Annotated in this window: 37 protein-coding genes, 1 tRNA gene and 1 pseudogene (1 of these 39 running past the window's edge); 17 read left to right on the top strand and 22 right to left on the bottom strand. The window is 69.9% G+C overall.

Annotated features, from left to right (window positions below):
- Nucleotides 1-1,515 carry the 3' portion of an OmpL47-type beta-barrel domain-containing protein gene (locus QIT00_RS19105; RefSeq protein ID WP_282536603.1) on the top strand. It extends 663 nt beyond the left edge of the window, so 1,515 of the gene's 2,178 nt are visible here — the last part of the coding sequence; its start codon lies beyond the left edge, outside the window; the stop codon is at nt 1,513-1,515.
- A gap of 11 nt (nt 1,516-1,526) precedes the next feature.
- Here the strand turns inward: QIT00_RS19105 and ligD are convergent, their stop codons facing one another.
- Nucleotides 1,527-2,576, bottom strand: coding sequence for a non-homologous end-joining DNA ligase (gene ligD / locus QIT00_RS19100; protein WP_282536509.1), 1,050 nt, complete (start codon nt 2,574-2,576; stop codon nt 1,527-1,529).
- Nucleotides 2,577-2,650: 74 nt separating this feature from the next.
- Between ligD and QIT00_RS19095 the strand changes: the two genes are divergently transcribed.
- Nucleotides 2,651-3,739: an ATP-dependent DNA ligase gene (locus QIT00_RS19095; RefSeq protein WP_282536508.1), complete on the top strand. Its 1,089-nt coding sequence runs from the start codon at nt 2,651-2,653 to the stop codon at nt 3,737-3,739.
- 13 nt (nt 3,740-3,752) lie between these two features.
- Here QIT00_RS19095 and QIT00_RS19090 read toward each other — a convergent pair whose 3' ends face one another.
- Nucleotides 3,753-4,508 carry a 2OG-Fe(II) oxygenase gene (locus QIT00_RS19090; protein WP_282536507.1) on the bottom strand — a complete coding sequence of 252 codons (756 nt, stop codon included), beginning with the start codon at nt 4,506-4,508 and terminating at the stop codon, nt 3,753-3,755.
- Between the two features lie 409 nt (nt 4,509-4,917).
- Here QIT00_RS19090 and QIT00_RS19085 point away from each other — a divergent pair, with 409 nt between their 5' ends.
- The 4 genes from QIT00_RS19085 (at nt 4,918) to QIT00_RS19070 (ending at nt 8,285) form a co-directional block, all read left to right on the top strand.
- Nucleotides 4,918-5,907 carry a DUF3048 domain-containing protein gene (locus QIT00_RS19085; RefSeq protein WP_282536506.1) on the top strand — a complete coding sequence of 330 codons (990 nt, stop codon included), beginning with the start codon at nt 4,918-4,920 and terminating at the stop codon, nt 5,905-5,907.
- Between the two features lie 40 nt (nt 5,908-5,947).
- Nucleotides 5,948-6,442, top strand: coding sequence for a DinB family protein (locus QIT00_RS19080; protein ID WP_282536505.1), 495 nt, complete (start codon nt 5,948-5,950; stop codon nt 6,440-6,442).
- A 274-nt stretch (nt 6,443-6,716) separates the two neighbouring features.
- Nucleotides 6,717-6,929: a hypothetical protein gene (locus QIT00_RS19075; RefSeq protein ID WP_282536504.1), complete on the top strand. Its 213-nt coding sequence runs from the start codon at nt 6,717-6,719 to the stop codon at nt 6,927-6,929.
- Between the two features lie 48 nt (nt 6,930-6,977).
- Nucleotides 6,978-8,285: a right-handed parallel beta-helix repeat-containing protein gene (locus QIT00_RS19070; RefSeq protein ID WP_282536503.1), complete on the top strand. Its 1,308-nt coding sequence runs from the start codon at nt 6,978-6,980 to the stop codon at nt 8,283-8,285.
- A gap of 39 nt (nt 8,286-8,324) precedes the next feature.
- Here the strand turns inward: QIT00_RS19070 and QIT00_RS19065 are convergent, their stop codons facing one another.
- Nucleotides 8,325-8,822, bottom strand: a complete 498-nt coding sequence (locus QIT00_RS19065; protein ID WP_282536502.1) for a hypothetical protein — start codon at nt 8,820-8,822, stop codon at nt 8,325-8,327.
- A gap of 373 nt (nt 8,823-9,195) precedes the next feature.
- Between QIT00_RS19065 and QIT00_RS19060 the strand changes: the two genes are divergently transcribed.
- Both QIT00_RS19060 and QIT00_RS19055 read left to right on the top strand, forming a co-directional pair.
- Nucleotides 9,196-10,323: a DUF3048 domain-containing protein gene (locus QIT00_RS19060; RefSeq protein WP_282536501.1), complete on the top strand. Its 1,128-nt coding sequence runs from the start codon at nt 9,196-9,198 to the stop codon at nt 10,321-10,323.
- Nucleotides 10,324-10,363: 40 nt separating this feature from the next.
- Nucleotides 10,364-11,173: an N-formylglutamate amidohydrolase gene (locus QIT00_RS19055; protein WP_282536500.1), complete on the top strand. Its 810-nt coding sequence runs from the start codon at nt 10,364-10,366 to the stop codon at nt 11,171-11,173.
- 36 nt (nt 11,174-11,209) lie between these two features.
- On the opposite strand, the gene QIT00_RS19050 is transcribed toward QIT00_RS19055, so the two are convergent.
- Complete coding sequence (locus QIT00_RS19050; RefSeq protein WP_282536499.1) at nt 11,210-11,986, bottom strand: SDR family NAD(P)-dependent oxidoreductase; 777 nt, start codon at nt 11,984-11,986, stop codon at nt 11,210-11,212.
- Between the two features lie 120 nt (nt 11,987-12,106).
- Entirely contained in the window at nt 12,107-12,670 is a 564-nt protein-coding gene (locus QIT00_RS19045) for a substrate-binding domain-containing protein (RefSeq protein ID WP_282536498.1), read from the bottom strand.
- Between the two features lie 68 nt (nt 12,671-12,738).
- Between QIT00_RS19045 and QIT00_RS19040 the strand changes: the two genes are divergently transcribed.
- The gene (locus QIT00_RS19040; RefSeq protein WP_282536497.1) at nt 12,739-13,068 is read left to right on the top strand and encodes an alpha/beta fold hydrolase; all 330 of its coding nucleotides are present in this window, start codon (nt 12,739-12,741) and stop codon (nt 13,066-13,068) included.
- 32 nt (nt 13,069-13,100) lie between these two features.
- Here QIT00_RS19040 and QIT00_RS19035 read toward each other — a convergent pair whose 3' ends face one another.
- From QIT00_RS19035 to drmC, 4 genes are all read right to left on the bottom strand, one after another.
- A complete protein-coding gene (locus tag QIT00_RS19035) occupies nt 13,101-13,997 on the bottom strand; it encodes a universal stress protein (RefSeq protein ID WP_282536496.1) in 897 nt (298 codons plus the stop codon).
- A gap of 154 nt (nt 13,998-14,151) precedes the next feature.
- Entirely contained in the window at nt 14,152-15,198 is a 1,047-nt protein-coding gene (locus tag QIT00_RS19030; protein WP_282536495.1) for a methyltransferase, read from the bottom strand.
- 119 nt (nt 15,199-15,317) lie between these two features.
- Nucleotides 15,318-15,683, bottom strand: a complete 366-nt coding sequence (locus tag QIT00_RS19025) for a PH domain-containing protein (protein WP_161697346.1) — start codon at nt 15,681-15,683, stop codon at nt 15,318-15,320.
- 122 nt (nt 15,684-15,805) lie between these two features.
- Nucleotides 15,806-16,999, bottom strand: a complete 1,194-nt coding sequence (drmC, locus tag QIT00_RS19020) for a DISARM system phospholipase D-like protein DrmC (RefSeq protein WP_282536494.1) — start codon at nt 16,997-16,999, stop codon at nt 15,806-15,808.
- Between the two features lie 524 nt (nt 17,000-17,523).
- On the opposite strand from drmC, the gene QIT00_RS19015 reads away from it, so the two are divergent.
- Nucleotides 17,524-19,695: a UvrD-helicase domain-containing protein gene (locus tag QIT00_RS19015; protein WP_282536493.1), complete on the top strand. Its 2,172-nt coding sequence runs from the start codon at nt 17,524-17,526 to the stop codon at nt 19,693-19,695.
- Nucleotides 19,696-19,753: 58 nt separating this feature from the next.
- Here the strand turns inward: QIT00_RS19015 and QIT00_RS19010 are convergent, their stop codons facing one another.
- Nucleotides 19,754-25,432 (bottom strand): AAA domain-containing protein, encoded by a 5,679-nt coding sequence (locus QIT00_RS19010; protein ID WP_282536492.1) that lies wholly within the window; start codon nt 25,430-25,432, stop codon nt 19,754-19,756.
- Between the two features lie 247 nt (nt 25,433-25,679).
- On the opposite strand from QIT00_RS19010, the pseudogene QIT00_RS19005 reads away from it, so the two are divergent.
- Nucleotides 25,680-28,231: pseudogene (locus QIT00_RS19005) on the top strand (GmrSD restriction endonuclease domain-containing protein).
- 673 nt (nt 28,232-28,904) lie between these two features.
- Here the strand turns inward: QIT00_RS19005 and QIT00_RS19000 are convergent.
- The 3 genes from QIT00_RS19000 to QIT00_RS18990 form a co-directional block, all read right to left on the bottom strand.
- The gene (locus QIT00_RS19000; RefSeq protein ID WP_282536491.1) at nt 28,905-29,195 is read right to left on the bottom strand and encodes a hypothetical protein; all 291 of its coding nucleotides are present in this window, start codon (nt 29,193-29,195) and stop codon (nt 28,905-28,907) included.
- Between the two features lie 215 nt (nt 29,196-29,410).
- On the bottom strand, nt 29,411-30,664 hold the full coding sequence (locus QIT00_RS18995) for a serine/threonine-protein kinase (RefSeq protein WP_282536490.1): 1,254 nt from the start codon (nt 30,662-30,664) through the stop codon (nt 29,411-29,413).
- A gap of 93 nt (nt 30,665-30,757) precedes the next feature.
- The gene (locus QIT00_RS18990) at nt 30,758-31,699 is read right to left on the bottom strand and encodes a serine/threonine-protein kinase (protein ID WP_282536489.1); all 942 of its coding nucleotides are present in this window, start codon (nt 31,697-31,699) and stop codon (nt 30,758-30,760) included.
- A gap of 178 nt (nt 31,700-31,877) precedes the next feature.
- Here QIT00_RS18990 and QIT00_RS18985 point away from each other — a divergent pair, with 178 nt between their 5' ends.
- A complete protein-coding gene (locus tag QIT00_RS18985) occupies nt 31,878-33,911 on the top strand; it encodes an N-6 DNA methylase (RefSeq protein ID WP_282536602.1) in 2,034 nt (677 codons plus the stop codon).
- A 69-nt stretch (nt 33,912-33,980) separates the two neighbouring features.
- Here QIT00_RS18985 and QIT00_RS18980 read toward each other — a convergent pair whose 3' ends face one another.
- Genes QIT00_RS18980 through QIT00_RS18965 form a run of 4 tightly spaced genes read right to left on the bottom strand, consistent with a single transcriptional unit; the run spans nt 33,981 to nt 43,830 of the window.
- Entirely contained in the window at nt 33,981-37,052 is a 3,072-nt protein-coding gene (locus tag QIT00_RS18980; RefSeq protein ID WP_282536488.1) for a pPIWI_RE module domain-containing protein, read from the bottom strand.
- 11 nt (nt 37,053-37,063) lie between these two features.
- Entirely contained in the window at nt 37,064-40,870 is a 3,807-nt protein-coding gene (locus QIT00_RS18975; RefSeq protein ID WP_282536487.1) for a pPIWI_RE_Z domain-containing protein, read from the bottom strand.
- 58 nt (nt 40,871-40,928) lie between these two features.
- Nucleotides 40,929-42,083, bottom strand: coding sequence for a pPIWI_RE_Y domain-containing protein (locus QIT00_RS18970; RefSeq protein WP_282536486.1), 1,155 nt, complete (start codon nt 42,081-42,083; stop codon nt 40,929-40,931).
- Nucleotides 42,076-43,830 (bottom strand): PD-(D/E)XK nuclease family protein, encoded by a 1,755-nt coding sequence (locus QIT00_RS18965; RefSeq protein WP_282536485.1) that lies wholly within the window; start codon nt 43,828-43,830, stop codon nt 42,076-42,078. The genes QIT00_RS18970 and QIT00_RS18965 overlap by 8 nt, the downstream gene beginning before the upstream one ends.
- A gap of 183 nt (nt 43,831-44,013) precedes the next feature.
- On the opposite strand from QIT00_RS18965, the gene QIT00_RS18960 reads away from it, so the two are divergent.
- A complete protein-coding gene (locus QIT00_RS18960; RefSeq protein ID WP_282536484.1) occupies nt 44,014-45,504 on the top strand; it encodes a serine/threonine-protein kinase in 1,491 nt (496 codons plus the stop codon).
- A gap of 55 nt (nt 45,505-45,559) precedes the next feature.
- On the opposite strand, the gene QIT00_RS18955 is transcribed toward QIT00_RS18960, so the two are convergent.
- The 4 genes from QIT00_RS18955 to sucC all read right to left on the bottom strand — a co-directional run bounded on the left by QIT00_RS18955 (nt 45,560) and on the right by sucC (nt 49,572).
- Nucleotides 45,560-45,644 (bottom strand) — tRNA-Leu (locus QIT00_RS18955).
- A gap of 281 nt (nt 45,645-45,925) precedes the next feature.
- Complete coding sequence (locus QIT00_RS18950) at nt 45,926-47,482, bottom strand: aldehyde dehydrogenase family protein (protein ID WP_282536601.1); 1,557 nt, start codon at nt 47,480-47,482, stop codon at nt 45,926-45,928.
- Between the two features lie 58 nt (nt 47,483-47,540).
- Nucleotides 47,541-48,422, bottom strand: a complete 882-nt coding sequence (sucD, locus tag QIT00_RS18945; protein ID WP_282536483.1) for a succinate--CoA ligase subunit alpha — start codon at nt 48,420-48,422, stop codon at nt 47,541-47,543.
- Between the two features lie 25 nt (nt 48,423-48,447).
- Nucleotides 48,448-49,572 carry an ADP-forming succinate--CoA ligase subunit beta gene (gene sucC, locus QIT00_RS18940; RefSeq protein WP_282536482.1) on the bottom strand — a complete coding sequence of 375 codons (1,125 nt, stop codon included), beginning with the start codon at nt 49,570-49,572 and terminating at the stop codon, nt 48,448-48,450.
- Nucleotides 49,573-49,807: 235 nt separating this feature from the next.
- Here sucC and QIT00_RS18935 point away from each other — a divergent pair, with 235 nt between their 5' ends.
- The 4 genes from QIT00_RS18935 (at nt 49,808) to QIT00_RS18920 (ending at nt 56,407) form a co-directional block, all read left to right on the top strand.
- A complete protein-coding gene (locus tag QIT00_RS18935; protein ID WP_282536481.1) occupies nt 49,808-51,508 on the top strand; it encodes a thiamine pyrophosphate-binding protein in 1,701 nt (566 codons plus the stop codon).
- Nucleotides 51,509-51,522: 14 nt separating this feature from the next.
- Nucleotides 51,523-52,755 carry a formyl-CoA transferase gene (gene frc / locus QIT00_RS18930; protein ID WP_282536480.1) on the top strand — a complete coding sequence of 411 codons (1,233 nt, stop codon included), beginning with the start codon at nt 51,523-51,525 and terminating at the stop codon, nt 52,753-52,755.
- Nucleotides 52,756-52,759: 4 nt separating this feature from the next.
- Nucleotides 52,760-54,904, top strand: a complete 2,145-nt coding sequence (locus tag QIT00_RS18925; RefSeq protein WP_282536479.1) for an acetate--CoA ligase family protein — start codon at nt 52,760-52,762, stop codon at nt 54,902-54,904.
- Between the two features lie 117 nt (nt 54,905-55,021).
- Nucleotides 55,022-56,407 (top strand): OFA family MFS transporter, encoded by a 1,386-nt coding sequence (locus tag QIT00_RS18920; protein ID WP_282536478.1) that lies wholly within the window; start codon nt 55,022-55,024, stop codon nt 56,405-56,407.
- A 93-nt stretch (nt 56,408-56,500) separates the two neighbouring features.
- On the opposite strand, the gene QIT00_RS18915 is transcribed toward QIT00_RS18920, so the two are convergent.
- Nucleotides 56,501-57,574 (bottom strand): sugar phosphate isomerase/epimerase family protein, encoded by a 1,074-nt coding sequence (locus tag QIT00_RS18915; RefSeq protein ID WP_282536477.1) that lies wholly within the window; start codon nt 57,572-57,574, stop codon nt 56,501-56,503.
- Between the last annotated feature and the right edge of the window lie 97 nt (nt 57,575-57,671).

The following is a 57,671-nucleotide window of genomic DNA, read 5'->3' as shown; positions in this document are numbered from 1 at the left end:
GCCGAGAAGGCCGTGGAGTTCGCGGTGGTGGCCCCGGACACGGACGACACCACGCCGCCGGAGACCTCGGCGACGGTGACCGGTGAGCAGAACGCGGACGGCGCCTTTGTCGGTATGGCGACGGTCACCGTGGCGGCCTCCGACGCGGGTTCCGGGGTGAACACCGTGCAGTACGCGGTGGGTGACTCCGGCGAGTGGCAGGCGTACGCGGCGCCGGTGATGTTCCACGACCCGGGCACGTACAAGGTGCGCTACCGGGCCACCGACAAGGCGGGCAACGCGGCCGCCGAGAAGGCCGTGGACTTCGTCGTCGTGGCGCCTCCGGCGGAGGACAGGACGCCGCCGGAGACCTCGGCGGAGGTCGACGGAACGGTCAACTCCGATGGCGCGTACGTCGGCAAGGCCACGGTGACGGTCAGCGCGAAGGACGACGACTCGGGCGTGGACAAGGTCGAGTACTCGCTCGACGGCGCGCCGTACGTGGCGTACACCGACCCGCTGGTCGTGGACCGCACCGGACGGCACGAGGTGGCGTACCGGGCGACCGACAAGGCGGGGAACACCTCCGAGGCGCGGAAGGCGGCGTTCACGATCGTCGAGGGCGGGGGCGTGCCCGCGCCGAACTGCCCGGAGTACGACGAGCGTGCGACGGTGTTCGTCGGCTCGGTCGACAGCGGGGTGCCCAACCGGATGACGAAGAGCCGCTGCACGATCAACGAGCTGATCGAGGACGAGAAGGACTGGTCCTCGCAGGCGCTGTTCCTGAAGCACGTGGACAAGGTGCTTGACGCGCTGGTCGAAGAGGGTGTCGTCGACGCCCGCGAGCAGCGCACGATCTACCGCTCCGCGAAGCGGTCCGGCATCGGCAAGCCGGGCCAGACCGAGGGCTACCGCAAGCTGTTCGACGGCTCGGAGGAGTCGTTCGCCAAGTGGCAGCACGTGGGCGGCGGTTCGTTCGGCCTGAACGAGGACGGCTCGATGACCTCGGGCACGACCAAGGCCGGCCTCGGCATGCTGTGGTTCCCGGAGCGGAAGTACGACGACTTCTCGCTGAAGCTGCAGTGGCGGGACGACGCGCCCGGCGACGGCAACGCCAACTCCGGTGTGTTCGTGCGCTTCCCGCAGGTCCACGACCACCCGGAGGAGTCACGTCCGGAGTGGGTCGCCATCAAGTACGGGCACGAGGTGCAGGTCTTCGACCGTCCCGACGGCGACATGTACAAGACCGGTTCGGTGTACGGCTTCGACCGGGTCGGGCTCGCGGGCGCCGGGGTCACGCCCAAGGGCACCTGGAACGACTACGAGATCCGGGTGGTCGACCAGCACTACCAGGTGTTCCGCAACGGCAAGCTGATCAACGAGTTCGACAACAAGGGCGGTCAGGTCTTCGAGCCGCCGCGCGCAGACGACCCGGGCACGGACGGCCGCAGGTACGCCTCCGGCTACCTGGGGCTCCAGGTGCACGGGGTGACGGATGTCGTCTCGTACCGGGACATCCGCGTCAAGGAGCTGTAGTCACCGGGACGTCAGGTGGCTGTGGTCGAGGGCGGCGCCTCCTCCGGGGGCGCCGCCTTCTTGGCTCTGCTCGGCTGGACCCGCTTGGGCTCGCCCGGCATCTTCGGGTATTCGGGCGGGTACGGCAGGTCGCCGAGGCCGTGGTCGCGCTCGTCCTTGTCGGCCAGGTCGAGGAGGGCCCGCAGCGAGTAGCGGTGGTCGTCCATGCCCGCGTGCACGTCGCCCAGTTCGGCGTAGCGCGCGGGCATCGTCATGATGTCGAAGTCCTCGGGGCGGGCCGTGCCGACCTCGTCCCAGCGCAGCGGCGCGGAGACCGGTGCGTGCGGGCGTGGCCGTACCGAGTACGCCGAGGCGATGGTGCGGTCGCGGGCCGTCTGGTTGTAGTCGACGAAGAGGCGCTCGCCGCGCTCCTCCTTCCACCACTTGATCGTCACGTGCTCCGGCATCCGGCGTTCCAGCTCCCGCCCGACCGCGATGGCGGCGCGCCGGACCTGCGTGAAGGTCCAGCGCGGCTCGATCGGTACGAAGACGTGCAGGCCCCGGCCGCCGGAGGTCTTGGGAAAGCCGCGCAGACCGCCGAACTCGTCGAGTACGGAACGGAGTTCATGGGCGGCGCGGACCGCGTCGTCGAAGTCGGTGCCGGGCTGCGGGTCGAGGTCGATGCGCAGTTCGTCGGGGCTGTCGACGTCGTCGCGGCGGACCGGCCAGGGGTGGAAGGTGAGCGTGCCGTACTGCACGGCCCACAGGACGGCCGCCTCCTCGGTGGGGCACATCTCGTCGGCGCTGCGGCCGCTGGGGAAGGTGATGTGGGCAGTGGGGATCCAGTCGGGCATGTTCTTGGGCGCCCGCTTCTGGTAGAACCACTCGCCGGTCACGCCGTCCGGGTAGCGCTGCAGGGTCGTGGGGCGGTTGCGCAGGGCACGCAGGATGCCGGGCGCGACGGCGGCGTAGTACTGGGCGACGTCCAGCTTGGTGTACCCGTGCTCGGGGAAGAAGACCTTGCCCGGGTTGGACAGGCGCACGGTCCGCCCGCCCGCCTCCAGTTCCACCGCTTCGCCCATGCGAGCCACGGTAGGCGTACCGCGCATCCCGCGCACACCGGGCGATACCGGCCGTACGCGCGCAGAATCGATGCATGGATCTGCCGGTGATGCCACCCGTCAAACCGATGCTCGCCAAGTCCGTGAAGAAGATCCCGCCGGACATGCAGTACGAGGCGAAGTGGGACGGATTCCGTGCCCTCGTGTTCCGCGACGGGGACGAGATCGAGCTGGGCAGCCGCACTGGCAAGCCGCTGACCAGGTACTTCCCGGAGCTGGTGGCGGCACTCAAGGACAATCTGCCGGGCCGCTGCGTCGTGGACGGCGAGATCGTCATCGCCCGCGAGGGCCACCTGGACTTCGACGCGCTCACGGAACGCATCCACCCCGCCGAGTCCCGGGTGCGGCTGCTCGCCGAGCGCACCCCGGCCTCGTTCGTCGCGTTCGACCTGCTCGCGCTCGGCGACCGCTCGCTGGTCGACTCGTACCTGGGAGACCGTCGCGCCGAACTCGTCATGGCCCTGGCCGACGCCCGCCCACCGGTCCACGTGGCGCCCGCGACCACCGACCCCGAGCTGGCCGCCGAGTGGTTCCGCAGCTACGAGGGCGCGGGCCTGGACGGCGTGATCGCGAAGCCGCTCGACCTCCGCTACCGGCAGAACGAACGCCTGATGTTCAAGGTCAAGCACGAGCGCACCGCCGATGTGGTCGTCGCCGGCTACCGCTTCCACAAGTCGGGCCCGGTCGTCGGCTCACTCCTCCTCGGCCTGTACGACGACTCGGGCACCCTGCAGCACGTCGGCGTGTGCGCGGCGTTCTCCATGCAGCGGCGCGAGGAGCTGATCGCCGAGCTGGAGCCGCTGCGCCCGGAGTCGGCCGAGGAGCACCCGTGGGCGGCCTGGACCGAGGAGTCCGCGCACGAGTCGGCACGGATGCCGGGGGCGCCGAGCCGCTGGTCCGGCAAGAAGGACCTGTCGTGGGTCCCGCTGCGGCCCGAGCGCGTGCTGGAGGTGGCGTACGACCACATGGAGAACGGGGCCCGCTTCCGGCACACGGCCCAGTTCCGCCGCTGGCGCCCGGACCGCACCCCGCGAAGCTGTACGTACGCACAGCTGGAGGAGCCGGTCTCGTACGACTTGGCGGAGGTGCTCGGGCGGCGCAGGCCGGGCGACAGCTCGCCGTGAACTTTCGTACGGTTCACGCCGCGTCGTGGAAGACCAGGCCGAGGGTGCGTCGCGTACCGGAGCGGACGGTGCTCACCCCGTGCCGGATCTGCCCCGCCGACCAGCCGCGGGCGGAGCGGACGGGGCGTTCCCGGGTCGTGAAGATCAGCCCTCTCCCCTGCTCCAGAACCACCGACGTGCCCCGCGACTGGGCTCGCGGCCGCTGCTCGACCAGCAGGAACTCGCCGCCGGTGTAGTCGATGCCGGGCCGGTCGAGGCCGATGACGACCTGGAGCGGGAAGACCGCGTCGCCGTACAGATCGCGGTGCAGGGCGTTCCAGTCCCCCGGGCCGTACGTGAGCAGGATGGGCGTCGGGCGCCGCTGCCCGGCCGCGTGGCACATCTCCAGCCAGTCGTCGAACCGGTCCGGCCAGGGCGCGGGCCGCCCGAGCCGCGCGGCCCAGTCGCGGGCGATGGGCAGCAGATACGGATAGAGCGCGGCACGCAGCTCGGCGACGGGCTCGGGCAGCGGGTGCCCGAAGTACCGGTACTGGCCGGAACCGAACCGGTGCCGGTTCATGTCGACGGTGGACCGGAACCGCTCGACGTCGTCGTAGAGCCCCGCGATCCCCCGACAGACGTCCGGGGTGAGCAGCGGAGGCGTGGACGCACATCCATACGCGTCGAGCTCACCCCCGATCCCACCCCAGTCGGCAGCGGCTACGCGCTCGGAGGGACTGGTGGCCGCGGTCGCCTTACCGGCGCGAGTGGTGGCCTTGCTGGTACTCATGCGTTCCAGGGTCATGCGGGGGCGGGCGGGACGCTGGCGGGTTTCGGACGGGGAGGTCGCTGGCCCGGGGCGCGGCGAATCCAGCCCCTCCGGCGTTTGAGGAGCGGGGGTCCAGGGGCGGCAGCCCCGGGCGGGGACCTGGAGCTGGGTGCAAGGAGCGGGGGCAAATACAGCCCCTCCGGCGTTTGAGGAGCGGGGGTCCGGGGGCTGGCCCCCGAAGCGGGGTCCAGGGGCGGCAGCCCCGGGCGGGGAGCGGGGGCCGCAGGTCCGCGGGGCTGTCCGCCGAGGACTTCGGGAAGGGGCGGGGTGGGGGAAGAAGAAGCAGGCCACACACCCCGGCCCGCACAGGCCTGACCACCGCCCCCCGCGGGTATGTGTCCGGACACGGGGCGCGGGATGGGGTGGAGACATGGACAGCGGCGTCGACGGTGAGACAGGCAGAGCCACATACCCCGGCAACGGCGAGGCGGGCAGACGTACACCCCCCGGCAGGGGCCTGCAGCGGCGGGCGTTCCTGGTCGGCTCGGCCGGCGTGCTCGCGGGCTGCACGCTGCAACCGCAGGCGGCCGACGACCCGCGACCGCCCGGCGCGGGCGAGAAGGGCTGCCTCCCGCTCGCGGTGAAGGTGGACAACGTCGGCCCCGCCCGCCCCCACACCGGTCTCGACCGCGCGGACGTCGTCCACGTCGAGCAGGTCGAGTCGGGCCTGAGCCGCTTCCTCGCCGTGTACGCCACAGGCCGGCTACCGGAAGCCGTGGGTCCGGTGCGCAGTGCCCGGGAGAGCGACCTGGACCTGCTCGGGCAGTACGGACGCCCGGTGCTCGCCTACTCCGGTGCGCAGTCGAAGCTCCGACCCCTCATCGCCGCCGCGCCGTTGGAACCTCGTACGCCGAGCCAGGCGGAAGGCGCGTTCTACCGGGCCCCCGACCGCCCCGCCCCGCACAACCTGTACGTACGCCCGGCCCGCCTCGATCCGCGGCCCGCCGCCTGCGACCCGGCGTCGTTCGGCTTCCGCGTCGGGCCCCGCCCGCCGGACGGCAAGGACACGCCCCGGCACACGGTGCGGTACCCGGCGGCCCGCTTCGGCTTCGTCTGGTCGGCGGAGGACGAGCGCTGGCGCGTGGAGCTGGACGGCGAGCCCTCGGCGCTCACCCCGTCGACGGTGCTCGTGCAGTACACCCGGATCCGCGACTCCCGCTTCCAGGACCGCTGGGGCAGCGTCTCCCCCTTCACGGAGACCACCGGCTCGGGCCGCGTCCTGCTGCTGCGCAACGGCCGTGCGTACGACGGAAGATGGACCCGTACGGCCAAGGACCGCCCCACGGACTACCGCACGGAGGACGGCCGTCGGCTGTACTGCGCGAAGGGGCAGATCTGGGTGGTGTACGTGAAGGAGTGAGGGGGCGGCGCGGGGGCTGTCCGTGGCGTAGCGTCACGCCATGACACTGCGCGTACCCCCGACCGGGGGCGAGAAGGAGAGCCTGCTCGCGAGCCTGGAACAGCACCGGGACGTCGTCCTCTGGAAGGTGCGGGGGCTGGACGAGGAGCAGTTGCGCCGCCCGCTGACGCCGACCGGTACGAGCCTGCTGACCCTGGTCAAGCACCTCGCGTGTGTGGAGTACGGCTGGCTCTGCACGACCTTCGACCGGCCGACGGAACCGCTGCCCGACGCGTACGGGGGCGAGGACCTGCGGATCATGCCGGGTGAGACCGCCGAGGACGTGATCGCCTTCTACGGACGGGCGCGGGCGGCCGCCAACTCGACTGTCGAGGAGCTGGAGTTGGACGCACTCGGCACGTCCTGGCCCGGGGAGCCGGTGTCGCTGCGCTGGGCGTTGATCCACATGATCGAGGAGACGGCCCGGCACACGGGCCACATGGACATCGTGCGGGAGTTGATCGACGGCGCGGTCGGCGACCATCCCGAGGACTGACCACCCGGGACGGACTCCACAGACCCGACCACCTCGGGCCCGACCAACGCGGGTCGGACCAACGCGGGTCGGACCAACGCGGGTCCGACCACTACGGGCCCGACCACCACAAGCCCGACCACCACAGGTCCGACCACCACAAGCCCGACCACCACAGCACCACGCGCCTGTGTCCAAGCGCGCTCGCCGTTTGTCCATGGCCCGCGACACCGGCCCCCAGTAGCGTGCCCGCACCCCCGCCGGACTCGGCGCCCCCACCGGATCGGAGCGCGTCATGCCCCTGCGCCGTACCGTCACCCTCCCCGTCCCCGTCCCCGTCCCCGTCACCATCACCATCACCATCGCCACCGCGCTCGCCGCCGCCACCGTCGTCGTGGGGACACCGCCCGCCGCCGCTTCGGCGCGGGGTGCGGTGGGGACACCGTTCCACGTCGACTGCGCGCGCGGCGACGACACCGCCGCCGGGACCGCACCGGGCACCGCCTGACGCTCCCTGGAGCGGGCGAGCCGTCAAGTCCTCGGCCCGGGCGACCAGTTGCTGATCCGGCGCGGCACGGAATGCACCGGCGTACTGGCCCCGAAGGGCGCGGGCGCGCAGGGCTCTCCCGCCGTGATCGACGCGTACGGGAAGGGCGCGAAGCCCCGCCTGGAGGGCGCGGGGGCGCGGGCGACCGTGCATCTGGTGAACACCGAGCACTGGCGGATCCGGAACCTGGACGTCTCCAACACCGGCACCCCCACCACCACGGACCGCCGCGCGGGCATCCTCGTACAGGCCACCGACTACGGCGTGGCCGAGGACTTCACGGTGCGCGGCGTGGACGTGCACGACGTCAACGGCGCCGACTTCAAGGATCCGGACCCCTCGGGCGGCATCCTCTTCGCGGTGCGGGGGTCGACGCGGCCGACCCGCTTCGACGGTGTCCGGATCGAGGACTCCACGGTCCGGCACGTGGACCGCACCGGCATCGGGACGTCCTCCACCTGGGGCCGCCGCCCCGAGCACCCCGAAGGCCCGGGCACCAGCTGGGAGGCGATCACCGGCCTGACGATCCGCGGCAACGACGTCCGGGACGTCGGCGGCGACGGCATCGTCGTACAGAACGCGCGCGAGGCGCTGGTGGAGCACAACTACGTGGACGGCTTCAACATGCGCTCGGCCGGCTACAACGCCGGGATCTGGGCCTGGAACTCGGACGACGTGCTGTACCAGTACAACGAGGTCACCGGCGGCCACGGCACCCGTGACTCGATGGCCTTCGACTTCGACGGCGGCAACAACCGCAACGTCTACCGCTACAACTACAGCCACGACAACGAGGGCGGCTTCCTCCTCGTCTGCAACGGCGCGGGCATGACGACCCGCGGCAACCGCTTCCACGACAACGTCAGCATCAACGACCGCAACACCACCGACCCGTACGCGGTGATCTCCGTCGTCTGCAACCCGTCGACCGACACCCGGATCTACCGCAACACGGTCGTCACGGACCGCGCCGACACCGCCCTCGTCTCCAACAACGGGCAGACCGGCACGACGTTCGAGGACAACGTCTTCGTCGGCGCGGCGGGCGCGGGCTCACCCATCGAGGACACGGTCAGCACGTACCGCAACAACCTGTACTGGCACACCGCGCAGCCCCGCGACCCCGAGGCCGTGAACGCCAACCCGCTGCTGCGCTCGGCCGCCCCGCGCACCCCGGACGACCTGCGGCTCCGCCCCGGCTCCCCGGCCCTGGGGGCGGGCTCGGTCACCGAGGACGACGGCACCCGCCACGACTACTTCGGCAACCCGCTCACGGAGACCCGCAACATCGGGGCGGACCAGGGATCCGTCGAGTAGCGCGGGAAGTTCGGGCACCGGCAGCCCGCGCGAGAGCCCTCAACTCCCCCTGTGCGTAGTCGACTTGGTGTCGTGCGAGCGGACCGACGGAGCCTTGTCCGTACTGCCGCGCTCGACCGGGTCGCGGGCCGGCGGGTGGTCGAGGGCGACCTCGGTGGGCTGTGCCGCGGCGACCACGCTCGGGCTGGTGACCGTGACGGCGCCGAGGATCACGAGACCCACGGCCACCGGGGCGAGGGCGCGGCGCGCGCCCGGGCCGGGGCATGGGCCTGGGCCTGGGCCTGGTCGCGGTCGGCCGCGACCGGCCGCTCGCAGCAGGGCCGCGCAGCCGTCGCCCGCGCGGTGCAGGGCGAGTTGGATGAGCGGCGCTCCGGCGGTCGCGGCGACGGCGAAGACCACCGCGCCGGCCGTGGTGCCGTACAGATGCAGTTCCGAGGCGAGTGCCATGCCCGCGGCGGCGGCCAGTCCCGAGCCCACCAGCTGCGGAAGGCTCGTACCCGGCCTGGCGGGCCGGGCGGCGGTGTGCCGTGCTCCCATCGTGCTCCTTCGCACGTCGTTCGGTCCGTCCCCACCGATGCTCGGGGCCACCGGGGCAGATGGCGGGGGCATCTTGTTGGACGCGCGGTGAGAGCCGGTGCCTCGCGCGTGATGGCTGCTGCGCACAGCTTCACGCGTACGGAAAATCTCTCGAAATCCGGTGGAATTCGGTGGAATTCGGTGGAATTCGGTTGCCTCCGGGCACAAGTGCCCGCGCCGCGCGCCCACCGGATCGGGCCGGAAAGGGTGAACGCCCCGCGGACGGTTGGCCGCCCCGGCGATACCCCGTCGCTGCCGTACGGAAGGACTGCGCCAGCCAATCCAGTCCGGAAGCCATGGCGCTCCGGACGCAAGGGACGACGGAGGCGCTGCGATGACAGCGAGATCTGTACCGGCCGACCGCACCACCCGCACCACCCGCACGACGGCTCGCACCGCCGACCGCACCACGCGCACCACGCGCACGACGCGTCGCACCGCCGACCGCACCACACGCGGGACGGAGCGTGCCGCCGGTCGCGTCACCCGTCGCGGCGCGCGCCTGCTCGCGCTCGTCGCGGCCGGTGCGCTCACCCTCGGCGCGGCGGCCGAGGCCGGCTCCCAGAGCCGGGGCTCAGGGGGCAACGGCCGCCCGGCCGCGGGCCCGCCGAGCCAGGTGTCGCCCTTCACCGGCCTGCCCGCCGACCCGGGCCGGGTGCTCGCGGTGAAGTTCGACAACTCGCGCAAGGCCCGCCCCCACCAGGGCCTCGACAACGCCGACCTGGTGTACGTCGAGAAGGTCGAGGGCGGAATGAGCCGCCTGATGGGTGTGTACGCCAGCCGCTTGCCGAGCTCGGTCGGCCCGGTGCGCAGCGCCCGCGAGTCGGACGTCGAGCTGCTGCGGCAGTTCGGCAACCCGGCGCTCGCGTACTCCGGTGTGCGCAGCTCCCTGACCAAGTTTCTGGACCGCTCGCCGGTCCACGTGCGGCCGCACGAGAAGGTGCCCGAGGCCTACTTCCGCAAGCCGGACCGGCCCGCCCCGCACAACCTGTTCGTCGAACCGGAGGCGCTGCTGCGGACGGCGCCCGAGGCCAGCCGTGCCGCCGACATCGGGTTCCGCTTCGGCCCGGCCCCGCAGGGCGGTGTGCCGACGGACAGCCGCACCGTGCGCTACACCGCCGCGAGCCACACCTTCAGCTGGTCGCCGTCGCTGCGCCGCTGGCGGGTGTCGTTCGACGGCGCGCCCGCGATGCAGACCAACGGCCGCCAGATGGCGCCCCGCACGGTCGTGATCCAGCACGTCGCGATGGAGCCGTCCACGTACCGGGACGTCAACGGCGCGGCCACCCCGTACATCAAGACCGTGGGCGAGGGCACGGCGACGGTGCTGCGCGACGGCCGGGCGTACGAGACCCGCTGGAGCCGGCCGCACGCCGACTCGGGCACGACGTTCACGCTCCCCGACGGGCGGCCGATGCCGTTCGCGGAGGGCCAGGTGTGGGTGGTGTACGCCGACCGCTGAAGCCCCCGGGGCGTTCCCGCGCCCTGCCTAGGGTGGGTGCATGGAAGCCCTGGCCGACCCGCCCTTCACGCTGATCCCCGGTGCCGCCGACGCACCCGTCCTGCTGCACGTCCCGCACGCCGCGCGGACCGTGCCGCGGGCGGTGCGCGGCGGCATCGTCCTTGACGACGCGGCGCTCGCCCGGGAGTCGGACCACATCGTCGACGCGCACACCGACATCCTCGCCGCCCGCACCGCCGCCACCGCGCGCCGCACCCCGTGGCAGTTCGTCAACCGGCTCTCGCGGCTCGTCGTCGACCCGGAGCGCTTCCCGGACGAGCGCGAGGAGATGCGCCGGGTAGGCATGGGCGCCGTCTACACCCGCACCACTGGTCAACTCCCCCTCCGCTCCCCGGACTTCGACGACGGTCCGCTGCTCGACCGGTACTTCCACCCGTACGCGCAGGCCATGACGGAAGCCGTACGCGAGCGGCTCGACGCGGCCGGCCGCGCGGTGATCCTGGACGTGCACTCGTACCCCACGCACCGGCTGCCGTACGAACTCCACGGCGATGGCCCCCGGCCGCCCGTCTGTCTGGGCACGGACCCGTTCCACACCCCGCCCGCGCTCCTCGACCGGGCCGAGTCGGCGTTCGCACGCTGCGGCGCGACCGGCCGGAACAGCCCCTTCGCCGGAACCTATGTGCCGCTGGAGTTCTACGGTGTCGAGCCGCGCGTGACGGCCCTGATGGTGGAGATCCGCCGCGATCTGTACATGACCGAGCCGGGCGGCCCTGCGGGACCCGGCCTCGACAGGCTCGCGGACGCGCTCGCCGACCTCGTGGACTCCCTTACGGCGCAGTCGAGTTGAGACGGCCTCCACCCTCCATGGCCGTAGAGGCTCGGGTCACGACGAGTCCTTCATCACCGTCCACCCGCCGTCGACGAGCAGACTGGAGCCGGTGATGTACGAGGCCTCCTCGGCGGCGAGGAACGCGATCGCCGCCGCCACCTCCTCGGGCTCGCCGAGGCGGCCGGCCGCCGTCTGGGCGGCGCTGCGCTCGCGGTCCCCCTGCGACAGGCGGTCCCAGGCACCGGTCAGGATCGGCCCGGGCAGAACGGCATTGACCCGCACCTCCGGGCCGTACTCCACGGCGAGTTGACCGCAGAGCGACACCAGGGCGCCCTTCGTCGCCGCGTACGCGGGGTGGCCCGGGATGCCGGCGTGCGCGTGCACGGACGAGGTGAGGACGACCGCGCCGCGCTGGGCGCGCAGTTCGGGCAGCAGGGTCTTGAAGCCGAGGAACGAGCCGGTGAGGTTGACGGCCAACTGCCGGTTCCAGGACTCCAGTCGCATCTCGTGGGCGCGGGTCACGTCCACGGTGAAGGCGTTGCTGACGAACACCCCGACCGGGCCGAACTCCGCCGCGGACTCGGCGACCCGGCGCCAGTCGTCGGGCTCCGCGACATCGGCCCGCACGAACTCGGCCCGCGCGCCCCGCTCGCGGATCCCGGCGGCGACGTCCCGGCCGCGCTCCGCCGACACGTCCGCGAGCACGACCGCCGCGCCCTCGGCCGCGAGCCGGACCGCGCTCGCGGCCCCGATCCCGGACGCGGCCCCGGTGACGACGGCGACGCGACCACCGAACCTGCGTCCTGCGGTGGGGAGTTCGGCAGAGGTCATGGGATCGACCCTAGTGCGCCGGACCTGAGCGTCGATACTCCTCGGCGGGGGTGGCCGTAGCGGTAGCGGCGGGTGGGCCGCTTCGGCAAACCGAATGGGGCAGCGGCGGCGCGGGCTGACTCACTGACCCGGCCCGGAACCCGGCAGCCAGTCGCGGGCCGGGTCGAACTCCACCCAGCGTCTTCGGCCGCCGACCCGCGCGCACGCGGCCAGCAGCTCGGCAAGGCGGTCCGGCTCACGCCCCTCGGGCCACACCAGGGACCAGGCGTACAGCGGGGTCGGCTCGACCAGCGGCACGAAACGCACACCGGACGGCTCCCCTCCCCCACTCACCGCGTCGGCCGGGAAGAGGGAGAAGCAGCGCGGGTCGTCCCGCACCTGGTCGAGGAACGGCTCCAGGCCCAAGTTGGTTGCCCCGACGCACTGTTCCACACCGAAGCGGCGGGCGAAGCAGGTGAGGAAATCGAGGCGGGCGAGGTCCGCCGGGTACCGCAGCACGCTGTCGCGGAGGTCGGACGGGCGGAGCCGGTCGGCCTGCGCGAGCGGGTGGTCGGCGCTCAGCACAACGTCGACCGGTTCGAGCCGCACGAGCCGCCGGTCGAGCCCGGCGCCCGCTCGGGGGTCGAGCACGGGCACACGGCCGAGCCCCGCGTCGACGTCGCCGCGCCGGACCGCGTCCGCCACGGACGGGGCGTCCCGGCCCGTGCCCGGCTGCCGCCGCGCACGAGCCGCGTATCCGGGCGGCCCTGACGGTGAGCGGCCCGTACCGCCTGCACGCCGACGCGCTGCCGCAGTACGTCACGGAGACCCTGGCCCTGCGCTGCGGCAGCCCGGCGGCGGCGCGGGCGTTCGCCGAGCTGGTCGACCTGCGCGGCACCGCCCGGCGCATCGGCTGTCCCCTGCGGGTCGTCGACGGCGGCCAGGACGTGACACCGGGCGTGGTCGACGGCGAGCCGCTGGCCCAGGAGGCGCCGCACGGTTCGTACGTCGTGGTCCCGCACGGCGACCACCTCCTCGGCAACGCCCGCGCGGACTGGCTCCCGCAGTCGGCCGACTGGCTCCTCGACCGGCTCGCCGCCTAGGGCAACCCGTCTCCCCGGGCCGTTCCCTCGCTCTACGGCACGACCGCGACCGGGCAGTGCGCGTGCAGCAGTACGGCGTTGGCGGCGGAGCCGACGAGGAAGGACTCGGCGGAGAGCCGGCGGCGGTGGCGGCCGACCACCAGCAGCCCGGCGGTCCGCGAGGCGACGACGAGGCGTCCCGCCGCGTCCGCCGGGACGACGAGGCGCGTGACTTCGACGTCCGGCCGGCGCGACACAAACGGTTCGAGCCGCCGCTGCTGCGCCTCGTACAGCTCGGCCTCGATCTGCGGCCGTTCGTCGTCGTGCGCGCCGGTGACGTACGGGCCGACGACCGTGAGCGTGGACAGCGGTACGGAGTACGTGGTCAGGACCTCGAGACGGGCACCCTTGCGGGCGGCCTCCTCGAAGGCGAACTCGACAGCCGCGTCGCCGGTCTCCTCCGGTTCGAGCCCGAGGACGACGGGCGGCGTCCCCTCGGGCAGCCGTACCGACTCGGCCCGCGTGGCGTGCGGCACGACGACGACCGGGCTGCCTGCCCGCGCCGCGCAGGCCCGGCTCACCGAACCGAGCAGCAGGCTGGCGAAGCCGCCACGGCCGCGCGAGCCGACGACGAGCAGCTGTGCCTCGTCGCCGAGCGCGGTCACGGCGGACGGCAGGGCGCCGTCGAGGGTGACGGTGCGGTAGGGCGGCAGGTCGGAGCGGCCTTCGAGAAGTCGGCGCATCTCCTTGAGGACGGGCGTCTCGTCGGGCTCGGGCAGCGGGATCACCGGCATGTCGCCCTGCAGCGGCACGCTCTTCACGTAGTCGGTTCTGACATGCGCGACCACGAGCTCCGCCCCTCGCTCACGGGCGGCGGCCAGCGCCCACTCCAGGGCCTTGACGCTGTGTTCGGATCCATCGACGGCGGTGACGACCGGAAGCGCGTTCATACCTCCATCCTGCGCGGACTCGGCCCGGGTCGGGAGGGCCGAAGGTCCTTCGCGGGCGGGCGTAGGAGGGCGCCGGGGCAGCCGGTTCGGGCGCCCGGTTCGGCGACGCCCGACCACCCCAGCCCGGCTCAGCTACCCGGCCTCGGCTCTGGACTCAGACCGGCTCGGCCTCGATCAGGCAGAACGGATTGGGCGGAGCCAGCGCGGTGACGCTCGTCAGGGACAGCCCGGCCCGCCCGCACAGCTCCGCGAACTCGGCCCGGGTGCGCTCCCGACCGCCCACGTTCACCAGCATGTTGAGGTCGGAGAGATAGATCCGCCCCTGCCCCTGCGGCTCGACCACCTCGGGCAGCACGGGCTCCACGACGAGCACCCGGCCCTCGTACGGCAGCACGGAGCGGATGTGCCGCAGGATCGTCACCGCCTGGTCGTCGGACCAGTCGTGCAGCACGCTCTTGATGAGGTACAGGTCGGCGCCCGCCGGTACCTCCCGGAAGAAGTCCGTGACGACCAGCGCGCACCGTTCGGCGACCCCGTGCCGGGCCAGCGTCCCCGGCGCCTGCGCCAGGCCCTCCGCCGTGTCGAGCAGCATGCCGCGCAGCTCCGGGTGCGCGGCGAGCACGGGCGCGAGGAGCGTGCCGTCCCCGCCACCGACGTCGGCGACGGTCGAGAACCGGCCGAAGTCGTACGCCTCCGGCAGCACGGCCGCCGTTCCTGAAGTGCCCTGGCTCATCGCGGCGTTGAACTCGGCGGACAGTTCCGGGTGTTCCTTGAGATGGCCGAAGAAGTCCTGCCCGAACACGGCGTCGAAGGCGACGTCCCCGGTGCGCACGCTGTCCCCGAGGTGCTCCCAGGCGCGGTACATCACCGGGTCCGTGAACATCCGCACCATGGACGCGAGGGAGTCGGGGCGGCGCGCGTCGAGGAGCAGGCCGACGGGTGTCGCCGCGAACACGTCCGGCTCCCGTTCGACGAGTATCCCGAGCCCGGCCAGGGCACGCAGCAGCCGCGTCATGCCCTGGTGCCCGGTCCCCGCCTCCGCCGCCACCTCGGCCGCCGAGCGCCCCTGGTCGCCGATGAGTTCGACGACCCGGAGCTCGGTCGCGGCGCGCAGCGTCTGGGCGGCCATCGTGCCGAACACGTGCTGCACGATCAGCTCCCGGTCGGCGCCCTCCGGCTTGCGTACGTCGTCGTGAGTCACAGTGATCCCCCTTTAGTCCCTGTAGTCCCTGGACGAAGCCCGGCCGACGCAGGACCGGCCGCGCAAGTTAGGTAAACCTAACTCGCAAAGCCTAACTCGCGATACGCTTGCCGGGCCGGCTAGCGAGCCACGAACTGCGTCAGAATCGCCTGCACTTCGTAGATGTTCACACCCTTGGTGAAGGTCTTCTCGATCGGCGCCGACTCCCCCGACACCCAGATCTTCAACTCCGCGTCCAGGTCGAAGTGCCCGGCCGTCTCGACGGCGAACCGCGTGATGCTCTTGTACGGCACGGAGTGGTACTCGACCTTCTTGCCGGTGATCCCCTGCTTGTCTATGAGCACGAGCCGCCGGTCGGTGAAGAGGATCGTGTCGCGGATCAACACGTAGGCCGCGTAGACCTGCTCACCGTGCCCGAAGAGCCGCGCGTACTCCTGCTGCGCCTTGCCCGGGTCGACGGTGTGCGCGTTGCCGAAGAGTGCCATGTCCTGTACCCCCGTGGGTGGTCGGTGCCGTTGGTCCCTATCTCGAACTGTATCCGTCGGGTTACGCCCCTCCCTCTCGCAGCCCCAGTGGATGGTCACCCGTAGGTGCCAGGCTGCTGTATTCAGCCTCCCCAAGGCCGTAGAACGCCCTGCCGCTGCAGCTCCTCGATGTGCTCGGCCGCACGCTTCGGTGCAGGGCCGCCCCGGACCAGCACACCGGCCTCGATGTTGCGTCGTGCCGCCGACTCCGTCAGGTTGGCGCTGCCCAGGAAGAGCAATTGCCGGTCGGCGACGGCCAGCTTTGCGTGCTGGCGCGATGCCCGGCCTTCCCCCTCAGGACGCGCCCAGTGCCACAGTCGTACGCCCGAAACCCCGGCGAAGGCGGCGCCGGGCTCGTCACCGGCCAGCAGGCCTCGTGCCCCTGCCAGCGTCTCGACCACGATGCCCACGCTCACACCCCGCCGGACAGCCAGCGCCAGCGCCTCCGTGAGGGCGGGGTAGGCGCGGGCAGCGTAGGTCATCGCCAGGAGCTCGAACTGAGCCTCGGCTATGACCTCGGTGAGCACCTGAGCCGTGGCCCGCACTGGAACAGCCGGCGTTGCGGGACCGCCCCAGACCGTGCGGACCTGGACTGCGTCCCGGGCATCCTGGGCCGCGGCGGCATATCCGCGCACGTAGGCTGCAGCCTCACCGAAGGGCACTCCGTCCGTCGCCATCGCGGTGTACAACCGCTCTATGGGGTCGCGGACCGCCGCTGTCGTCAGTTCACTCAGTGCCCGTTCGCGACCGAGATGCCGCGCCAATAGACCGGCAAGGTCCTTGGCCCGAGATGTCGGGAGCCACTCGGTGGTCGGCCGGTACGCATTGCGTTCACCGGCCCGCACCTTGGCGTGCACGGCTACGTTGCGGCCCTTGGCGTGGCTGAGAGTGGCGCGGTAGAGAAGCCTGAGGCGACGTTCTTCGGCGTCCTCGGGGGCGTTGCCCGAGTTGGCGGGGTCGAGGGGGTCGTCGACCGGCGCGAACACCGCAGCCTGGTCGTCGGGGAAGGCGGTGACCTCGATCGACGTCTGAAAGAGCCAATGACCGTCGCGGGCTTCACGGCTGTCCGGCTGTCTGTTGACGAGGGTCAACTCGACGATGCGCAGGTCTTCGGCGTCGGTGTGCCCCGCATGGTGCCGTACCCGCACATCGAGGACCACCCCTTTCCCGTCGAGCGAAACGGTCCGGTCCTGCTCACCGGCCACATCGATATCGACTGGGCGCTTGATCTGCTCACGCGACCATGCCCTGCGCGTCGTGCCACCGTCGGTGGCCACCTCGCTCTGGGTATAGCGGCCCCAGCGGACCGTGGCGCTGAGTGTGCCGACGGAGGCGGGAACCGAGCAGGACAAGCCCATCGAGGACGCCCAGATGTGCCCCACGGCCTGTGGTGTGAGCCGCTCCTGGAGCCCGGTGTCCTCTCCTTCCTGCTCGTCCCCCGAGTCAGTAGCGATCCCGCGGGCCCGAGGAGCCGCTGGTCAGCGTCTCGCTCTCGCCGTCCCAGGGGCCCAGCAGGTCGCGACGGATGTACCCGACGAAGTCCCTCCCGGACGTCGTACGAGTCTGCAGGGCGGAATGTCTGGGGAACCTCGTCGAGAGGGTGCGGGACAGGGGCCTGAGCCGGGCATGCAGAGGTCCTTTCGGACAGTTCCGTGGGATACGAGCGTGAAGCCGGAAGCTGAGCATAGAATATAGACCGTTGACTGAGTTCACACAACGATTGCACCGTGCTTGAGGCTCTTCCCCGGCCTGTCCCTAGGCTGTACGCCGACCGCTCTCTCCACCTCACTCCGAGGACGCCATGCCCCGACTCGCCCTCTCCGACGACTTCGTGACGGATCTCATCGCGCTTCAAAGACCCGTACAAAAAGAGGTCAACGATGCCATCCAGCGATTCCGGTCCCTCACGGTCCCTCAACTCCATGCCAGCAAAGGCATGCACTTGGAGAAGCTCGAGCGGGCGCGTGACCCCCGTATCCGCACCATCCGCATAACCAAGTTCTACCGGGGCGTACTGCTCGCCCCTGACGACGGCAGCGGACTGTTCACGCTGCTGCGCGTCGCGCCGCACGACGAAGCCATCAACTGGGCCTGCAGGCGGGCCTACTCGGTCAACAGCGCGACCGGCGGCCTCGAAGTGCGCAACGTCGAGGCCCTGGAGCAGATGGAGACGTACTTCGAGACGAAGGCCATCACTGCTCCGGCACGGCTCTTCGCCGAGCACTCCGACAGGGTCCTGCGTGACCTCGGCATCGACGACCAGGTCCTCCGGCTCGCCCGAGTCTGTGTCACGTCCGACGACCTGGCAGTCATGGCACCGCCGATGATGCCCGCCGACCAGTACGAAGTGCTCTGGTTTCTGACCCAGGGCGAGTCTGTCGAGGACGTGTGGGAGCAGCTGATCGCTCCTCGCGGACAGACCGTACGCACTGCGGAGGACAGGCCTACGCCGACCCTGTCCGAGGCTGTCCTCAATACGCCCGACCGCATGGTGGAGGTCACGGGGCCCGACGAACTGGAACGCATCCTCACCGCAGACATCGCCCGTTGGCGCGTCTTTCTTCACCCGGCCCAACGCCGCTACGCCTACCATCCGGGCTTCTTCGGGCCGGCACAGGTCACGGGCGGCCCCGGGACCGGGAAGACCGTGGTCGCCCTCCATCGGGTCAGGCACCTGCTGCTCGGCGGAGCCCCCGAGGACCGCGTGCTGCTGACCACGTTCACGAACACGATGGCGGCCGCCCTGCGGGACAGTCTCGCCCTGCTGCTCGGTGACGCCGATGCCCACCTGCTGGACCGGGTCGATGTCACCACCGTGGACTCGCTGGCGGCCCGGGTGATCCGCGAGGCACGCGGCAGCTCGCCCAAGCCGCTGAGTGCGGCGGGCGAGAAAAGCGCCTGGACCCGTGCCATGGCCCGCGAGGACAACTCGTGGTCGGAGAAGTTCCTCTCGCAGGAGTTCCGCAACGTCGTGCTGGCGCAAGGACTGCGCACCCCGGAGGAGTATCTGCGCTGTGTGCGCCGCGGGCGTGGCACGCCGGTCGGACGTGTTCAGCGGGCACGGTTGTGGCGGGTGATGGAGCGATTCACCGCGGACCTCTCCTCGCGTGACGCCGCGACATACACCCAACTCTGCGACCAGGCAGCGCAGTTCCTTGGACGGTCAGGTCCGCGCTACCGCCATGTCGTCGTCGACGAGGCACAGGACCTCCATCCGGCTCAGTGGCGGGTATTGCGTGCGTGCGTGGCCGCGGGGCCGGACGATCTGTTCCTCGTCGGCGATCCGCATCAGCGGATCTACGACTCGCGGGTCTCCCTCACCTCTCTCGGTATTCCGGTCCGTGGCCGCAGTGCTCGGCTGCGACTCAACTACCGCAGCACCGAAGAGATCCTGCGCTGGTCCTCAAACCTCATGGAAAGCCGCGAGGTGCGGCGCCTTGGCGAGGACGACGAGGAGGACGGCGGCCTGGATTCGCTGCACGGCTACCGCTCCGAACTGCACGGCCGCTCCCCCTCGGTGAACGGCTACGACAGCCAACTCGACGAATTGCGCGCGCTCGTGGAACAGATCCGTACTTGGATCGAGCAGGACGGCGTGGCCCCCTCCGAAGTAGCCGTGTGCGCCCGATTCAACACGCTGGTCGACTCGGTCATCTCACGGTTGCGCCGCGAGGGCGTCCCGGCCGTGGCGGTCAAGGACGACCCTGGCCCGGACGTGGCCGGTGTACGGGTGGCCACCATGCACAGCATGAAGGGTCTCGAATTCCGATGTGTCGCCGTCGTCGGGGTGACGTCGAGCGTGCTGCCCTTCGCACCACAGGTGACGCCGGCGGAGGTGGACCCGATCCAGCACCAGACCGATCTTCTGGCCGAACACTGTCTGTTGTTCGTCGCATGTACGCGAGCGCGCGACGCACTCGCCGTGTCCTGGCACGGTGAGCGCAGTCCCCTGCTGGATGTGGTGCTCGGCTGACAGCAACGGGCCGGGGTGTCATCACATCCGTGATGAGACCCCGGCCGTTGTCGATCCGTCAGAACCGGATCTCTCGCACCACGACCGTACGCGCCGCTCCCTGGGACGTCTCGTACGGGACCTCTCGTCCTGTGGGCTGCCACAGCAATGCCCGGCCCAGCGGCGACGAAGGCGAGACCATCTCCGCCTCGTCACTTGGGAGTTCGGCGATGGTGCAGAGCGTGCCGGACCCCTGTCGGCCGTCGAATTCGAGGGTGAACAGCGCTCCCGGGATCACCACGTTCGCCTCTGGTGCCACGCCGGTGTCGACCCTGACGGCGTCCAGGAACGACCGCAGGAAGCCGAGGCGCTGGGTGCGCCGGTCCCGTTGGTCCGCCTGTGACCGGCGCCAGAAGACCAGGTTGGCCGCGTCCACATCGGAGGGTGTCCCGACCGGCGCGTCGAGCGCTGCCTGCAAGGCCTGCATCTCACCGACCAGTCGCTGGAAGGCGGCCGGCGGAATCGCCTGGACAGGAAGCGATCGCCGCTCACCTCGTTGCGGGACGCCTGCGGCAGTCCTCTGCTCGGCTTCCGGTTCGGGGGTCGCCGCCGGTGCGGCTTCCTCGACTGCCGAGGCGCCACCCACCTGGGACACAGCTTCCTGAGCAGCAGGTTCCCGGCCTGCCGGGTCAGCAGCGGGCATGGGCTCCGCTGCCCCCTCGTCCGGCGTTCGGACCGCTGCCGACACGTGAACCGGCTCGATACCGAGCCGCTCCAGCTCCGCCCAGAGTGGGGCGAGGGCCTGCTCACGGTCCAGGTGGAACCGGCTTCCCCGGATGCGCACGAACGTCCAGTCGACGCGTTCCAGATCGCGCTGCCGGGCTGCAGCCCGCGCGGCGTCGTCGCCCTCTGCGAACACGTCACCGTCGCACGCCACGGCCAGCCGCCGGGTCCCGCCTTCGACGACAAGATCGATCGCGTGCCGCCCGACCCGGTAGCCGGGCCGCACCCGGTAATCGCGCGCGATCAGTTCCAGGTAGACCTGCTGCTGGAACAGACTGTCGAACGCCTCGTGCCGCACGTCCGGGAGCACCTCGCCCACGACCGCGACGGTGTCCTCCTCCGCGGGCCGAGTGAGGTGGTCGAGCCAGTCCCTGCGCAGATCGTTCTCGTGGAACTGTTCGGTGGGCGCGCTGTGGAACACCCACACCTGGTCCTGGGCACGCGAGGCAGCGACGTTGAGTCGCTGTTCGTACATCTTGCCGTTGAACCCTCCGGGCACGGTGCCTGCGGCCGTCGTGGCCGAGTTGATGCAGGAGATGAACATGACGTGCCGCTCGTCGCCCTGGAAGTCCTCGGCGTCGCCCACACGGATACGACGCGCCTCGCGCTGCTCGTAGTCGAGGCGTTCGGCGAGCAGGTTCTCCAGGTGTGCCACATGCCCCTTGCTGGACCGGAGGCTGATGATGCCCATGGTCTTCTTCTCGTACGCGGGGTCGGCGCAGGAGCGCACGACGGCGTCGACGAGAGCCTCGGCCTCGGCGGCATTGACCAGGCGAGCGGCCGATCCCACCGCCGTGCCGTTCTCGACATGCACCGTGCGAACCGGCGGCAGCCGGTCGGAGCCGTACTGGCGCAACGGCTGCAAGCGGCCGCCATAGCACAGCTCGTTGGAGAAGGAAATGATCTCCGGCATGCACCGGAAGTGCTCCTTCAGCATGAGCGTGCCGCGGCCCGAGGACAGCGCCTCGGTCAGATCGAAGAAGCTCGACTCGGGGCCGAACAGGCTGCGTACGTCCGGTTCGAGGGCGGTCAGGAGCCGGTCCCTGAGGTGGAAGTACTCGTCCTGTTTGAGTCCCACGTTGGAGGGGCTGACCTGCTTGCTGTCGCCGACGACGACCATGCGGTCGGCCAGCCAGCTCAGCAGCATGGCCTCCAGGCCAGACTGGCTCGCCTCGTCGACGATGACGACGTCGAACATGCCGGGCCGGTCCATGGGCACGGTCTCTGCGACCTGGTGCAGCGGCATGATCCAGGCGGGCACGGCGGTCTGTGCCTTGCTCAGGGCGGCCTGCGCGTCACGCCGGTAGCGGTGCTGGTACTTGCCCTTGATGCGGCGCGAGGCCTGCTGGTAGGCGCTCAGTGCGCGGGACTGATCCCCCGTGAGGAGTCCCAGGCAGCGGTGCCAGGCGCGCGCGGCGGCGAGCCGTGACAGCAGGATGCGCGCCTCGTCGTCCGCCTCGGTCAGCTGTCGGCGCAGCGCACGCTCCGCATCCGGGTCGGTGAGCCGTTCCATGCGGTCCCGCCAGGCGGCCCAGGCCCAAGCCTCGGTCAGCTGCGGCAGTCGGGTGTCCCAGCGCTGGTCCTCGGGGTGCGCGGTGATCGGCTCGGCCAGTGCGGGGAACGCTTCCCTGACGCGCCGGTGCGCCGCGTCCTGTTCTGCGCGCAGCCGGGCAGCCTCGCGCACTTCCGCGATCTCCTGCGTGAATTCGCGGTAGCCCTCGCAGTCCTGCGTACGCACGCTGTCGAGGGCGCGGGCCACGGCGGGTGAGACATCGGGGCGCTCGCTCCAGGCTCGCAGCAGCTCTTCCGTTTCCCCGAGCATGCGGCGTGATCGCTCGGCGGCCCGCAGCGTGGTCGCCGCGCGCAGCAGCGCCCGGACGGCTTGCTCGACGGGAGCGTCGTGCCAGACGGCGTTCGTCAGCTCCGGCACAGTGGCCGCGGCGGTGACCACATCGGTACGTGCGGCAACCACGGCGAGCAGGGTATGGAGTGTTTCGATGTCCTGGCGCAGCCGGGCCAGGCGCGGGCCATGGCCCTGCCAGGCGCCCGCGGCGGTGCCCCACTCGGTCTCGACCTGGGCCAGTCTCAGTTCAAGCTGGACGCGGGCGAGGACGATGGCCGCGGTGGCTGCGTCCTCGGGTGCGCGTCCGTCGACGCGTACCGCCTCGGCGAACTCTCCTACTGCTTTGGCCAGTTTGGAACGCAGGCCGAGTGGCCCCTTCAGCTTCTGGCCCTGGGCGAGTCCGTCGTGCAGGGTCGTCGCCTGGGCCAACGCGGTGTCGGGGGCGAATTGGTCGAGGCCGCTGACCATGGCGGTGCCGAGGGTGTTCAGGCACACCTCTGCGGAGGTGAGTGCCTCGGTGACGGCGGTGTGGCGGCTGCGTGCCTGCCAGTCGTGCCCCGCGGCCACCTCGCTGAGCAGAGCTTCGGCCCATGGCCCGGTCGCCGCGGCGAGTTGGGTGGCCCTTGCCCGTGCAGCCGCGAAGGTGTCGAGGCGGGCGGCGAGGGTCTGCTGCTGCGACTCGTCGAGGGAGCGGACAGCGGCGTCGTACCGGGCGCTGAGCGGGTCCTGCCGTACGTCCGCATGGGCCTGCTCGGCGGCCTGGACCACGGCGACAGCCTCGTCGACGTCCCCGGGTGCCGGCAGCTCCGCAGGGCCCGGGACGTCCGCGGCGAGCGCCTGGTGGTGGGAGGTGTAGCAGCGGGTGGTGTGCAGGAGGGCCAGCGCGTCCTCGGCGGTCAGCGCGGGCTGTTCCTGCGGCACAGGCCCGATCCATCGGTACGAGTCCGCTTCCCGGGTGAGTCGCCCGGCGATCTCCTGGAGACTGCCGCTGTAGTCACCGATCTCGGCTTCGAAGCGTACGGTCTCCTGTTCACGCAGCACGGCGAGGTCACGGAGCATGGCCTGCTGAGCGGCGCGAGCGGTGGCGAGCCGTGTCTGCAGCGAACGAATATCGCGCCGTGCCGCCTTGGGATCGTAGCCCGCGTATTCGCTGAGGATCCGCTGGACCGAGGCCTCCAGCTCACGCCGTGCGGCCGCACCGTCCTCGGTCCGGCTGACGCACAAGTCCCGGATGGAATCCGGGAGTTTGTCCCGAAGCACGCGCAGGGCGCGCGGGGTGTGGCTCGTAATGAGTACGCGTTTGCCCTGGGCCAGCAGGTCGGTGACGAGGTTGGCGATCGTGTGCGTCTTCCCGGTGCCGGGTGGACCTTGCACCACGACGAGGCGGTTGGACCGAAGCCGTTCCGCGATGGTCCGCTGTTCCTCGTTGGCGGGGAGCGCGAAGTACGTCTCGCGTTCTTGTGTCCCCTCGCCGTCCTCGTCTGCCGCCAGGTCGGCCGCCGTCAGAGCGCCGTCCCGGCCTGCCACGTAGCTGAGCAGCTCGGTGGGCGGCGTTCCGTTGTCGATCTGGCGGGCGATCGCCTTGAGCGCGTCCGTCGTGGACCGCCGGCCGCGTTCCCGCAGCACGAGGGCGGGGGTGAAGCCCACCTGCGGCACATCGAGCGTGCGGGGCCGGGAGCGCTCCACCGTCGGCAGATAAGCACCCGCACTGTGTGCCGCGTTGACCCAGCTGCGCAGGGCGGTGTGCAGGGCGTCGAGGTGGTCGGGATCGGTGGCGTCCACCGCGCCCTCGAGCTCCTCGACGATGTGCTCCCGCACCGGGCCGGGGACATGCTGGGCACCTTCGAGCATGCCCTCTTCGAGTTCGAGTCCGACACCGGTCGGGTCGGGTGCCACAGTCAGCGTCCCGGTGGCCGCGTCCAGCTGGATGGTGGCCCGGTGCGTCACGAGATGACGCTCCACGCGCTGCCCGGACGGTGTCTCCCATGTGAGCCGCCCGAATCCGAGCACCAGCTCGTAGGCCTCGCCGAGGTTCGCGGCGTCCTCGTGCATCTTGTGCAGCCGGTCGTACAGCTTGACGAGCGGTTCCACGGCGCGGCGCCGCTCGGCCCAGGAGAGCCAGTCCTGCTCCCAGGCCGCGTACAGCTTCTCGATCTTCTCGCGCTTCGGGTGCTCGTCGAGCTCGTGGTACGTCTTGTCCAGCGGGATCCCCTCGCTCCAGTCGGGGAACTGGGGCTCGATCCGGCGGCGCAGGTGCGGTGCTCGCGTCTGTTTGAAGTCCCGGATGCGCGCGGCGTCGATCCAGGGGGCCAGCAGGTCGGCCGGGTGCGGGACGTCGGGCCGGTCGGGGCGGGCCACCGTGAACCAGGCCGGTTCGTCGCTGCCCAGCCGTCCGTCCAGCATCACGTCGACGCCGGGCCCGTCGGGGAGTTCGTCGAACCAGACGACGCCGGCCGCGTTGTCGAGCGTGCGCACGGGCCGCGCCTTCGACTCCTCGGCCTCGGCGAGGAACCGGAAGATCTGCCGTACGCGTGCCGCATCAAGGTCGCGGGAGAGTACGGAAACGGGTGCGGCGGGCGCCGGGTCCTCGTCACCGGCGAACAACGACGCCTGCTGGTCGCCGAACAGGGCTTCCTGGTCGGGCAGTTGATCGGCCGCGGGTGAGCGCGGTACCGGCGCCGCGGCAGGCAGTCCCGCCGTCGTGAAAGTGACGCTCTCACGCTCGTCCTGGTACCGGAAGGTGACTTCGAGGTCCAACTCGCCGGCCGAACCCGCAGGGATGCTGTACCCCCAAGTCACGGCGACACGACGGCCGGGGCGCAGCAGCCCTTCGAGGTGTTCGTCGAGCGGGCTGCCGGCGCTGTCCTCGATCTGCCGCGCCGTCTTCCCGTACGGCCCTCCCCGCACCAGGAGTTCGATCCCGTCGAGGTCAAGGGCCGTGTCGGTGCCGTTGTCCAGGTACAGCGTGCACCGGATGAGGTCGTCGCCTTTACGCGCGAATTCGACGCTCCCGGGGTCGGCGGGTTCGTACGGGAGGACCTCCCCCACGCGGACAGCCAGACCGTCCTCGTACACGAAATCGGAGTCGACCGGCTGCACTCCGCTGTCCGTGCCGTTCCCCACTCGCCCCATACGCGCCACCCCACCGATACCTGAAGGCCACTGGGTGGCCACAAACGAAGTGTGTGAACTGAGCACACAAGCCGAGCGTAGCAGCAGGCGGAGGCTACGCATCACGCAGGCAGGAATTCCGGCCAGCCGACGATCGCGGCAGCATGTTGACCTAGTTCACGCTACGGTGGAGCGAATGTAGCCGCTCACATCAAGGCGCGTCGGACCGGCCGGCCGACCGGTGTGACCGGTGGGGGAGGAAACGCGCATGCGCGCTCAGGAGATCAGCTTCCTCAAGCTCGTCCAAGGCGACAAGCAGTTCCAAGTGCCGCTCTACCAGCGGACGTACAGCTGGGGACGCGAGCAGCTGGAGCGATTGTGGGAGGACGTGCTCGAACTCGTCGAGCAGCAGGCATCCGGGAACAGCTCGGCGCCGCATTTCCTCGGCTCCGTCGTGCTGGCCCCGGGGCAGATCCAGGCCGGCGGCGTACAGCGCTGGCTCGTGGTGGACGGGCAGCAGCGCCTGACCACACTGATGCTGGCTTTCACCGCCCTCAGCCACCACCTCAAAGAGGCCGGTGACCTGCGGGGTGCCGACCGGATCCACCGCCAGATCCTGGTGAACGAGTTCCATGAGGGTCTCGACCACTACCGTCTGCTGCCGACTCAGGCCGACCGCACCGCCTACACGGCCTGCGTGCAGTACCGCGCCGAAGCCGGCGGCGGCGACAATATCGGTACGGCGTATCGATATTTCCGCGGAGTTCTGGCAGAGGGCGCAGAAGCGGTCGGCGATGGGTGGACGGCAACCGTCGAGACGGTACTAAAGGATCTGCTGTCGATCGTCGAGATCACCGCCGAGTCCGGCGACAACGTGTACCGGATCTTCGAGTCGATCAACAACACGGGCGTCGGCCTGAGTCAGAGTGACCTGCTGCGCAACTACGTGTTCATGCTGCTGCCCCAGCGCGGCGAGCGGGTGTACCGGGAGTTGTGGCTTCCGATGCAGCAGAGCCTCGGCCCGAAGCGCCTCGAGCTCCTGGTCTGGCTCGACCTCATCCTCCGCGGCCACCACAAGACGAAGCAGAGCGAGATCTATCGGGAGCAGCAGAAGCGGCTCCAGCCCCTGGCGGGCGACGAGAACGCCCTGCAGCAGGAGGTGGCTCAACTCGCCGAGCGGGGACGGCGGTTGATGCACATCGTGGAGCCCGACCGCGTCTCGTCCGCTCCCTGCGGGAAGTCCTCGAGCGTCTGTCGGCCTGGGGCGGACAGACCCACTACCCACTGGCGCTTCACCTCCTCGACCAGGTCGAGGCCGGCCGGACGAGCCCGGAGGAGGCGGCACAGGCACTGGCTTACGTCGAGTCGTATCTCGTACGTCGCCTGATCTGCCAGGCGCCGACGAACGGCCTGAACCGGATCTTCATGGACGCCCCCAAGGACCTGGAGCCCGACCGGCCGGCACCGGAGGCGGTACGTCGATTCCTGTCGTCGCCTCGGCGCAGGTGGCCCAGCGACGACGAGCTGAGAGAGGCGATCCGGACCAAGCGCTTCTACTGGAGCGGCCGTCCGCTCCAGCGCAGTTTCATCCTGCGTCGCCTCGAGGAGAGTTATGGCTCCAGCGAGCCCGTCGACTTCGACAAGGCGGCGCTGAGCGTGGAGCACGTCCTGCCGCAACGTCCTCCGCGCGCCTGGCTCGATCTGCTCGCCGAGGAAACCGAGGAGGAGCAGTCCTCACAGGAGCTGCACGAACTGCTCGTCCACACCCTGGGCAACCTGACGCTCACCGGCGAGAACGCCAAGCTGTCGAACCACCCGTTCGAACGCAAGCAGCAGATCCTGGACGCCAGCGCACTCCGCATGAACACGGAGATCGCTGCCTGCGAGCGCTGGGGCAGACGCGAAATCCTGGCCCGCGCCGAGCGGCTCGCCGACCGTGCGACGAAGCTCTGGCCAGGACCGCTCGGTGCGCCCACCGCCGCCACGGACGAGTGGTCCGGCTGGACGGACCTGAGAGCCGCCCTCGTCGCGATGCCCGCCGGGACCTGGACGACGTACGGCGACGTCGCCGCGCTCATCGGCAGCCATCCCGTGCCGGTGGGCCGGTATCTGGGCGGCGCCCGGTCGACGATCGGCGCGCACCGGGTCCTGATGGCGGACGGCAAGGTGTCCCCCGACTTCCGCTGGCCGGAGGAGGACGGCAGGCCCACGCCCCACGAACTCCTCAAGAGCGAGGGGGTGGTCTTCGACCCGTACGACCGCGCACACGAGTCACATCGGCTGACGACCGTCGACCTGGCGCGGCTGCTCGGGCGGGACGTACCCGACGCCGATGCCGCCTTCGACCCGCTGCCCGACGACGGGGACACGGGAGCCGCAGAGCGATTCCGCGAACTGCTGCGACAGCACCAGCAGCCGAGCACCGTAACCGGCGTCGAGGAAGCGCTCACCTTCTGGAGGGCGCAGGGTGGGCACCTCGAGCACGGCAGGCACGAGGAGACCAGCTGCTTTCCCACCCTCGAAGCGGGAACGAGCAGCAAGCCGAACCCGATCTGGCCGATGGCCCTCTACCCGGTCCTCGGCACGGTCGAGGTCGTCTTCCAGTACCTCAAGGACCGAAGCCCCTTCGACGACGTCGAGCAGCGCCGCGAACTCCTGCACCGCCTCAACAAGATCGACGGCATCAATCTGCCCGAGGCGAAGCTGGGGCTGCGCCCGTCCTTCCCGCTCGAGGTCTTCGCGGAGCACAGCGAGGAGATCTGCAAAGTTCTGGACTGGTTCGTGATGACGGTGGCGCTGAACGTCGTGCGCGGCGACTGATGCCGGGGTGCGGCGTTCCGCCCGACGTGGAACGCCGCACCCGTCAGCGTCAGTTCACGCCGCCTCGGCAGGCGGCCTGCGCAGATGGCACGGGTCGCACGGGCTGGGCGCCGGCGCGTAGCCGCGTAAGCCCGTTCTCGCTCCCATTCGCAGACCATGAGCAGCGCCTGTTCTCTCATCGGGACGGCGAGGGCCGACAGCCCGGCGCACATCACGGAAGAATGGTGCCGGACCGCCGTCCTCCGCCGCGACGAGCGAAGTCAGCAGCGGCACATCGGAGTTGCCGGTCCGGTCGACCAGGCACAGCCATGCGAGGTGGTCGGCACCGGACTCGCCGTTGACGGTGCGATGGCAGATCGGCGCTGAAGGATGGTGCGCGAAGTGGCAGACCTTCGTCGTGCATCGAGGGGCCGACAACTCGCCTCCGCAGCCGCCCAGCTCCTCCCTCGGAACCCTTGCCGCCGATGACACCGGTCTGCACGAGCCGGTGGTCGGGCATGGCGTCTCTCAGCCGATGTCACGGATGAAGAGGAGTGCGCAGGCCAAGGGCTCCACAAGGAGGTCGGCGGGCGGCACCCAGGCCATGCCCTGTATGCCCTGTATGCCCTGTACCAGGTGCAACTACGGGCTCGTCCGGCTCACTTGACGTGATCCGGACGAGCCCGTTGCACAGTCAGGCTGCTTGCCTTGCTAGCCCTGCGTGCTCTGCTTGCTCAGAAGAGACCGCCTCGACGGCCTCACCGAAGTCCCCACCACCGCGCGAGGCCAGCTGCTCGGAGCCTGCGGGCAGCACGCGGCGGCCGGGCTCGACCTCCCAGATGACGGAGAGCGTGTCACCGAAGCGGCCGTCGGCCACGGACTGGAGATGGACGAGCGTCACACCCGCGCACTCCTGGTCCGCCTCGGCCGAGCCCGGCGCGGACGCCGGCTCGACCCGTGCAACAACCCAGGACTGACCACGCACCTCGACGAGGGCCCCTCCTCGGGCAGCGGCACCGCCGCCCCCTGCCCTTCGGCGGTTCGGACCGCTGAGGTCGTCATCCTGCTTCCCCTCACTATCTGCTGCTGTGTACCACCCGCGGCAAGTGTCCTGCTTCCTCACCAAAGGACCCCGGCGTCACGCCAACACGGAGCCAGGGGCGTGAACATAGATTTCAAAATGCCAGTGATGAGCAGCACTCACGTCATCCGTTCCAGCCGAGTCAACAGCGCGCGGGATCGTCCACGACGCGGATCACCGGCCGGGAGACGCCGCCCCTCGTCCTCGACGAGGCGGCGCAGCGCCTCGGCGGCCGCGCGCCGCTCACCGGTACGCGCGAGCAGGACCGCGATCTCGTAGCGCGTGTCCAACACGACGGGATCCCCGGGGCTGTGCACACTGCGCTGCGCAGCGAGAACAGATCTCAGCCCGTCCAGGGCCTCACGCGTACGACCCAGCGCACCCCGGCACAATGCCGCGCCCGCACGGGCGGCCAACAGATCGGCCCGCCCGGTTCCGGCCTCGGCCGAGAGCGCCTCGTATTCCGCCAGGGCTTGAGCAGGGCGCCCCGCGCGGCGCAGGACATCGATCTCGGCAAGGCGCGGATCCGGCGGCAGATCCGCACTCGGCGTCGGCGCCCACTCCGCGAGCCGCGCCGCAACCTCCGCGGCCGAGGCGGGCCGATCCTCGGGCCGCTTCTCCAACAAGCTCTCCACCAGCGCCTGCAAGCCGGACGGGACCCCTTCGCGGGTGTCCCCGATGGGAGGCGCCGGAACGTTCGCATGCTGGTGGTACAGGTAGAAGACGCTGCCGTCGGTGAAGGGCGGGGCGCCGGTGAGCAGCTCGTAGAGAACACAGCCGAGCGAATAGAGATCGCTGGCGGGCACCGTCTCAGCCATGGCCTGCTCGGGTGCCATATAGATCACCGTGCCCGGAGTGGCGTTCGGTGAGGTGAATCGGGTCTCGCCGGGTTGCGGTTCCAGGGCCGCCGCGACACCGAAGTCGAGCACCTTGACCTGAGCGGTCGGGGTCAGCATGAGGTTGGAGGGCTTGAGGTCACGGTGCACCACCCCCTGTTCGTGCGCATAGGCCAGCACCTCGGCGACACCCCCGGCGACAGCCGCGGCACCCTCGACGGTCAGGCGGCCCTCGCGCTTCAGCACCGCGTCCAGGGAATCGCCGGCCACCAGATCCATGGCGAGGAACAGCTCCCCTTCATGAGCGCCGTGGTCGTGGACGGCCGGGATGCCCGGATGGGTGAGGCGCCCGGTGAGCCGCGCCTCGCGCAGGAACCGACGTTCCAGCGAGCTCAGTTCGGCGCCGCCGAGCCGTTGCGCCAGGAGCTTCAGGGCCAGACTCCGGTCGTCGGCACGGTCGTACGCCTCCCAGACAACGCCCATGCCCCCACGGCCCAGCTCGCGCACCAACTCGTACCGTCCGAAGCTCCGCCGCATCGCCTGCCCTCCCCCGGGCCCGACCCCTCAGCCTTGCCACACCTCGCGTCCGGTGCGGCACTTCGCACCCGATCAGCAGCATTGTCGCATCGCTCACAGGAGGCTCGGCCCCTGTGGCAGCAGGAACGGGCGGCGCGGATCTTCAGGGCGTGCGCCCGAAGTGGCCAGTGCGGGACAAGGGGCCGGCAGAAAAGGAGAAAGGGCCTCGTACACCTCGCCGGCGCAGGCCGGCCGGTCGTCGGGGCTCTTCTCAAGGAGCGCGAGCACCAGTTCTTCAAGCGCGGTTGGCACGTCGACGCCGGTGGCGCTGATGCGCGGAGCAGCGAATCCAAGGTGGCTGGAGGCGAGCTCGGCCGGCTTGGTGGAACGGAAGACGGGAGCGCCGGTGAGCATGTGGTGCAGGAGGCATCCGACTGCATAGAGGTCGCTCCGCCCATCCAATGGGCTGCGCCCCGAGAGCAGTTCGGGCGAAGCGCACAGGAGGTTCCCGACCCCTTCGCCTGTCATGGTCAGTCGCGGATCGGCGTCGGTGAGCAGCTTGACGAGGCCGAAGTCGAGGATCTTGACGACTCCGTCCCTGCGGACCATGACGTTCTGCGGCTTGAGATCACGGTGGACGAGGCCGGCGCCGTGCACTGCTGACAGCCCGGAGCACAGCTGTGCCGCGACCGAGACGGCCGACTCCACGTCGAATCGGTCCTCGGCCTGATAGTCGAAGAGGTACTCCAGCGTGGTGCCGGCGATCAGCTCCATGACCAGACAGCACATGTCACCAGTGACGGATGCGTCGAACACGGTGGCCACGTTGGAGTGGTCCAGGCACGCCGCGGCCCGCGCCTCCCGGCGGAACCGTGCAAGCGCCGCGTCACGATGCTCCGGCACGGCCAGCACCTCGGCCGCGATGGTCTTGACCGCCACCGGCCGGCCCAGATGAAGATCCCGCCCGGCCCAGACCCGTCCCATCGCACCTGTACCGAGGACGGCATCGAGCTGATATCGATCACGCAGCACATCACCCGGCACGAGCCCCTGCATAGTGTCCGTCCTTCCACATCCGTCGGCCCTCGGACCTGCCACACTCTTGGCCCACACAAGTACTGTGTGAACAGAGTCAATGAGCGTAGTACTGTTGCAGGCACCGCGGAGCCAGGTTGCCGGCCGACCCCGGCCCGCCCAGCACACCGGAGACGATTCGATGAGCTCGATGAAGTCCATGAGCCTGCCCGATGCCGTGCCCGTCAGCCTCGCCGAGATCTCGCGGATCGCAGGGGTGGGACGCGCCGCCGTCAGCAACTGGCGGCGAAGGCACGATTCGTTCCCCTCGCGTATCGGCGGCACGGACGTCAGTCCGCAGTTCTCCTTGGCACAGGTCGAGCAGTGGCTTCGCGAGAACGGAAAGCTCAAGGACGTCGCCGGCCGCGAGTTGCTGTGGCCACGCTTCGAAACCCTCGGCAGCCGGGACGAATCGGGCCTGACCATTGCCGAGGCAGCCCGGCGCATGCGCGATCCTCGCGCGCGGGGCGCGGCCACCGGCAGCGTCCTGTCTCCCGAAGCTCAGGCGCTGGCCAAGGATGCAGCGAAACTGGGTCGGACCGAAGGCTCCCAAGAATTCTTCGAATTCCTGCTCCAGCGGTGGCTGGAGACGCACGTGCGGCAGCTCAGCACCACACCACCACAGCTCGCCACCCTCATGGCCCGCGCCGCGCTCCTCGTCCGGCAAGGCCCGAGCAGCAGCCCGATGCGAGTTTTCGACCCCGCCTGCGGCACCGGACACCTGCCGGCAGCCGTCGCCGAAGCACTGGCGGGCAAGGGTTTGAACGTGCTTGCGTGCGAGCAGGATCCGGCCCTTGCCGCGCTCGCCCAGGCCAGGTTCGGCTTCCTGTCGGACGAGCACCATCTCCAGACGCAGATCGAGACCACCGACGCTCTGCGCGAGGACCCGTTCGCCGAGCAGACGGCCGACATTGCGCTGTGCAACCCGCCATTCAACGAACGGGACTGGGGATACGAGGAACTTGCGACCGACCAGCGTTGGGCCCACGGCCTGCCACCGCGGACAGAGCCGGAGCTGGCCTGGGTGCAGCATCTCCTGGCCCACCTCAAGCCCGGGGGCGCAGCGGTTGTGGTCCTTCCCCCCGCGGTCGCCTCGCGCAAGGCCGGACGGCGCATCCGCAGCTCTCTGTTGCGTACCGGAGCTCTGCGCGCCGTAGTCGCCTTGCCACCGGGCAGCGCCCAACCGCACAGCGTTTCCTTGCAGTTGTGGATCCTGCGGGCCGTCGGATCCGGAGCGGACGCGGCACCCGGCGGTCAGGACGCCCTCCTCATCGATGCAACGAGCTTCGCCAGACCAGGCACACGCGAGGCAGGTCCCGAGTGGAGTGCCCTCAGCTCCTTCGTGCTTACGGCCCTCGAGACGCTCGGCAAGCCGAACCGTACTCCGCCTGAAGGTGCTGCTCTCGTTCCTCTCCTCGACCTCCTGGACGACGAGGTGGATGTCACGCCTGGACGCCACATCACGTCCGGATCCGAGCCGTCCGGCAGTGAATTGAAGGCATCGTGGGCGGAGTTGCAGTCCTCGCTCACCGAACTCTCGGCTCAGACCGAGCACTTGGCCTCGCTCCGGTTCGCCACCGAGTCGGCACAGACCCAGACCACCGTGGCTGACCTGATCAAGGCCGGGGTGCTGACCCTGCGGACAGGAAAGCAACCACCGCAGGCCGGGCCGGCGACGCAGGACTCCGTACCGCTGCTCACCGTTCCCGACCTCTTGATGGACGGCATCCCCAGCACCCATCTCGCCGCCGATGAGGCGCGTGCGCATGCCTCAATCGCCGAGGAGGGCGATGTAGTCGTCGCCGGAGTGGTCCGTGCCTTCCGAGCCTGGGTGCACCAGGGGCCGCCGATCGCGCTCGGCCCTCAGCTGCACGCACTGCGCGTCGACCCCAAGCGGCTCGATGCACACTTCCTCGCCGGCTGCCTGCGTGCTCCGGCCAACGGCCGTCAGGCAGGCACCCACACCTCCAGCTCTTCACGCGTGGACATCCGCAGGCTGCAGGTACTCCAACTACCGCTGGAGGAACAGGCGGTGTACGTCGATGCCTTCCGCCGCCTGGCCGCCTTCGAAGCGCTCCTGACCAAGGCCGGCTCACTGGGCCAGGAGCTGTCCGCAGGTGTGAGCGACAGGCTTTCGACGATCGGCCTTGACCCCGATACCACCGTGCGGGACCGGTCGCACCGGCCCGGCTGAGTGACGTCTCGGCATCGCTGACCAGGTCGCCTGCCGGGCCGGTGCGGGCACCGGACCGTCAGCCACAGGTCATTCGAGCTCCCCGAACAGGGTGAGCTGGGCAACCTCGTCGAGGGGCTCTTCAGTCCCCGCCTCCACAGTGCCTGCCAGGTCCGGATCCCTTTCGGACGCCCGCTGCTCGGGGGGCGCCTCCCCCTCCTCCGTGTTCTCGTCACCATCCGCGATCGTCGGCAGGACGTATTCCTGGGCTCGCCCCGCCAGGTGCAGCGGAAGGGGCAGCGAGAGGTCCGCGTTGTAGTCGGGGGCCTGACGCAACTGGTGCATGGCGAGGGCAAGCGCCTCGGCACTGTCGGGCCTGCCGGTCACGGAAACAGCAGGAGTGCCGTCACCGTCATGACACCCGAGGACGGCGATTTCAACGAGAGTGGGATTCCAGGCGCCCTTGCCGGACTGCGAGGTGAGGTTGCCCGCCGCGGTCACCCTGGTGGCCAGGCGGTCCAGTGAGGGCGAGACGGGAAAGCTCCCAGGGCGCTCCGTCGTGCTGTAGAAGACTCGCTCACGGTTCCGTGCCCCGTCCGGGCCCTGGGTCTGCTTCCAGAACCCGGCCGGCTGCCCGTGCGGCCTGCCCGGATCGGCCAGGCCCCACCACTGTGCACTTTCGCGTCCGCTGCCTCCACGTACGCGTACGAGCCGCAGCTCGTCGTCAAGCCTCCCGGGCGGGGCGTGTCCGATCCGGACCGCATCCGGTTCGATACGGCCGTCCTGCAGCCACGGCCAGTGCAGCCTGCTGTTCTGAGCGTGCGTGATCAACGCTGTCGGCCGACCGCGAAGAGAGTGCAGGACGCGCTGCAGGAAGGCTGCGGTCTCCCTGCGCTGCTGTGCGAGATCGGCACGGCGCTGCGCGGTGCCGATCGGTGGTGCGTCGGCCGGCAACGCCTGGGCGGAAAAGTCGAGTTCCGTGTACGACTCGGGGTCGATCTCCGCCTGCTTGACCAGGCCGAGGAGGAACTGCGCGTACGGCACCCACTCCCCCGCACTGTCGTCCCAGCCCCGCACCGCAGCGAGCCCGCGGCCGTCCGGCAGAGGGGTCACGAGAACGGCGACCGGAAGGTGCCGGGCGATCCGGGTCGGGCCGTCCTTGCGGCGTTTGACCATCCACACAGCCGCGTACTGGAGTTCCTCGGGGAGATCACCACCCAGGGTGTGCTCGGGCAGAACACGCACACCGAGCTGACGGAATCCGTCATGCCAGGCGCTCTCGGCACGGTGGGCGAGGCTGGCGACGTTGTCGATCTGCCGGTCGGCGGACGGAGTGACGACGAACTGGGTCAGCAGTCCAGCGTCGGCACACCCGAGACGCACAGCGAACTTGGGGTCCGTGGCCGACGGGCGGAACGTGCTGCGGTGGGCGATCTCGACGAGGGCGAGCCCTGGGTTCGCGGGGTCGGCCCCGTCCTGTCGAAGCCAGTCGTGCAACGCGCGCCTGCGACCGGTCACGGCCGCCGCAAGGGCTGCGCCTCGGCCCTTCACGGCGGAGTCCGGCGCGAGCCGGTCTCCCAGCCCTTCGGCCAGCGGCAGGACGCGCAGACGGAGGGTGATGTCGTCCGTACGCCATTCCAGGACGACGGGCTTCCCTGGCGCCGCCTGTTCGTAGTCGCGCTCAGTGAAGCGGTTCAGGGAGGTGCCGCCGTCTCCTTCGAGGCCCAGGGAGGTGGCGAATTGCGCCACCGCTGCCCTGCGCACTTCGGGGGACTGCCACAGCAGTCGCGCCTCGATGACCGACGCAGCTTCACCATCTGCCGAGAGTCCGGCGATCCCGCGCTGGGTGGCGAGAGCCACCCGTCGTGCCCGGCCCTCGGTGTGCTTGACGTCATCGGTGCGCTTCTTCGGCCGTCGGTTCTCCGGTGCGCCGATGCCCTTACCACGCCCGCGCACCAGATCGGGCACCCTGACCAGCTGTTCGGGAAGGGCCTGTTCGGCCCATTCCGTCAGCTGGGCACGTTGGTTGGGCATGAACCCGGAACCGATGCCGTGCTCACCCATGCGTGTGCTGTGCACAACGGCAGCACTCAGGCCGTGGCCGTTGTCGATCCACGGCTCCGGCTCGGTGAGCAGCTGTTCGGGGTCGGGGAACTCACCCGCGAGGCTGATCCCTCGCAGTATTCCGGCCGCATCGTTCTCCGCCCACACGAAAGCATCGGCCGCTCGGTCACGGCGCAGCCGGGCCAGTGCAAAGCGTTCGGTGGCCGGCGCTCCCGGCAGCCAAGGGATCGTCGGTCGCAGGTATACGGTCGTCGCCTCCCGATAGGGGAGGTCGAGGCGCTTGGCGGCGCCCTTGGGGTGGGTGGCCCAACGACGTACACCCCAATGCAGATGGAGACGCGCCCGATCGTCGAAGGGTGTGGTGTGCAGCGAGATGTTCAGAACCACCGAGAACCACCACTCTTTGCCCTTGGTGGTTCGGCACAGAGGCTGCGACATCAGCTCGGCTCCCTGGTCGCGCGGCCCTCGCGGCAGGGCACGAAATTGCAGGCTTCCGCCGTCGAACGTGTAGGGATCGAGGGCCAGAATGCGGCGGGCCAGGGCATCGGTGGCGAGCTGAAACTGGCGCGGATCGGGGGCTGCCGTGCCGCCCGGCGTCGGCTCGGCAGTGAGGAGTTCCACACCGTAGAGCGATTGCCACTTCGGCAGGTCTTGCTTCAGATCCGCGCTGGTGGCCAGGAGAAGCTCACGGAATCGAGGGTCCTGGGCCGCGCCCTTGGGCCCGAGAGTGCGCAGCCAGGCGTCGAACAGCTGCTGCATCGCGCGGCCGGGGAGCGGGTCGGGGGCGGCGGCGGGGACGTACATCCAGAAGTCTTCGGAAGGCTCCGCCCCTGGTTCTCGGCGGGGGCCAGGCACCAGTTCGACCGGCTGACGCGGGCGCGGGCGGACGATCACATCCGGGGCGAGGGTCTGCAGCACGGCGTCCAGTCGGCGCGTAGGCAGGCTCCGCTGCTGCTTGCCCTCGGGGCGCCCGTGGTTGTGCAGGTCGAGCAGTCCGGCGCGCCACTGTTCGGGAAATTCGAGCGCACGGTAGTTCTCGGTCCAGGGCGAGCGGTCGTCAGCCAGGTGGTACGCGGACCTGCGGACGTTCTGGTACATGTCGGTTGTCCTCACTGTGGCATGGGGAGTTGACGGGTCGTGACCGCCCGTCCGTCGTCGGTGTCCGTGTCGACGTGCTCCGCCCCGATCTCTCGGAGGGCCTCGAAAAGCGGGCGGTAGAGCAGCCTGACCAGTGGCGTGTCGGCGGGGTCGGGGCACGCGTCCATAGCGGTGGGATGGACGTCCGCGAAGTACGGGGACAACACGTCACGCAGACGCACAAGAAGCCCGGGGTCGTCGCCCCGTCGCGGACGCGACGCTCGGGCAGTGAACGGGGCGCCGGCGGCGGCGAGTCGGGGAGCGAACGCCGCATCGACGAAGACTACGCGCGCGGGTACACCTCCGCGGACCAGGCGGCCGATGACCTGCCAGATGGTGACGAGCTGGTCCCAGACGAAGGACTTCTTCTCGTCGTCGGAGAGAGACGAGTAGATGTAGGGCCGGGACAGCAGATGCCGCCAGACACCACGCGCCGACGTACGGAAAGCCCCACCGGCCGCGTGCAGGTCACCCGCCGCAGTCACGAGGTCGTCGAACGTGCCTTCTGGAAGCTGGAGTTGGCCTCGAACGAACCGGGTCGCCCAGTCGTTCACGGCGAACACGGAGAGCATGAGGTCGTCAGGCCGAGGGTGCGGCCGGACCAGGAAGAATACGGTTCCGAATGCCGCCACCCGCTCCTCTCCCGGGCGCTGGGGCACGGTGAGGATGTTGTGCCCGCGCTCGACGGCGAGCAGCGGGGCGACGAGAAGCTCGGCGTCCGGATCATCCGCGAAGGAGGCCAGGTCACCACGGCGCACCGCCTCCGCCCTTGTGGAGGTGACCGTCGTCCGTTGGCCGGGGGCTCGGTGCGCAGGGCCGTCGACGGCTGTCTCCAACTCGGCGTCGTCAGCTGCCAGGACACGCACGCGGCCGCGCCAGCGCGGGATCTCCTCCAGGGCAGCGGCTGCCGTCTGGGCCTCCTTGTAGCTGCCCACGAGGAGCAGCGCTCGCTTACGGCGCTGGTCACGGATCTGAGCCAGCTCACTCTGCAAGGGAGACGACTTGCCGTCGCCACGGGGTCGGGCCAGCCGATCGATCATCAGACGCAGCACATCAGCGCGCTGGTCCGGCTCCACTCCCGACAGCCGGATCGGGCCCCCTGAGGCGTCGTAGAGGAACCCGGTACGAAACTCCGTCCGGCGAATGGCGTCCAGCGCCTTCTTCTGCGGTTTGAGCACCGCCTGAACGGGAGCCAGGACGTGCGCGCGCGTGGAGGTCCCTGCCCAGCTGGTGCCCGACATGAGCAGGACGTGCGGCCCCTCCTGGGCTCTGCCGCTCCTGGAGCCCAACTGCGGCAGATTCAAGAGAAGTTCACGGCCGACGCCCGCACAGCGGAAGAAGCGCAGAGTGCCGGTCCTGTGCCCGTCCTTGCTGCGCGCAGCGGCGCGCTCGTCCACGAGGAACTGGAAGCCGAGCACGTTGCCCATCGGCGCCTCGGGCAGGAGTGGCGCGTAATCGAGAGGCGGCCTGCGCGTCAGTTCATGGCTCGCGGCGTCCAGTCGCAGCGCGGCCTCGACTTGGGGCCACAGGAAGGTGACGCGGTCCAGACGCTGGTGCAGTGCGGCCAGAACCAGGGTGAACTCCAGTCGGCGCGCGTTGAGTTCACGCCACTCCTCGGTGAGCGGCATGTGGTGCAGTGGGAGCCGTTCGCCCCGGCGGGAAGCCACTGCGGGGCGCGCCTCCGGGCCCGGCGCCTCGTCGAGGAACGTGTCGAGCAAAGCCCTGACGCGTCGCCGGGTCTGTTTCTCGTCGAGGGTGTGCAGAACATCGAGGGCCAGGCCTGTCAGGTCGTCGGTGGGTGTTCCGTGCGGGCCTCGTCCACCGAGCGGATCGTCACGGAAGGTGTCGAAGAATGCGGTGATCTCCCTACGACGTCGCATCCAAGGTGCTTCCGGGGAGCGAGCGTTGTCCTGCTCGGGGTCCTCCTCGTCCTCGTCCTCGTACAGTGCGTTCTCGTCCTCGAGATCCGCCTCGGGCGAGGGGCCGGTTCTCCCGAGCAGAGCGGGATACCAGGCGTGCAGCAGCTTCTCCTGGAGCGTCCACGGACTGAAGTAGTCGATCTGCACCCAGTCGCGCAGCTCCGCGTCGTCGATGAGCATGGCGTACAGCCGGTCCGCTGTGGACCCGACGACGTCGAGGGCGGCGGACCAGCGTTCGACGTCTCGGTCGGACAGCTGGACCCTTCCCTGCCGGGCCAGTTCGGCGATCTCATGGGTCTGCAGCTGGTCGAGCCAGGAGTCGGCGACCGACGTATTCGTGACGAGTGTGGCGGACGGCGCGAACATCTGGTCCCACTGCATCTGCACGCGATCCGCCTCGTCGACGATCAAGATGTCGCTGCGCAGGCAGGCCAGCTCGAGGTAGCGCAGACGCTCCTCATTGAGCTGCCGCGGAACGGTTGTCTGAACCAGGCTGGCGGGGTTGGCCACCCAGATCAGGGCATCCACCAAGTCACGCGAAGCAGAGTGGCGGGGACAGGCGCTCCACAGAGGGCACGCGTGGTCCGTCCCCGGGTCATCGTCCTCCTCAAGGTCGTCCGATGGGACCGAGCGCGGCTCGACTGCTCCCCTGGCCTGTTCGAGGGCACGCACGGCACTCTTCGTCGCAGGCTCCTGGACGCCTTCCCCCATTCGCGTCTGCTGCACCGGGTGAAGGGATCCGCACGGTGCATCCGCGTACCGCAACGGCTCGGACACCTCGAGAGCCCGCAGGGCGTCCAACGGGCAGGCCGTACTGAGGTGGGAGAACACGGCTCCGGTGTGGCCGAGCAAGGACTGTTCGCCTCGCGCGGCGTGCCGCCGATGCATGCGCTGAGCGTGCTGGAGTCGGGTGGTCCCGCCTTGAACCACGGCCGCCCGCAGGCCGAGGGAGCGGAACGTCTCGGTCAGCGTGAGCTGTTCGGCGGCATCCCCGACGACGAGGGTGATGCGCAGGCCCTTCTGGTGGGCCCAGACTGCGAGCAAGGACATCAGAGTCGACTTGCCGGCGCCGACCATGCCCACGAGATGGGTGAGCCGGTCGAGCCGTAGTTCCTGCGACTCCTCGAACGCTGCCCCGCCCGAGGTGCGCGTGTCGAGTTCCAGGTGACCGAGCCGTGTTTCCCAGTTCCCCGCCCGCAGGCCCCGCCGCTGTTCCTCGTTGTCGAGCCATCGCGCCACGTCGGCGAGTTCGCTCAGCGGCACTTTGACGGGGCCCTTCGTGGCAGGACGTTCTCCGGCCAACGGATGCCCGGCGAGCGACTCGAGGACAAGGTCGGCCGGGAGGGTGACCGAGGCTCGCCGATGACGCCGGTCCAGAAATCGGTGCTGGCCCGCCTCCGCCTGGGGCAGCGGCTTCGTGGCGAAATCAGGCAGCGCGGCGAGAGTCTCGTCATAGACCTCGAATCGGTCGGCCGCCACCAGGAGCGGGACTCGGTACGCGGGCTCCCCGGCCCCCGGCACGCGGTATGCGCGCAACCGCTCGGGCAACTCCAGGTAGGTGTCCAGGCTCTGTCGCCACAGCCGGCCGCGCCGCATCGGCCACAGCAGATGCCGAGCAGCGCTCAGAGCAGTCTCCTCGGCGGGTCCGATCGGGAGCTTCGCCGCCCTTGCGAACCGGACTCCGTAGCCGCCGAGCAGCGTCCACGCTCCCTCGGCAGCATGTCCCGGCGCCACTGTCTCGACGAGCCGCAGGGCGAGCTCGACTTGGCAGAACAGCGATGGGCGCGTTGCGGCATGCTCCTCGGGCCAAGGACCGAGCGCGGCCACGACCGGCCGGTACCAGCTACTTCGATCACGCATCGTGCACTCCGTATTCCTGGGCGCCGTCGTGCGGCGCGGTCCACGTTCCGGCAGTCGGTTACGGTGCGATGGATGCGTCCGGCCCACGCTCGCCGGCCAGTCTCATCCGGGCCGCCCGGATCAGCCGCTCGTCCGTCAGCAGCCGCAAACCGCCTGCCCGCTCGGCTCGTTCCCTGGCATACACCTCGAGGTAGTCGCGGCGGGCACGCACACGAAAGGCCGGCACCACCCAGCACGCTTCGTCGTACGGCGGCCGGCGCGGGACGGGGGCTGCCGACCGCCCGAGAAAGGCGGGTTGCGCCCAGTCCTTCATGTCGACAGCCCAGACGTGTCCGTCGGGAAAGGTGACGCGCAGGTCGTACGCGTCGAACCCGGGCCACATCTCGACATGGAGCCCCAAGGCACGCAGCTCTCCCTCCAGCGCGACTTCGGCCCGGCCAGGCCCGGTGACGAACTGCCGCAACGGCGCCCGCAGTTGGCGTAGATCACCGACTGCCACCGCGTCGAGATCCCGTCCGTGTGGTGCGCCCCCCTGGCTGCGGCACTGATCACGCTCACACCACCATGCGGTGGATCCCACGGGATGGAGCAGGACAAGGCAGCGGTGACAGCACAGGTATGTGCCGCCCCGGCGAAAGTGCGGCGGCACGGGGGCATAGATCTCCTCGATCACATGTCGGACCGGATCGAGAAAGAGGTCGGTGCTGACGTCCGTCCAGTCCCACGCGGTGAGGACGGGCCTCTCCACGAGCAGCCGACGGAATGCCGTGTACGACTCGGGCGACGAGGCGTCACGGCAGGCGCGGAACGCCTCCTCGATCACCAGTCGGTCGTACTGGCGACCCGTGCTGTCGCCATGGCCGTGCACGGCCAGTTCGTGGCAGAGCTGGGAAGGCCGGCACGAGTCCCTGTCGATGAGCCGGTCGCCTCCGTCGAACAGCCCGACGGGGAGCTGATCCAGGGGCCAACTGCCGAGTGGCCTGAGCCGCGCCCAGTGCACCATCTCGGGAACCCCCGCGGGCGGCCGCGCCCCGTTCCTCAGGCACTGGAGCACCAAGGCGTCCAGGGCCCGCTGGGCTGCGGCCGGATAGGGGAGGGTGAAGGAGTCGAGATCATCGACGGCCGCTAGCTGCAGGACGGCAGTGGCGATGTCCCGTAGCAGCATGAGATCGGGGTGGGACAACCAGTCCGCCGAGAGTTGGTGGTCAGTCAAGGACCAGTTCCTCTCCTCGTTGCGCCGAAGGCCGCTCTGTTGCCACTTCCGGCGGTCGCGGGCCGTCGGCGACGTAGGCCGTGCCAGGTTTGCACCACGTGCGGGCCCGGCAGCCATAGCAGTGCCGGCCGGTCCGCGGTTCGTACGTGGTGTCGTCAAGGAGCGGCTGAGCGAGTTCGGCGATGACGTCCCGCGCTGCCTCGACGGTCTCGGCTCGAGCGGGGTCGATGCGCTCCAGGCGGCTCTCGCCGGGCTCGTCACGCAGATGTTCCAGCTCCACCCAGGAGCGCCGCGGTTCGTCACCGATGGCACCCGCATGGAACAGCAGGATGCCCAAGGCGAGTTGGGGAAAGCTGCGCAGCAGTGACCGGCCTTCCGGAAGGGGATAGGCGGAAGTCTTCGTCTCCCTCCAGATCCATCGCCCCCGATGCGTGTACACCAGGTCGGGCGTGGCGAGAACCACCACATCGAGCTCGGGCACGTACGCCGTCACGCGATGCTGTACGAGCACCTGCTCGTTCCTCCCCAGCCCGCTCAGCGGGCACAGCAAACGGTGCTCGGCCAGCATGGTGGCGGCTCCGCGGGCCAACGGCTCGTCAAGTCCGGTCGCATCGCGCACGTCGGCGACGGCAGGAGCTTCTCGATCGCGGCAACTGTCGCCGGAGCGATCACCATGACGATCGTCGAGCCATGCGTCAACGGCCCTGCCGCGGCGTGCGCCCTGGTTCTCCCCGGACAGATCGTCAAGGTGCAGATGACGCTCCAGGTGGTACTGGGCGGGGCACCGGGCATGCAGACGCATGTCCCACACTGAGACGGAGCGGCGTCGGCGCTCGGGGACAGTGGGCCGTCCGCCCCAGAGCCGGGGAGTGCGCTTCAGGTCGGCGCAACCTGCGATGGCCTTGCAGTCGACACAGCTTTCCCCGGGCTGCCTGCGATCGTCGCCAGCCGCAGCACGGAGGGCAGGCACCGCGTGCTCGGCGAACAACTGCCGCACCTCGCCGGGCCCCTCGCTGAGCAACGACTCCGCTGATCCGTCGGCGCAGCCGAAATCGAACACCCTGACCAGCTCCGGCAAACGGCCTTCGCCGGTCGGGGAAGCCGGTGGCAGGTCGCGCGCACGACGCCAGGGTGTTGTCGCTTCTCCTCGTGCCATCACCTGTGCCACAGCCGCGAGTTCGGCTTCAGGACGTACTGGCTTAGCCCGGCGCAAGGAAGGCAGCCACAGGTCTCGTACCGTCTCGTCGGAGGACGCGTACGCCCGCCCCCAGACGGTGTGCTCGTACTGCCGTACGCCACGCATGTCAGGGGTATCGGTACGGCGGGTACGCCACGTCCACGACTGCCGCACGGGCCGGGTGGGCGGCAGTCCGGCTTCCGCCGCGGCGCCCTGTTCAGCGGTCCGCGCGGTGACGTACCGCTCCAGCACCTGCGAGGTCCACGCCAGGTGGGCGGGGTGGACCGGTGCACCCCGCCCCCTGAACGGGCCATGGGTGCGCCGCAGTTCCTCCTGCACCTGCTCAAGCGACCATCCGTCGTGTTCGACAAGGTCGAGCGCGGCGAAGAACGGGCCGAACCCGAACTCCTCCCACGGGTACGGCCGAAACGGCACGGCCGGCTCGGGCGCCAGGAGGGGACGCATGGCGATGCGCCGATGCCTGGGACACGCCCTGTCATCGGGCCTGGCCATCCTGGGGCTCGCCTTGATCAGCCAGTCGGAGCCGGAGACGCCGAGCGGATTCTGCATGGATACCCCTAGGGAAGGCGATACGGGCAGGGGGCACACGGAGCCGACAGACCAGGCGATCCGGGCACCGGACGAGCATGACACATTCTGTGAACTGAGTCCACACACCCATCATTCACAATCTCCTTCACGAACGCGTTACTCTGGGCTGCCTTACGGCGCAAGAGTGCGAGGGGAACAGCAGTGGACGCGGACGCGTACACGCCCGAGGCGGGCGATGTCATCGATGGGCGCTACGAGTTGATCGAGCCTCTCGGGAAAGGCGGCATGGCCCAGGTCTGGCGTGCCGGCAACTTCACTGCGGGCGAGGCCGGGCCTCGATGCAGCGACGTCGCGGTCAAGTTCCTGCGCCACGACTCCGAAGCCCTGTCCGCCCTCGACCCTCACGAGCGGGAATCCGAACTTGCCGTACGGAACGCCCGCTTCAGGCGGGAGGCCGACCTGCTGGGGTCGCTCGACCACCCCGGCATCCCCCAGCTCTACGCGAGCGGGACGCACCAGGCGATGCCGTACATGGTCATGCGTCTGGTGGACGGCGTGAACCTTCGGACCTTCCTGGACGAACACAGCCCACTGCCCCTCGGAACGGCTCTTGCCGTCGCCGTGCAAGCCACCATGGCCCTGGAGTGCGCGCACACACTGCCGGTAGTGCATCGCGACCTGAAACCGGCAAATATCATGATCGACAGCGCCGGTTCAGTGGTCGTGATCGACTTCGGCATCGCCAAACCGCTGCGCGCCGACGCCACTCGATACACAGCCCACGGCTCCACGCTCGGCACCCGTGGATACCTTGCCCCTGAGCAGCTGCTCGAGCGAACGCCCACGGCGCGCACCGACGTGTACTGCTTCGGCTGCATCTTCTATGAACTGCTCACGGGACGGCCGCCGTTCCCGCTCGGCCAGGATTCCGGACTGACCGAGAAACACCTCAAGGAGACTCCGTTGCCGCCAAGCGTGTACGCGGCCGGCGTCCCTGACCTCATCGACGACTTGGTGTTGCGGATGCTCGCCAAGCGGCCCGAGGAGCGGCCGACCATGACCGAAGTCATGACACTGCTCACCCCGTTCGCCCCTCGCCCCGGTGACGCCGAGCCAAGGCCACGGACCCACCCTGATCCCACTGCCCCCTTGCGCCTGCCAGAGCTTCAGCGCCCACCTCTGCACCACCCATCTCCATCTGCCCCGGCAGACTCACCGGCACCAGCCGACGGGTACTGGCTCGATCAACGCGAGATCGAGGACCTCTGCGTGCGGGCCGAAGCCGAGATCGCGTCGGGGAAGCCGGGCGACTCCACGGCGAGGGTTCAAGGGCTGACAGAACGCGTCCGTGACGAATGGGGAGAGCGCCGCCCCATCGTCCGGCGCGTCTGGCGAACGGCGGCAGACGGATTCCGCCTCCTCAGCGACCACGGCTCTGCGGCCGACATCTACGCCACCATCGTCGCCGACATGATCCGCGAGGATGGTCCGACCGAGCGCGCCGAACGCGCCCGGATCCGCCTCCGCCGCGCCTTGTGCCACTTGTCCTTCGGGGACTTGAGCACCGCCATCTCAGCTGTGGAGGAGGCAGGCCGAACGGCTGCCGGCCTGCCGCCCGACCTTGCCGCAGAACTGGAGGAGCTGCGTATCGACGTCGATACGCAGCTCGGCGCCCGCCTCATGGACCCTTGAGCCCGTCGAAAAAAGGTACGGGTTGAGATGAATCTCAACCCGTACCTTTGATCTGTGTCCGAGGGGGGACTTGAACCCCCACGCCCGATAAAGGGCACTAGCACCTCAAGCTAGCGCGTCTGCCATTCCGCCACCCGGACTAGGTGTGCGCCGCCCGCCAGGGCCTTGCCCCGCGGCGACATGGACAACAATACCAAGGATTCAGAGCGCCTTTCACCTGCGTATCCCTCGGCCTGCGAGCCTGCCCCGGCCGGGGAGCGCGGCGGATCCTCGCAGGTCGGGCGTGGTGTGCACCGCGCGTGGTCGGGCGAACACCCGCTGTCGGTCTTCGGTGTCGCGAGCCGGCCCTCGTGGGGCGGGGCCGGCACGCGAGCGGTGTGCGTCACGCACCCACGTGTGCGTCACGGCACCCTCGTACGGGTCACGGCATCAGGTGGTACTCCGGGAAGTTGCCGGGCAGCCGCTCCCCCTCGTCGCCCTGGGTGACCGCGCGGATCAGGAGTTCGCCGCCGACGAAGGCACCGCGCCACGAGGCGCCGAAGCCGCCGAAGAGCTCTTCGCGGTCGCCGCGCGAGCGGGGCTTGTCGTGGCCGACCTTGAAGGCGCGGATCTGCGGCGCCAGCCGGTCGTACGTCGCCCGGTCGTCCGTGGAGAGCGTCGCGACCAGCGCGCCGTTGGACGCGTTCATCGCCGCGAGGAGTTCCGCCTCGGTGTCGACCAGGACGATCGTGTCGACCGGACCGAACGGCTCCGCGTGGTGCAGCGGCGACGACGGTGGCGGGTTGAGGAGGGTGACAGGCGGGACGTACGCGGACGTGTCCTGGCCGGGCAGGAAGTGGCCGTCGGCCAGGGTGCCGCGGTGCACGGGTACGGCGCCGCGGTCGACGGCCTCGGTGACCTGGTCGGTGAGTTCCTTGGCCTTGGCCGCGTTGATCAGCGGGCCGAAGTCCAGGCTCGGCAGCGGGTCCGCCGGGTCGGCGACGGCGAGCGGGTGGCCGATGCGGATGTCGCGCACGGCCGGAAGGTACGCGTCCAGGAACTGGTCGAAGAGGGAGCGCTGGACGACGAAACGCGGGTAGGCGGTGCAGCGCTGTTTGCCGTAGTCGAAGAGTTTCGGGATGACCGAAGAGAGAGCGTCCCAGTTCGAGTAGTTCCAGATGCCCCAGGTGTTGAGGCCCTCCTGTTCGAGGATGTGGCGCTTGCCGAGGTCGGCGACGGCCGTGGCGACGGCGGCGCCGGTGTCGCGACCGCCGACGAAGGACACGCAGCCGATCTCGGGCGCGCGCACGAGCGCCTCCGAGAGTTCGCCGCCGCTGCCGCTGACCAGGGTGATCGGCACCCCTTCGCGGGCGGCGAGCGCACCGGCCAGGGTGAGACAGGCGAGGCCGCCGTCGGTGGGCGTCTTGGCGATCACCGCGTTGCCCGCGAGGGCCTGCACGAGCAGGGCGTGGACGAGGACGGACATCGGGTAGTTCCAGCTGGCGATGTTGGACACCGGTCCGTCGAGCGGGGCTCGGCCTTCGGTCATCCGCTCGACGTTGTCCACGTACCAGCGCACGCCGTCGATCGCCCGGTCCACGTCCGCCCGCGCGAGCCGCCAGGGCTTGCCGATCTCCCAGACGAGGAGGAGGGCGAGGAGTTCGCGGTGCTCGGTGAGGGCGTCGAGGGTGGCGGCGATCCGCGCCCGGCGCTCGGCGAGCGGGACGTGCCGCCACGCGCGGTGCTGGTCGAGCGCCGCGCGTACGGCCTGGTGGGCGGTGGGGGCGTCGAGGCGCGGCGGGCCGGCGATCGGGGTGCCGTCGACGGGGCTGGTGGCGGGAAGGGTGCGCCCGCCGGGCTGCCAGTTCGCGGCCCAGAGGTTGAGCACGCGGTCGTCGAGGAACGCCTCGGGAGCGACGTCCCGGCAGCGCTGCCAGGCGTCGGTCCAGGCCGTGCCTTGCTTGAGGGTGAGGGTGGGTTCGGGGGCCGCAGGGGCCATCATGTTCTCCGCTCTCGGTGCACAGTCGGGGGCGGGAGGTGTGCGGCTGCCTCAGGGATCAGGGGGAGGCGAGGCGTTCGAGTACGAGCCGGGCGGTCTCGGTGGGGGTCGCGCCCACGCGTACGCCCGCGGATTCCAGGGCTTCCTGCTTGGCGCGGGCCGTTCCGGAGGAACCGGAGACGATCGCTCCGGCGTGGCCCATGGTCTTGCCCTCCGGCGCGGTGAACCCGGCGACGTAGCCGACGACCGGCTTCGTGACGTGCCCGCGGATGTACGCCGCGGCCCGCTCCTCCGCATCGCCGCCGATCTCGCCGATGAGGACGACGAGTTCGGTCTCCGGGTCGTCCTCGAAGGCCCGCAGGCAGTCGATGTGCGTGGTGCCGATGACGGGGTCGCCGCCGATGCCGACGCAGGTGGAGAAGCCGATGTCGCGCAGCTCGTACATGAGTTGGTACGTGAGCGTGCCCGACTTCGAGACCAGGCCGATGCGGCCGGGCTCCGTGATGTCGGCGGGGATGATGCCGGCGTTGGCCTGGCCCGGGGTGATGAGGCCGGGGCAGTTGGGGCCGACGACTCGGGTGCCGCGCTGTTTCGCGTACGTCTGGAAGGCGACCGCGTCGTGGACGGGGATGCCCTCGGTGATGACGACGGCGAGCCCGATCCCTGCCTCGGCGACCTCGGTGACGGCGGCCCTGCAGAACGCGGGCGGGACGAAGACGACGGTCACGTCCGCGCCGGTGGCCTCGATGCCTTCGCGCACGGAGCCGAAGACGGGCACGGCGCGGCCGTCGAAGTCGACGGTGCGGCCGGCCTTGCGGGGGTTGACGCCGCCCACGATGTCGGTGCCCGCGGCGAGCATGCGGCGGGTGTGCTTCATGCCCTCGGCGCCGGTCATGCCCTGGACGAGGACCTTGCTCTCCTGGGTGAGGTAGATCGCCATGGTGTGGACTCCTCTGCTCCGGGCGCTACTTGGCGAGCTGAGCGGCGCGCTGGGCGGCGCCGTCCATGGTGGTCACCTGCTCGACGAGCGGGTGCCGGTGGTCGTCGAGGACGGCGCGGCCCTGCGCGGCGTTGTTGCCGTCGAGGCGTACGACGAGGGGTTTGGTGAGGCGGATCTCGTCGAGGGCCTGCACGACTCCGTCGGCCACGGCGTCGCAGGCGGTGATGCCGCCGAAGACGTTGACGAAGACGGACCTGACGTCCCGGTCGGAGAGGATGACGGAGAGTCCGTCGGCCATGACCTGGGCGGAGGCGCCGCCGCCGATGTCGAGGAAGTTGGCGGGGCGGGCGCCGCAGCCGGCGACGACGTCGAGGGTGGACATGACGAGTCCCGCGCCGTTGCCGATGACGCCGACCCGGCCGTCGAGCTTGACGTAGTTGAGCCCCTTGGCGGCGGCCCGAGCCTCCAGTGGGTCGTCGTGGTCGGTGTCCGCGCCGCCCCAACGTGCCTGGCGGAAGCGGGCGTTGTCGTCGAGGGTGACCTTGCCGTCGAGGGCGAGGAGGCGGCCGTCGCGGGTGCGGACGAGGGGGTTGACCTCGACCAGTACGGCGTCCTCCTCGGTCAGGACGGTCCACAGTTTGACGAGGACGTCGGCCGTCTCGGGCGGGAGCCGTGCGGCGCGGGCGATCTCGGCGGCCTTGTCGGCGGTGACGCCGTGCGAGGGGTCGATCGGGACGCGGGCGACGGCCTCGGGGCGGGTCGCGGCGACCTCCTCGATCTCCATGCCACCCTCCGCGGAGGCGATCGCGAGGAAACGCCCCGCGGCGCGGTCGAGTACGTACGAGACGTAGAACTCGGTCTCGATCTCGACTGGTTGGGCGAGCATCACCTGGTGCACGGTGTGCCCTTTGATGTCCATCCCGAGGATCGCGCGTGCCGTCAGCTCTGCGGCGGCCGGGTCAGCGGCGAGCTTGACGCCGCCCGCCTTGCCGCGTCCGCCGGTCTTCACCTGGGCCTTGACGACGACGCGGCCGCCGAGGCGGTCCGCGATGCGGCGGGCCTCCTTGGCCGTGTCGGCGGCCTCTGCCGCCGGAACCGACACGCCGTATTCCTCGAAGAGTTCCCTTGCCTGGTACTCGAACAGGTCCATTTCGGCTCCTGACTCAAAAATGCCGCACGCCCCCTGGACACCACTGACCGGATGCGGGATAACAAGCTTCATACAGTATTCGTCGACTGTATGCAATCTGCCGCGACAGTGGTGAACGCAGTGCGTGAAGCGTGTCTGACACGTGCGTGACAGCAAGCGCGACAGCAGTCCACGAGGCGGTCCGTGAGCTGCGAGTGAGGACGCCAACTCCCCTACGAAGGGACAGGACTTCGCCATGCCCGACGAGAACAGCCAGCAACTCATTTCCGGTGGGCACCTGGTCGCCAAGGCACTCAAAGCGGAGGGCGTGGAGGTCATCTACACCCTGTGCGGCGGCCACATCATCGACATCTACGACGGCTGCGTCGACGAAGGCATCGAAGTCGTCGACGTACGCCACGAACAGGTCGCCGCCCACGCCGCCGACGGCTACGCGCGCATCACCGGCAAGCCCGGCTGCGCCGTCGTCACCGCGGGCCCGGGGACCACCGACGCGGTCACCGGCGTCGCCAACGCCTTCCGTGCCGAGTCACCGATGCTCCTCATCGGCGGCCAAGGGGCCCACACCCAGCACAAGATGGGCTCGCTTCAGGACCTGCCGCACGTCGACATGATGACGCCCATCACCAAGTTCGCCTCGACCGTGCCGGACACGGCGCGGGCCGCGGACATGGTGTCCATGGCGTTCCGCGAGTGCTACCACGGCGCCCCCGGGCCCTCCTTCCTGGAGATACCGCGCGACGTCCTCGACGCCAAGGTCCCCGTCGACAAGGCACGCGTGCCGCAGGCCGGCCACTACCGCGCATCCACCCGCTCGGCCGGCGACCCCGAGGCCGTCGAGAAGCTCGCCGACCTCCTCGTACACGCCGAGAAGCCCGCGATTCTGCTCGGCTCCCAGGTGTGGACCACCCGCGGAACCGAGGCCGCCACGGAACTCGTCCGCACCCTCAACGTGCCCGCCTATATGAACGGCGCCGGACGCGGCACCCTCCCTCCCGGCGACCCGCACCACTTCCAGCTCTCCCGCAGGTACGCCTTCTCCAACGCCGATGTCATCGTCATCGTCGGCACCCCCTTCGACTTCCGGATGGGCTACGGCAAGCGGCTCTCGCCGGACGCGACCGTCGTCCAGATCGACCTGGACTACCGCACCGTCGGCAAGAACCGCGACGTCGACCTCGGCATCGTCGGCGACGCGGGCCTGATCCTGAAGGCCGTCACCGAGGCCGCCTCGGGGCACGCTTCTCATGTACTCAGTAACGGCGGTGCGTCCAAGCGCAAGGAGTGGCTGGACGAACTGCGCGCCGCCGAGCAGACCGCCATCGAGAAGCGACTGCCGAACCTGCGCTCGGACGCCTCCCCCATCCACCCCTACCGCCTGGTCAGCGAGATCAACGACTTCCTCACCGAGGACTCGATCTACATCGGCGACGGCGGCGACATCGTCACCTTCTCCGGCCAGGTAGTGCAGCCCAAATCACCCGGCCACTGGATGGACCCCGGTCCGCTCGGCACGCTCGGCGTCGGGATTCCGTTCGTGCTCGCCGCGAAGCAGGCCCGCCCCGACAAGGAGGTCGTCGCGCTCTTCGGCGACGGCGCGTTCTCCCTGACCGGCTGGGACTTCGAGACCTTGGTTCGCTACGAGCTCCCCTTCGTCGGCATCGTCGGCAACAACTCCTCGATGAACCAGATCCGCTACGGCCAGAAGGCCAAGTACGGCGACGAGCGCGAACGCGTCGGCAACACCCTCGGCGACGTCCACTACGACAAGTTCGCCCAGATGCTCGGCGGTCACGGCGAGGAGGTCCGCGACCCCGCCGACATCGGCCCCGCGCTGCGACGGGCCCGCGAATCGGGCAAGCCCTCGCTCATCAACGTCTGGGTGGACCCGGACGCGTACGCCCCCGGAACCATGAACCAGACCATGTACAAGTGAGGAGCTGAATCGTCATGACGACCAAGGCTCTTGAGGGCGTACGCGTCCTCGACATGACACACGTCCAGTCGGGCCCGTCCGCCACCCAGCTCCTCGCCTGGCTCGGTGCGGACGTGGTGAAGCTGGAGGCGCCGAGCGGCGACATCACGCGCAAGCAGCTGCGCGATCTGCCGGACGTCGACTCCCTCTACTTCACGATGCTCAACTGCAACAAGCGGAGCATCACCCTCAACACCAAGACCGAGCGCGGCAAGGAGATCCTCACCGAGCTGATCCGGCGCTCGGACGTCATGGTCGAGAACTTCGGCCCCGGGGCCGTGGACCGCATGGGGTTCACCTGGGATCGCATCCAGGAGATCAATCCGCGAATCGTCTATGCCTCCATCAAGGGTTTCGGTGACGGTCCGTACACCAACTTCAAGGCCTACGAGGTCGTGGCGCAGGCCATGGGCGGGTCGATGTCGACCACGGGCTTCGAGGACGGACCACCGCTGGCGACGGGGGCCCAGATCGGCGACTCGGGAACCGGCATTCATGCCGTCGCCGGAATTCTCGCGGCGCTCCTGCAGCGGGAGAGCACCGGGCGGGGGCAGCGGGTCAACGTGGCCATGCAGCATGCCGTGCTCAACCTCTGTCGGGTGAAGTTGCGCGATCAGCAGCGCCTGGCCCATGGCCCGCTCGCTGAATATCCCAACGAGGACTTCGGCACGGAAGTTCCCCGATCCGGCAACGCGTCCGGCGGCGGTCAGCCCGGGTGGGCGGTCAAGTGCGCGCCGGGCGGCCCGAACGACTACGTGTACGTCATCGTCCAGCCCGTCGGCTGGCAGCCGATCGCCAGCCTGATCGGCCGGCCCGAACTGGCCGACGACCCCGAGTGGAACACGCCCGAGGCCCGGCTGCCGAAGCTGAACAAGATGTTCCAACTGATCGAGGAGTGGTCCTCGACCCTGCCGAAGTGGGAGGTCCTGGAACAGCTCAACTCCCACAACATCCCGTGCGGCCCGATCCTGTCGACGAAGGAGATCGTGGAGGACACCTCGCTCGCCGCCAACCAGATGGTCGTCAAGGTCCAGCACCCCCAGCGCGGCGAGTTCACCACCGTCGGCTCCCCGCTGAAGCTCTCCGACTCCCCCGTGGACGTGATCAGTTCACCGCTGCTCGGCGAGCACAACGAAGAGGTGTACGTCGGCGAGCTCGGCCTCGGGGACGAGGAGCTGCGCCTGCTCAAGTCGAACGGAGTGATCTGACGTGATGGCAGAGGACCGCACGCGGACGGTGCGGGCGCTGCTCGACGCCGTACGCGCCGACGGCCGCACCGCGCTGACCGCGCCCGAGGGCAAGGTGATCGCCGACGCGTACGGAATCGCCGTACCGGGCGAGGAGCCGGCGCGGGACGTGGACGAGGCGGTCGCGGCGGCGGCGCGTTTCGACGGGCCGGTCGTGATGAAGATCGTCTCGCCGGACATCCTGCACAAGACCGACGCGGGCGGCGTGATCGTCGGAGTGGAGGGCGCCGCCGAGGTGCGGTCCGCGTTCCACACGATCGTCGACAGCGCCCGTGCCTACGACGCGGACGCCCGCATCGAGGGCGTACAGGTGCAGCAACTCCTGCCGAAGGGACAGGAGGTGATCGTCGGCGCGGTCACCGACCCGACGTTCGGCAAGGTGGTGGCGTTCGGGCTCGGCGGGGTCCTGGTCGAGGTCCTGAAGGACGTGACGTTCCGCCTCGCGCCCGTCGACGCGGACGAGGCCGTCTCCATGCTCGACTCGATCCGGGCGGCGGAGATCCTCCGGGGCGTGCGCGGGGAGGCCGGCGTGGACCGCTGGGCGGTCGCCGAGCAGATCCGCCGGGTCTCCGAACTGGTGACGGACTTCCCGGAGATCGCGGAGGTCGACCTCAACCCGGTGATCGCCACACCGGAGGGCGCGCTCGCCGCGGACATCCGCGTGATCCTGTCGGCGGAGGCGCCCAAAACCCGGCGCACCTACGGTAGGGACGAGATTCTGCGCTCCATGAAGCGCCTGATGCAGCCGCGCTCCATAGCGGTCATCGGTGCCTCCAACGAGCACGGCAAGATCGGCAATTCGGTGATGCGGAACCTCATCGACGGAGGCTTCTCCGGCGAGATCCACCCCGTGAACCCCAAGGCCGATGACATTCAGGGCCGCAAGGCGTACAAGAGTGTCACCGACGTTCCGGGTGAGGTGGATGTGGCGGTTTTCGCGATCCCCGCCAGGTTCGTGGCCTCCGCCCTCGAGGAGGTGGGGCGCAAGGGCATCCCGAACGCGGTGCTGATCCCGTCCGGCTTCGCGGAGACCGGAGAGCACGCGTTGCAGGAGGAGATCGTCGCCATCGCCGAACGGCACGGCGTACGCCTCCTGGGGCCGAACATCTACGGCTACTACTCGACGTGGCAGGACCTGTGCGCCACGTTCTGCACGCCGTACGACGTGAAGGGCGGGGTCGCGCTGACCTCGCAGTCGGGCGGCATCGGCATGGCGATCCTGGGCTTCGCCCGCGCCACCAAGACCGGTGTCTCCGCCATCGTCGGGCTCGGCAACAAGTCCGACATCGACGAGGACGATCTGCTGACCTGGTTCGGCGAGGACCCCAACACCCAGTGCATCGCCATGCACTTGGAGGACCTCAAGGACGGGCGGGCGTTCGTCGCGGCGGCCAAGGAGACGGTTCCGAAGAAGCCGGTCGTCGTCCTCAAGGCGGGCCGCACCGCCGCGGGCGCGAAGGCCGCGGGCTCGCACACGGGGGCGCTCGCGGGCGACGACGCGGTGTACGACGACATCCTGCGGCAGGCCGGCGTGATCAGGGCTCCAGGCCTCAACGACATGCTGGAGTACGCGCGTGCGCTGCCCGTGCTGCCCGCCCCGCGGGGGGACAACGTCGTCATCATCACCGGCGCGGGCGGTTCGGGTGTGCTCCTGTCGGACGCGGTGACCGACAACGGGCTCTCCCTGATGGAGATTCCGGACGACCTGGACGCCGCGTTCCGCGAGTTCATCCCGCCCTTCGGGGCCGCGGGCAACCCCGTGGACATCACGGGCGGCGAGCCCCCCTCCACGTACGAGGCGACGATCCGGCTCGGTCTGGAGGACCCGCGGATCCATGCCCTCGTACTCGGCTACTGGCACACGATCGTCACTCCACCGATGGTGTTCGCCGAGCTCACCGCGCGCGTGGTGGCCGATTTCAGAAAGCGCGGCATAGACAAGCCGGTTGTGGCCTCCCTTGCGGGCGATGTCGAGGTCGAAGAGGCGTGCGCGTACCTCTTCGCACACGGAGTCGTCGCCTACCCCTACACGACCGAGAAGCCCGTCGCCGTGCTCGGTGCGAAGTACCGGTGGGCGCGGGCGGCGGGGTTGCTCGGAGGTGGTCGATGAGTTGAGCGACGGCTCGAACCACGGGGCCTGCGGCGGCCGCTCGCCGCGGGCCCCGGTGCGAAGAGAACGGACAGGGGGCGCTGGCCAGACTTCTTCCACGCGAGGGGTTCGATCGACATGACGACAACCGACCTGCCAACCACCGTCCCCTATCGGGAGGTGACGGACGCCAACGGCCGTACGTACCGGCTCGGCGAGACCGACATCGACATCATGGGGCGTAAGCGCAAGTGGATGGTCATCCTGCCCTGGGTGGGCATGATGGGCATCAGCTCCGCGGAGTACGCGTTCGCGTCCGCGGAGGACACCCTGCACACCGCACATCACTGGGCCAGCGGCCACATCTTCTGGATGATGACCGTCTGGGTGTTCTTCCAGGCCGCCGTGGCCTTCCCCGCGGGGCGGCTGCGCGAGAGCGGCAGACTGCCGGCCCGCTGGGCGATGATGCTCGGTTCGGTGGGAACCCTGCTCGGCTATCTGTCCCTGGCGTACGCACCGCACGTGGTGTTCGCCTACATCGGCTTCAGCATGTTCAGCGGCATGGGCGCGGGCATGGTGTACGCGACGTGCGTCAACATGGTCGGCAAGTGGTACCCGGAGCGCCGGGGCGGCAAGACCGGCTTCGTCAACGGCGGCTTCGCCTACGGTTCCGTGCCGTTCGTGTTCATCTTCACCGGCGTCATGGACCTGACCAACTTCCGTACGGTGCTTGTTCTGGTGGGCCTCTTCCTGGCCTCCGTCGTGGCCGTGGCGGGGTTCTTCTTCAAGGACCCGCCGAAGAACTGGTGGCCCGCCGATGTCGACCCGCTCAACCCTCCGGACGACCCGCGCGCCCGCCGGTCCCTTGAGAAGAACCCGCCTGCCGTGAAGCAGTACTCCCCCATGGAGGCCTGGAAGACCGGTCGGGTGGCGCTGATGTGGTTCTGTCTGGCGTGCACCTCGGGTGTGAACATCTTCGGCATCGCGTTCCAGGTCGACATCGGCAAGGAGGCGGGTTTCGCCAGCGGAATCGTGGCCACCGCGATGTCGCTCAAGGCGATCGTCAACGGCACCGGGCGGGGCGTCATCGGCTGGCTCTCCGACCGCTACGGCCGCAAGCAGTGCCTGCTGGCCGTGTGCGTCATCCTCGGCCTCGCGCAGTTCGGCCTCATCTGGTCCGCGGGCATGCAGAACCTGACGCTGTTCCTGATCTTCTCCGCGGTCTCCGGCTTCGGCGGCGGCGCCATCTTCCCGATGTTCGCGGCGCTCACCGCCGACTACTTCGGCGAGAACAACAACGCCACCAACTACGGCATGGTGTACAGCTCGAAGCTGGTCTCCGGTCTCGGCGCGGGCATGGGCGCCGTGGTCGTGGGCTCCTGGGGGCACTCCGGCGCGTTCATCCTGGCAGGCTCGATCTCGTTCTTCGCCGGGTTCGTGGCGCTGTTCCTGAGCCCGCCCGGACGGCCGAAGCGCGGGAAGATCACACCGAATCCGCATCCCATCAGCCGGGACGCGCACTGACCTCCCACCTCTCGATCCGCACCTCCCCTACGCAGAGCCCCCGGCACCGTGCCGGGGCTCTGCGTGTGCGGGGCGTCGGACACGGGAGCGCCGTCAGCAGTCCCGCTCGCGCAGCGAGTGCAGGTGCGCGCTGGACTTGCGGGCGAAGGCGAGCGAGTCGACGGGGTTGTCGTGCTCCACCTGCCAGTGGTGGTAGCGCCGGCCGGTCGGCGTACGGCGCGTCACCTCGGACAGGAACCGCCGGTAGTCGATGTCGCCGTCGCCCACGTCCACCATCCGGTAGCCGTCCTTGGCGGACTCGTCGTGCTCGCCGTCCTTGACGTGGAACAGCGGATACCGGTGCGGCTGCTTGAGCACGTAGTCCAGCGGCTCGAACGGCGCCGGAGTGCCGTCGACGCGCTTGGAGAAACGGAACTGCGCCGCGTACGCCCAGTAGATGTCCATCTCCAGGTACACCAGATCCGGGTCGGTCTCGGCGAGCAGCACGTCGTAGAGCCGCACGTCGGGCCGGTCGGTCGCGAAGGAGAACTCCTCGGCGTGGTTGTGCTGGTAGAACTTCATGCCGCGCTTCTTCGCTGCCGCGCCGTACGTGTTGAACTCCTCGGCGCAGCGCTTCCAGCCGTCGACGGTCGTGCCGTAGCGCCAGGGGCCCGAGGCCGTGCCGATGTGCTTCAGGCCGAGCGCCTGGGCCTCGTCGAGGACCTTCTCGAGGTTCTGCGCGAAGGTGTACGCGTTCGGGTCGTCGGCGTAGTAGCCGACGTGGCTGCCGATGGGGTTGAGGCCGTGATCGGCGGCGAGCCGCTTCAGCTGGGCGAGCGTGATGGGTCCCGCGGAGCCCTGCGTGTAGCCGGCGAACTCGATCTCGTCGTAGCCGTGCTCGCTCAACTCCTCGAAGACGGGGGCGAATCCGAGGGTGGAGACCTTGTCGCGCAGGCTGTAGAGCTGGATGCCGAGGCGGCCGGGCGGCAGCACGGGGCGGCCCTTGCGACGGGCGGTCGCGGTCGTCGCAGCCGACGCACCTGCTGAGGGCTGGGCCGCTGCGGAGGTCGCGCCGGCGCCGACGAGCGCGGCGGCTCCGGCTCCGGCGGCGACGCCGAGCATGCCGCGGCGGCTGAGTCTGTGGGCGAGTTCGGGGTCGGACGTGGACGTGCGGGAGTAGCTGGGCATGCGGGAACTCCTTGCGGTCACGGGGCGTTGTCAGTGGTGTCTGGTTGAGTTGTTCTCAGTCGGCGAGTTGTTCTCGGTCGCCGGTCAGGAGTGCAGA

The sequence above is a fragment of the Streptomyces luteolus genome (genome assembly GCF_029968015.1).
In the GTDB taxonomy this organism is placed as follows: Bacteria; Actinomycetota; Actinomycetes; order Streptomycetales; family Streptomycetaceae; genus Streptomyces; species Streptomyces luteolus.
This window is presented reverse-complemented; position numbering and strand designations above follow the sequence as displayed.

Coding starts and splice junctions, on each gene's coding strand:
- ligD (WP_282536509.1), bottom strand. CDS start 2,576: ATGGGCGAAGCGGTGGAACTGGAGGCGGGCGGGCGGACCGTGCGCCTG.
- QIT00_RS19095 (WP_282536508.1), top strand. CDS start 2,651: ATGGATCTGCCGGTGATGCCACCCGTCAAACCGATGCTCGCCAAGTCC.
- QIT00_RS19090 (WP_282536507.1), bottom strand. CDS start 4,508: ATGAGTACCAGCAAGGCCACCACTCGCGCCGGTAAGGCGACCGCGGCC.
- QIT00_RS19085 (WP_282536506.1), top strand. CDS start 4,918: ATGGACAGCGGCGTCGACGGTGAGACAGGCAGAGCCACATACCCCGGC.
- QIT00_RS19080 (WP_282536505.1), top strand. CDS start 5,948: ATGACACTGCGCGTACCCCCGACCGGGGGCGAGAAGGAGAGCCTGCTC.
- QIT00_RS19075 (WP_282536504.1), top strand. CDS start 6,717: ATGCCCCTGCGCCGTACCGTCACCCTCCCCGTCCCCGTCCCCGTCCCC.
- QIT00_RS19065 (WP_282536502.1), bottom strand. CDS start 8,822: ATGGGAGCACGGCACACCGCCGCCCGGCCCGCCAGGCCGGGTACGAGC.
- QIT00_RS19060 (WP_282536501.1), top strand. CDS start 9,196: ATGACAGCGAGATCTGTACCGGCCGACCGCACCACCCGCACCACCCGC.
- QIT00_RS19055 (WP_282536500.1), top strand. CDS start 10,364: ATGGAAGCCCTGGCCGACCCGCCCTTCACGCTGATCCCCGGTGCCGCC.
- QIT00_RS19050 (WP_282536499.1), bottom strand. CDS start 11,986: ATGACCTCTGCCGAACTCCCCACCGCAGGACGCAGGTTCGGTGGTCGC.
- QIT00_RS19035 (WP_282536496.1), bottom strand. CDS start 13,997: ATGAACGCGCTTCCGGTCGTCACCGCCGTCGATGGATCCGAACACAGC.
- QIT00_RS19025 (WP_161697346.1), bottom strand. CDS start 15,683: ATGGCACTCTTCGGCAACGCGCACACCGTCGACCCGGGCAAGGCGCAG.
- QIT00_RS19015 (WP_282536493.1), top strand. CDS start 17,524: ATGCCCCGACTCGCCCTCTCCGACGACTTCGTGACGGATCTCATCGCG.
- QIT00_RS19010 (WP_282536492.1), bottom strand. CDS start 25,432: ATGGGGCGAGTGGGGAACGGCACGGACAGCGGAGTGCAGCCGGTCGAC.
- QIT00_RS18995 (WP_282536490.1), bottom strand. CDS start 30,664: ATGCGGCGGAGCTTCGGACGGTACGAGTTGGTGCGCGAGCTGGGCCGT.
- QIT00_RS18990 (WP_282536489.1), bottom strand. CDS start 31,699: ATGCAGGGGCTCGTGCCGGGTGATGTGCTGCGTGATCGATATCAGCTC.
- QIT00_RS18985 (WP_282536602.1), top strand. CDS start 31,878: ATGAGCCTGCCCGATGCCGTGCCCGTCAGCCTCGCCGAGATCTCGCGG.
- QIT00_RS18980 (WP_282536488.1), bottom strand. CDS start 37,052: ATGTACCAGAACGTCCGCAGGTCCGCGTACCACCTGGCTGACGACCGC.
- QIT00_RS18975 (WP_282536487.1), bottom strand. CDS start 40,870: ATGCGTGATCGAAGTAGCTGGTACCGGCCGGTCGTGGCCGCGCTCGGT.
- QIT00_RS18965 (WP_282536485.1), bottom strand. CDS start 43,830: ATGCAGAATCCGCTCGGCGTCTCCGGCTCCGACTGGCTGATCAAGGCG.
- QIT00_RS18950 (WP_282536601.1), bottom strand. CDS start 47,482: ATGGCCCCTGCGGCCCCCGAACCCACCCTCACCCTCAAGCAAGGCACG.
- sucD (WP_282536483.1), bottom strand. CDS start 48,422: ATGGCGATCTACCTCACCCAGGAGAGCAAGGTCCTCGTCCAGGGCATG.
- sucC (WP_282536482.1), bottom strand. CDS start 49,572: ATGGACCTGTTCGAGTACCAGGCAAGGGAACTCTTCGAGGAATACGGC.
- QIT00_RS18935 (WP_282536481.1), top strand. CDS start 49,808: ATGCCCGACGAGAACAGCCAGCAACTCATTTCCGGTGGGCACCTGGTC.
- frc (WP_282536480.1), top strand. CDS start 51,523: ATGACGACCAAGGCTCTTGAGGGCGTACGCGTCCTCGACATGACACAC.
- QIT00_RS18925 (WP_282536479.1), top strand. CDS start 52,760: ATGGCAGAGGACCGCACGCGGACGGTGCGGGCGCTGCTCGACGCCGTA.
- QIT00_RS18920 (WP_282536478.1), top strand. CDS start 55,022: ATGACGACAACCGACCTGCCAACCACCGTCCCCTATCGGGAGGTGACG.
- QIT00_RS18915 (WP_282536477.1), bottom strand. CDS start 57,574: ATGCCCAGCTACTCCCGCACGTCCACGTCCGACCCCGAACTCGCCCAC.